The following is a 45,014-nucleotide window of genomic DNA, read 5'->3' as shown; positions in this document are numbered from 1 at the left end:
CTGCATCTTTCAGGTGTGGAAACGTAGGTCGCCGCCTGGCCTCAGATTTATTACCTCTTCCTTCTTTTCACAATCAATCTTTTAATTCAAATCCCAATCCAATTTTACTTTTCCATAACAACCTCTTAGTATCCCTGCTGTATACTTCTTTTTATGAAACCAACATTTTATTTTCTCAGATCCTCCGAACAAAAAATTGTTACCGATATGCTCCATTATTCAATGCGTTTGCATAGTGTCAGTAAAACATTGGCAGAGATTCCGATTCTAGCCATATACGAGCAATTCTACGGCTTTACAAGCAAAGATCTAGGACTTTATGCCCTTATTGATAATCAGCTTGCAGGAGCTGTGTGGATACGCCGCCTGAATTCAGATCATGGCTCAAACGGATATGTTGATGATACTACCCCCGTTATGAATATTGCGGTGATTCCTGAGTTTAGAGGGCAAGGTCTGGGTTCTATGATGCTGGAGCAGTTGTTTGTAGAAGCAGGTGCCCTGCATGAGAGCATCAGCCTCAGCGTCCAAAGTGAGTCGCCTGCAGTCCGTTTTTATGAACGGCACGGTTTTTCAGTGTATGAGAACGGATTTAAAAAGAAAAGTCCGGTTGATGGCAGCGATGTGGTGACAATGGTCAAAAAGCTTCAAAAAGCCGAAATCAAACGACCATCGGACGGATATGATCCCCGACGATGGATGGATTGATTTTTAACAAAATAAAAAGAGATAGATCGAACATCCCATGATCGAGGTAACGCTCAACGCCGCAAATATCCATCTTCCCATTTTGTGATGTTTTTCTTTATCTTCGAGCTGATTATTTCGATACGATTTGTAGGTGGAAATGATCAAATAAATCCATCCTCCTACCGCCATAATCGCTATGAAAATGTGTACTACGAGAAAGAGCAGGAGAAAGTCATAGGACATGGGACTTTCTTTGGCGTATTCGACAAATCCTCCCGTAATCCTCACTCCGATTTCAAAAATGATGACCATCACCAAGGTTGCGGATAAGATCATAAATTGACTTTGGTAATGAAGTTTGTGATTGCCTTTAATCGCCTGATAAATAGAGAGTCCCAGTAAAAACGGTAATATCGCAAAATAGAGTGTGACGATATCCATATACATTAACGCTTTGGTGCCTAAAAAGCCGGGTTCAAAAAACATAACTGTCCTCTTGGTGTGAATGCGACATTATAGCGAGAGGTTTGTATGGTGCTGGTTATAAAGAAAGTAAAAAGTAAAAGAGGCGGGAAGGGTGTGTCGGCAGAACGCCGACACGGAGGAAGTTAACGCATTTCCTCGAATGGAGCACCAGCGATCACTTTACGTGATACTGTGTAAGGGATCAAGGCAGCAGCGCGAGATTGTTTAATCGCGATGGTAACCATATCCTGGTGACGTTTACAGTTACCTGTAAGACGACGTGGCATGATTTTATAACGCTCAGAGAGCGAATATTTCAAAGATTGAACATCTTTGTAATCGATAAAATCAACTTTTTGCTCGCAGTATTTGCAAAAGCGTTTTTTGTATTTTCTTTTTTCTGACATGGTTATTTCCTTGTACTTTTTCTAAAACGGAATTTCGTCTTCGTTGATATCAATCTCGGGGAGATTGTTTTCAGGCATTCTTGCCGGTGATGGTTTAGAATACGATGGTGCTTGGTTGTAGGTTTTTGGCTGTGGAGCATCATAGCCCCCGCCATAACTGTTACTTCCGCCATCGCTTTCTGTATAACCACCCTGAGAACCGCCTTCGCCTCGTGAATCGAGCATTTGCATCGTTTCGACGATAACGGAGTGTTTAGAGCGCTTTTGTCCACTTGTCTGGTCAACCCATTGGTCAAATTTCAATCGGCCTTCAACGAGGATTTTTGAACCCTTGCGAAGGTATTGATTAGCTACCTCACCCGAACGGCCGAAAAAAGTGATGTCGACAAAACATGTCTCCTCTTTTTTCTCACCGTTCACCGTAAATTTGCGACTCGTTGCAATGGCAGTATTAGCGATTGCCGATCCACCTTGTGCATATTTAAGCTCAATATCACGTGTAAGATTTCCAACCAAAATAATTTTATTAAACATGGGTTTTCCTTAAGGGATTAAGAAGCTACTTCTTCTTTTTTCTCAGCAACAACAGGAGCTACTTTTTTGGTTTTTTCAACCATAGTTTCCCATGCTTTGATCTCACGTTTGCTATCGTATTTCATTGTTACGAAACGCAAAATTTCCTCATTGATACGGAAACGTCTTTCAATTTCACTAATTGCTGACGGTGCAGCTTTATAGTACATTACGTAGAAATAACCACGAGCATTTTTCTCGATAGGGTAAGCCAATTTTTTCATTCCCATAGCGTCGCGAGCAATGATTTCTCCGCCGTTAGCAGTAATCACTTCTTCAACGAGAGCGATGGTGTTTTTAATCTCTTCTTCTGTAAGAGTAGGTTTTACGATTACTAAGTTTTCGTAATGTCTCATAGCGTATGTCTCCTTATGGTGTTCGCCCCTTATGGTTGTTATACAGCACGACAGTCGTGTTGCAAAGAGCAAGGAACGCGCGGATTATACTGAAAAATAGCTTAATATTAGTTTTGGTTTAATCAATAGAACATTGGAGATCATGAAGGTTCTGCTTGAAAAAAATCACTCCTCCTGCAGCCATTGGGCGCTTTGCCCATTGGTATATATTCACAAAATACTTTGCAGTTTCAGCAGTGCGGACAATAGGAGAGATTCCTGATCGGGTGAACCGGTCGATTTCATCTTCAGTTCGGTATCGAGGAGGAGGTTGATTCCCCGTTTGTACCCCTCAGGGGAGATTTTAATCGAGAGGGCGGCGCGCTCTTTTTCGATAAATCCGGGAAGTTTGTATCCCAGTACCAGTGCGGAATCGGCGATACCGTGAATCTTGATAGCTGTATTAAAAAGATACAGCTGAGTCATAAATCCGCTGATAGCGGTGAGGAGCTGGATCTCGTTTTCACCCGATTCGAGCAAATGGTGAAGCGCGGGAAGGAACTCTTTTTTCTCTATGACCCGGGTGATAAATTGGTCCGTTTTGATTTCACTCAATCCGAAAACGTGTTCGTCGATCTCTTTCATCGTGATCGGTTTGCCCAAGATGGAGAGTTTGGAGAGCTCATTGCACGCCAAGGCGAGATCGTTGTTATGAATATCCAGCAGATGAAATGCGGCTTGGTTCTCAAGCTGTACGCCGAGGGCCTGTGCTTCTTGTATTACGATGGCACGCGCTTCGTTGGCATAAGGATGGAAGAAACGGACAGAGCCCGCGTGAGTGCCTTTGAACGCCGTATCGGCCCCTTTGACATCTTCCCCGTAGTAGCAATAGATGAAAGTGTTATCCGGATTTTTGCCGACGAGTTCGACCAAAATATCGAGTTCCGCTTTGGGGAGTTTTTTCTCATGTTTGATGATGAGGAGATTTTGATCGCCGAAGAGCGAACCCTGTGATAAATGGGCTTTTGCGGCATTGAAATCATATTCGTCATGGTAGAGGCTCAGTACCGATGAGCCTTCGATTTGGGCTAATTTATGGGCATATCGGTCGGTGAGAAAGTGACTCTCTCCGAAGAGTGCCATCGCCCGCGGCGCGGAATTGTTTTGGAGATGGCGGTCTAACTCCTGTCTATTCATATAATTTTCCTGCGAGTTGCGCATTCGCGTGCGTTTCATCTTCTTTATCGATGCGGCTCACAAATGAGGCGGTGATTTTAGCGGTAGCGAGATTGGCACTTTCGATTTTAACGATGATGTCATCGAAAAGCATCAAGCCAAACTGTGACGTAACGCTCACTTTGGCTCCGGTGATCTCATCGTGAATCTCCGCCATCATGTTGTCTTCGGTGCGCATGATACGGGCTTTAAACTCTTGACCGATAACGGTACTCGCCCAGCGGGCAAACTTACGCTCTTGGAAGCGGATCTCGATATCGCTCGCCTCACGTTCTTTTTCACTGATCGAGGTACAGAGTGACTCGATGTTGCGCAGGACGTAGGATCCTTCTTCAGTGTCTCCCGCGGCGATCGCTTTCAGAAGGCGATGGACGATCAGATCGCTGTAGCGGCGGATGGGGGAGGTAAAGTGGGTATAGCGTGCGAACCCGAGACCGAAATGTCCCATATTATAAGGGGCATAGCGTGCCTGCATCTGGGCGCGGATGATGAGGGTATCGACTTCGCTCACGAGATCGCGTCGCTCCGCTTCAGCTTGGATGGCGGTGATGGTCTCTTTGATCGTCCCCTGAGATTCGACAAAAATTCCGATGCTTGCCAGTTCGGTGTAGAGGCTTTGGAGCTTGAGCGGAGAGGGAGATTCGTGGATACGAAAAACACCCCGCTCATACAGCGATGCGGCGGCTTTGTTGGCCAAAAGCATACAATCTTCGATCAGGGCATGAGACGGGGTTTCGACGGCAAATTCGGTGGAGACGATATTTTGATCTTCATCAATCCGCATCTCCAGTTCGCTGGAACGGAAGTTATACCCTTTTTTCATCCGCTCGGCACGGAGTTTTTCGGTGAGTTCGTTGAGTGCGGGGATATAGGCAAGAACGAGAGCCTCTTTCTCATTTTCGGCATGGTGATTGCCTTCAAAAAACGCATCGATCTGTTCGTACGAAAACCTTCGATGAGAGTGGATGATCGACTCATAATGGGTATGGGAATCCATCTCATACGTTACCGGGTCGATGTGCATCTCGAACGTGTACGCCAAACGATCGACGAGAGGCTGAAGCGAACAGAGGGTTTCACTGAGTTCGCGCGGCAGCATCGGAATCGAGCGGTGGGGAAGGTAGATCGAAAAACTGCGGTAAATCGCTTCGGCATCGATTGCGCCGAAAGGGCGGACGTATTCGCTGACATCGGCAATAGCGACGTAGAGAGTAGAGGTTTCGGGGATGTAGCAGATCGCATCATCAAAGTCTTTGGCGGTGACGGGATCGATCGTACAAAACGGCAGGTGACGCAAGTCACGGCGGTGAGGATAGAGGGAAGCATCGACCTCTTTGGGAAACTCCTGCGCCATTGCGAGGACATCCTCTTCAAACGCGTCATGTTTGTTGTAGAGTGCGAGGACGATTTTTTCATCGACTTTGGGATCACTGAGATTACCCAAATAGGCGGCGATGGTTCCGCTTTGATTATTGATCTGGTAGAGCGAACCTTCGGCAGTTTCGGGGAGGTCGGACAGGGCAAATCCTGCCGGATGTTCGGTACGGATGTCCTGTAGGCTCAAATAACCGTTTTTCATGGCCACAACGGCAACGCTGAAGGTTTCGCTTCGTCCGGCAATGACGATGACTTTGGCCTGTGGACCGCCCCGTTTCCCCAATAGACGTTGTGCTATGACCAAATCGCCGCTTTTGGCACCCATCAAGTTGGCAGTATCGATAAAATGGTCCCGGATACTCTCTCCTAATGTTTGCAGATAGGCTCCGTTTTCCGAGGCAAGAGAGATGATACCTGCGCGGAATTGGGAACCAAACTGATATTTTCCCTCATCATAGGTGATGAGCTTCATAGCAGCCCACTGATCAACGCTTTCGCGCTCTTCGGGTGCGATATCCTGGTCATAAAGGCCGTGGGTAAGACGAATAAGGAGTGATTTCATACAGATATTATAGTGTATTTATTGTTGAACACCAAAGGAATCAAATCCCTTTGGCTGCGCTGGCCGCTAAGGCACTAAAGCCAGCCTTCTTGCAAGGCAGATATTTTATGTTAGAATAACCCCTTTAATTTTATAAAGGAACCTAACTATGACACATGAAGCGATTCTAAACCAACTCGGATATACCCCAAATGAGGCATTAAGCCTTCAACTCAGTCGTATCGAGGCGAACACTGTCGGGTATGAGAAAATCATCAAACATATTTTAGATCTGCACGAAGCACTTAAATCCGCTGAATCGTATGTAGCAATGTCAAACAGCAACGACTATTTTAAAATCAAGATCGATGCAACAAGTGAAATCAGTGCGGCAGAAGCGATGGAAAAAATCAACCATTTTGCCGATAAATACAAAGCGCAACTCCAAAAAGTAGATGGAAAACCGACCTATTATATTCTCGGATTTGCGGCATAAATGACGAATGAGCCGATGACGCCGAGAGGATATGATGAACTCTTACGGGAGTTCAAGTACCTCAAAGATGTCGAAAAACCGCGTGTCAATCAGGAAAAACAGCGTGCCGCCGAGCTGGGAGACCGGAGTGAAAATGCCGAATACCATGCGGCAAAAGAGAAGCTTCGCCATATCGATAAGCGGCTCTTTTATCTGAATTCGATGATTCAAAAAGCGCAAATTATCGATCCTTCTGTTTTGGATCATTCCCGGGCCCATTTCGGTGCGACGATTACCATCGCAGACGTCAATAGCGATGAAGAAGCCAGCTACAGTATTTGCGGAACGTTAGAGAGTGAACCGGAAAACGCTCTGATATCGGTTCACTCGCCGATCGCCCGGGCATTGCTGGGAAAAGAGGAGGGAGATGAAGTTACCGTCCAACTTCCGGGAGGAAGAAAGACGTATGAGATTCTCTCCATTACTTACCGTGATATTTTCGAGCTGAAAAAAAATCATCGGAATGAAGAGCATTTCGGATTTCACTGATCCTTTCTATTTGATCTCGATCTTTTTCGAGGTTTTTTTGCCCGGACTTTTCGGAACGGTGATTTTCAGAACACCGTTGAGCGATGTGGCCGTGATAGCCTCTAAATTAGCATCTTCCGGAAGAAGATAGCTTTGTTTAAACTCTCGGTAAGAACGTTTGGTACTCTCTTTGGATTCACTTTCTTCTTTACGTTCCCCTGAGATCATCAAACGATTTCCTGCCGTTTCAATCGAAATGTCTTTTTTATCCATACCCGGAAGATCGATACTGATGAGGTAGGCTTTATTCGTCTCTTTCATCGAGGAAGAGTACTGATATCCTCCCGCTGGATGAAAAGGGCGGTTAAAAAAGTTTTCCATCTCTTCCATCCCCCACAACGGGCAGCCTTGTTCGCATGGATGCTCAACTTTCTGCTGAGGTGTCGCTGCTGCCGCACTTAACAAAAGGGGAGCAGCACCTAAAAGGATCACAAGCCGTTTAGACAGAGTCGTCAACATGGATAAACCTCCAAGAGTGATTTGAGAGTATAAATTTAAAACGGTTTTGTAAATGAACGGGAAATTAAGGGGGGCTTTGTCTCCCCTTTGGTATAATCGCGAAATCAATATTGACAACTGCCCCTTTGGGCAAGCGTTCGCCTGCACCGCGCCAGGCTTTTAAATATAAATAATAAGGAATTTGCCGTGAGCACTCCCCTCCCAGATATCGAAAAAGTTCTCAAACAACATAAGCTTTCCCTCGGAGATTATGATCATATCAAGAAAATTCTTGGACGTGAACCAAACCTCGTTGAGATCGGGATTTTTTCCGCAATGTGGAGTGAACACTGCAGCTATAAATCGTCAAAGAAGCATTTGAACGGATTCCCGACCAAAGCACCGTGGGTTATTCAAGGGCCGGGTGAGAATGCCGGAGTTATCGATATCGGCGGCGGATATGCGGCGGTTTTCAAAATGGAGAGCCATAACCACCCGAGTTTTATCGAACCGTACCAAGGGGCTGCAACGGGAGTCGGCGGTATCATGCGTGACGTATTTACGATGGGTGCCCGCCCGATCGCAAACCTTAATGCCCTCCGTTTCGGAAATGTGCTGAACAACGATGATATCAGTGCGCATCAGCGTTATTTGGTACGGGGTGTCGTATCGGGTATCGGCGGATACGGTAACTGTATGGGGGTTCCGACCATCGGCGGTGAAACGAGTTTCGATGAGTGCTACAACGGAAATATCCTTGTTAACGCATTTACCCTCGGGTTGGCAAAAAGCGACGAAATTTTCTACGGAAAAGCGGAGGGGATCGGGAACCCGGTCATTTATGTCGGAAGTAAAACAGGGCGCGACGGTCTTGGCGGTGCGGTCATGAGTTCGGACAGTTTTACCGAAGCATCCAAAGGGCTTCGTCCTACGGTACAAGTGGGTGATCCGTTTACCGAAAAACTTTTGTTGGAAGCGTGTTTGGAACTTTTCAAAACCGATTACGTTGTCGGGATTCAAGATATGGGTGCTGCAGGGCTTACTTCAAGTTCTTTTGAGATGGCGGGACGTTCGGGAAGCGGAATGATCATGCACCTTGATAAGGTTCCTGCACGCGAAGAGGGGATGATGCCGTATGAATTCATGCTCTCAGAATCGCAAGAGCGGATGCTAATTTGTGCACGAAAAGGGACAGAACAGGCGATTATCGATATTTTCGAGAAATGGGATCTTGACTGTGCCGTGATCGGAGAAGTAACGGCTACTGGAAATATGGAGCTTTTCTGGCACGGTGAGAAGTGTGCGGAAGTACCGGTCGATCCGGTCAGCGAAGAGGCTCCGGTATTGGATCGCCCGATGAGCCGTCCTGCGTATCTCGATGAGATCGCTAACGTTAAACTCAGCGATTTTGATGCGGTAGAGAACCAAGCGGCATTTGAAAAACTGATTGCCTCGATGGAAGTCGTTGACAAGGGGTGGATCTATCAGCAATACGATTCAATGGTCCAAACCAATACTGTCAAAAAAGGGGGAGAACTGGATGCTTCGGTTATCCGTATTAAAGAAAACGGCGTTGCATTGGCAATGAGTGCCGATTGTAACGTCCGTTACTGCTATATCGATCCGAAAGCGGGAGCGGCGGCAGCGGTCATCGAGAGCGGGCGTAATGTCGCAATGAGCGGTGCGACACCCAAAGCGATCACCGACTGTCTCAACTACGGTAACCCTGAAAACCCTGAAGTGATGTGGCAGTTTGGCCAAGGATGTTTGGGGATCAAAGAAGCGTGTCTGGAACTTAATACCCCGGTTATCGGCGGAAACGTATCGTTGTATAATGAAACGAACGGCAAATCGGTATTCCCGACGCCGTCGATCGCAATGGTCGGGGTGAATGAAGACCAGCATAAAGTTCTTCTTTCCGCATTTCAAAAAGAGGGGAATACATTGTACCTCGTGGGTGAAAACCGTAGTGAATTCGGCGGATCACTCTACATGAAAGAACTTTATAATGTGGTTGCCGGAACAATCCCTGCCATCGACTACAATGCAGAACGCGCGCTTTGGAATCTTGTGATCGAAGCCAACAAAAAAGGGCTTCTTTCAGCGGCAAAAGACTGCAGCTCGGGCGGATTGGCAATCGCGTTGGCAAAAATGGCGTGTGTAAGCTCCAAAGGGGTGAATGCTTCCGTTCCTGTCAGTGATTCACGTGATATTTTTGCGGAGAGCATGTCTCGTGCAATCATCGAAGTTGCTCCGGAAAACTGTGCTGCATTTGAAGCGATGGCCGGTTCTTTGGCATGTCAGAAAATCGGAACCGTCGGCGGTGATACTTTTACGCTTAATGATGTAACAATGAATCTGTCCGATATGCAAAATGTCTATTACGGAACCTTCCAAAAAGTCATCGAAGGCGACTTGTAATTTTTAGAACGCCAACGGAGCAAAGCCCCGCTTGGCTGCGCTAACACTGGGTCCTCTTCAGCAGAGAACTCACGTGCAGTGTTCTGCACTATTTTTTCTTTTCCCCCCTCGTTTGAGGAGACCTCTTTTCCCCCATAAAACGCTTACTTTGGAATACTTTTTGCATGCAGGTTGGCATGAAAAAGCTATTGAGAAAAATATTTCGGAGACGACCGAAAAACCATTACGAATATCACATTACGAATCTTAGTTTTGGATGCGGGGAATAAAAGTTCATGACGCAGAAAAGTTATCGTAACCCGCTCATGGAGAGCGTGTTCACTCAGGGCGAGCAGTTATTCTTTGAGGCGTACGATAGTCGCACCGAGAGCCTGAAGTTTCTGTTCTAGATTCTCATATCCGCGGTCAAGATGATAGATACGGTGAACATTGGTCGTACCCTCAGCTGCCATAGCCGCAAGGACCAGGGCACTGGAAGCGCGCAGGTCGGTCGCCATAACGTCGGCACCAAAGAGCGGTGTTCCGCCGATAACGGTAGCCGTATGGCCGTTTAGCATGATGTCGGCTCCCAAACGCTGCAATTCGCTGACGTGCATAAAACGGTTTTCAAATAACCGCTCTTCGATGATGCTGGTTCCGCTTGCAAGTGTCGCAAGGGCTAAAAATTGGGCTTGCATATCGGTCGGGAACGCCGGATATTCCTGGGTGATAATATTGACGTGTTTGAGCTGAGCCGCCGGATGAATGGTCATCGTATTTTCGGTAATGTCAAAAGTACATCCCATTTGCTCCAACTTTCCGGTTACGGCATCAAGATGATCCGCACGGACATTTTCAAGGGTAATGGTTGAGTTGGTAATTGCACCTGCACATAAATAGGTTCCCGCTTCGATACGGTCAGGGATGACTTCGAAATCGACCATGTCGATGGTTTTTCCGCCGGTACCGATGATGGTAAGTTCAGATGTACCGATTCCGGTAATATCGATGCCGCTGTCGCGGAGGATTTCACATAACTGTACGACTTCAGGTTCGCGTGCGCAGTTGGTGAGAATCGTTTTTCCATGGGCTAATGCCGCAGCCATGACGATATTGGCAGTACCGGTGACCGTGATCTTATCAAAAATGATATGAGCGCCTTGGAGACCTTTCGGTGCAACGGCATGGACGTACCCGGCATGGATGGTGATTTCCGCACCCATTTGTTCCAATGCTTTTAGATGAAGATCGATCGGGCGCTGACCGATAGCGCATCCGCCCGGGAGAGAGACTTCACAGTGTCCGAAACGGGCAAGAAGCGGTCCAAGTACGAGGATGGAAGCGCGCATCGTTTTGACGATATCGTAGTTTGCCATCGTGTGGTTGACGGTGGACGTGTCAACTTGCAGGACATGGTTTTCGAGTGAGCAGCTGGCACCCAGATTCTGGAGAAGCTTGAGGAGCGTTTTAATGTCCACCACTTCCGGCATATTGGTGATTTTTAACGGATTGTGCGCTAAAAGCGTCAACGTAATAAGTGGTAAAGCGGCATTTTTTGCCCCAGAGATCGTAACGGTTCCACTAAGTTTAGTAGGTCCTTGAATTTGTAAATAGTCCATTAAATTCCCGCAATGTAAAAAGTTTGATATTATAAGTCAATGTTGGTTAAAATTATCAAAATATAGAGATACTCAAAGGAGAAAATGTGAGTTCGGCACTTGATCGTCTGAAAAACCTGACGGCACAGATCTCCAGTTATGAGTTAGAGCGTAAAAGCAACCTAAAAGAGCTCGAAGAACTCTATGCAAAATTAGGAATTGATCGTAAGGTAGAACGGTTTGAAGAACTGTTTGCTTTTAAAGCGGTCAATCTTTCCGGATTGTCACTGGCGGATGACGATATCGGTGCGATCAAAGAGGGTAAATATGCCCAGATCATTGCTATCATTTATGATAAAAATGGGAAAGTAAAAAATAAAAACATTTCGCTGGCCTATTTCGGACGTGCGGAAAAACTCAGTCCGGGTCTCAAAAAAGAGATCATCTCTTTTGTATTGGGATGGCGTTTTGAAAAAAGCTTCCGTACCTTGGAACATTATCATAATCTAAAGGGTATTGTGAGGGAGATGGGGGATGAATAGATTTTATCTCATCCTTGGGGTGCGATGGATCATCTCCTTTATTTTTATCGGCGTGATAGTATCGACGGTTTTCGCAACCTTGATGAGTATCGGGACCTATGCCTATAAAGGCTTTGCACCGCTGGATGCCCAGACCTGGAGTGCCCTCCAAACGATTTGGCTATTTTGGCTGGGGATCGGATACGGTATCGGTATGATTGCGGCATTGGTACTGGCTTTAGGGGCATTGCTTTACCGATGTATTGAAGGTCAACATTTATTATTGCTCAACTGCAAAGAAGAACGCATCGAATCGTTGGAACTGAAACCCTACTTCAAACTGTGGAGAAAATGGTTTTTTACCATTATCTGGATAAATGCGGCGCAGGCAGTTATCCTGATTGTGATCCATAAACTCCTTTTTGGCGGAGCCGTCTGGATCAGCTGGTTCAATCCGTGGATTGTGACCCCGATGATCATCTTTTCGGGTCTGCTCGCCTTGCCGATCATGATCCGAAGAAGCAAGAGGGTAAGGATCGAGCCGTGCATCTCATAATCGACGTCGAAACTACCGGTCTGGAACTCTCTGACCGGATATGTTCCGTGGGGATGATTACGGATGATCAGGTTCATCATGAATTGATCCATCCGGGTAAAAAAATCCCTCCCGCTGCTTCTGCCATCCACCATATTACGAATGAGATGGTGAAAGAGTCTCCCTCTTTTGCCCAATCGCTCAGTGCCGAAAAAATTGAAGGTCTGAATGCTCCTGAAAATGTATTGGTATCTCACAATGCCCCTTTTGAATTGGCGATGCTGCAAAAAGAGGGGATTGCATGGCAAGGGGATATTATCGATACCCTCAAGTGTGCCAAATCGCTGATGGATGATCTGGATGGATACAGTTTACAGTTTTTGCGGTATGAATTGAGGCTGTACCGCGATGAAGAGGCTTTTTTTGAAAGATTCGGCGTTCCCATTGTTCCTCACCATGCTCTGAGCGATGCACTGCATACGCAGATGGTATTGGATTATCTTCTGGATTTGGCGGACGTTGAGAGACTCATCGAGATATCCAAAAGCCATGTCCTCTTAACGCGTCTGCCGTTTGGAAAATACGCTAAAAAACGGATTGAAGAGATCGCCCTCAAAGACCCTGGATATCTCAAATGGATGAATGAGAGTTTGATGGACATGGATGAGGATTTGCGTTATAGTATCGATTATTATTTAAGGAGGTCATTGTGAAAGTAGCCATTCAGTGTGACTCTCCATTGCTGCAGCGTTCTTTGGAACTTTTTTTGGAAGGGCATTTAAGCTCCATCCGTCAATGTGACATCCTGATCCGTGACAAAGATATCCGTGATGAAGTGCATCCTACTTTTGTCATCGGTGTTAACGAATCCTCAGATTTGATCAAACCTTTTTCCAAAGCACAGTTGCTCCATACCTTGAATCAAAAATTTGAGGCTCAAAAACTCATTCCAGCTCCCATTGAAGAAGAGAATATCCCTCTTCCCGAAGAAGTGGTGAGTTTTGAGATTCTGGAACGTCATATCGATAAATTGACACGTGAATATCAATCAAACATCCTTAAAGCGATACGGGCATTTTATGAAAAATAATTCTACGATTACCAAAAAAATCATTGCCGGAAAATATAAAGGCAAAACCCTCAAACTCCCTTCCAAAGAGACGACACGCAGTTCTAAAGGGATTGTATTGGAATCCTTTTTTAATACGCTTCAGTTCGACGTTATCGATTCTGTTTTGGTAGAAGTCTTCTCCGGGAGCGGATCGATCGGACTTGAAGCGCTCAGCCGCGGAGCAAAAAAAATTATTTTTATGGAAAAAGACCGTGATGCGATTCGAACCCTGCGTGAGAATATCGCCCAGACCGATCCTGCGTCATGCGAAATTCTTGAGGGAGACAGTTTTAGCAATATGGTTCAAGTTAAAAAGCGTCTTACCGCACTCGGTGAAAGTGCTTTTTTTTATGTTGATCCGCCGTTTGCCTACCGTGAGGGGATGGAAGAGATATACGATAAAACGATTGCCATGATCGCATCTTTGCCTCTTGAACTCGCGAAATTGATTATTTTGGAGCATATGAGTACCTTGGAACTTCCCGAATTAATCGGTCACTTCAATCGGATCAAGTCTAAACGTTTCGGAAAAACTTCGCTTACCTACTACGCATAAATCTTTATAGGATTGAGAGAATACCCCCTCAATCTGCCCGTACGCTCCCAGCACTAAAAATATGGAATAAACTTTGCTTTATCTTTGTATATTCAAAGGATAGGCATGAAATTTTTTATACTGCTTTTTTGCTTACTGACACTTTCTCAAGCAGCCCGTATCAGTGAAGTTGCCAATATCATCGGCGTGCGGGATAATCAGATTATCGGTTATTCGCTTGTCGTCGGTTTGAAAAAAACCGGTGACGGGACGACTTCTAAATTTACCCTTCAATCGATCGCCAATATGCTCAAAGCCATGAATATCGATATGAATCCGGTCGATATCAAATCCAAAAACGTTGCCGCTGTTGTGGTTACGGCAAAATTTGCTCCATTCTCTCGACAAGGTGATGCATTTGACGTCACCGTTTCTTCTATCGGAGATGCAAAGTCACTCGAAGGCGGAACACTGTTAATGACACCGCTCAAAGGGGTTGACGGTAAGATTTATGCATTGGCTCAAGGGGCGATCAGCATCGGCGGAAAAAATGAAAAGGGTGCCGGCGCAGAATCGCATCCGACGGTCGGTGTCGTTTACGGCGGCGGTTTGGTTGAACGTGAAATCATGCAGGATATGGCACATATGCAAAATGCGACCCTTTCACTTAAAGAATCAAATTTTGCGAATTCCGTAGCCATCCAAAAAGCGATCAATACAAAATACCATACGAATGTTGCCACTGCAATCGATCCGAGAACGATCAATTTACAGCTTCCGAAAAATAAATCCATGGTTGAATTTTTAGCGGAAGTCCAAAATCTTGAAATCAATTATGCACAAGAATCTAAGATCATAATTAATGAACGGACGGGAACTATTGTCGCAGGGGTTGATGTAGAGGTTCAGCCCGTTGTGATTACTCAAGGAGACCTGACGGTTAAGATCCTTTCTCAGGATACCGTCTCCAAACCTGCCGGAAGTGTGAGCATGGATAAAAGTCTCGTCATCGGTTTAAATGAAAATGAAGTCTATACCGAAAAAGGGACGACAACGGTCGCCAATATCGCCCGTTCACTCCAAAAGCTCGGGGCTACTCCGAAAGAGATGATCTCGATTTTTCAAGCGATGAAAAGTGCCGGAGCTATCTCCGTTGATCTGGAGGTTATCTGATGGATATCTCAACTGTACAATATCATAAACCCGCTCCTGTCATCGGGACAAAAGAGGGTGATGCGGCGTTACGTCAAAAAACCGATCAGTTTGAAGCGATAATCGTCAAAATGATGCTGGATGAAGCAATGAAAGATGAGAAAAATCTTTTTAATACCAATGATCCCGGAGATAAGATTTTTAAATCGATGTACCGTGAAGAGCTATCCAATGCCAGTGCGGGCGGATTCGGGTTTTCTCAAATGCTCTTTGAGAATCTGAGTCAAAAAGGTGTAAAAACAGAGAAATAGACTAAATTTTTAGTGGTTTTAGCCGATATGGTATATACACATCATAAACGGACAACAAGGATTCACCATGATTTCAAGCGTGAACGGCTCACTCATTCGAGGGGCATACCAAGAACCATCATTAAAAACCAAAGAGCAGGAGAAATCCGTGCAATCTGTTACAAAGCAAGGTGACACAAGCCGAATCGAAGAGCTTAAAGCATCTATCGAAAAAGGTGAATACCGTGTCGATATCGAAACGTTAGCCAAGCGCATAGCGCAAGAGCTTACTTAAAAGTCCAGGAGTTTATGATGTTGTCTTATCAATTGCAAAGTGCTATCAAAGATCTCGAATCTCTCATCTCCTTGTCTCGGGAAGATATCGATGACATTAAAGAAGCAAAGCATAATCCTCAGTTTGATCGCTTATCGATCAAAGAAGAGAAAATCAAAAATTTTGAACACAAGAAAGCGATGATCGATCGCGAGATTTCAAAATTGATGACGCAAAATCCTGCACGTCCTCTCTCTGAACTTTTAGATAATGAACAACATCAGCAACTCGACTCTCTTAAAGAGCATCTCTCAATGTTACGGGAAGTGAATCAACAATACGCAAAAATGGTTTTAAGTGTCGGATCTTTTTACAATACGCTACTTGAGCGAGTCGTTCCGACACAGATGCAGGGGTATCAAAAAGTAGCCTCGGCAGAATCTTCATTTTTGGAAATACGAGCATAACATGGCATCAATATTTAACGCATTGCATATTGGGTACAGCGCACTAAACGCCGCTCAAATCGGAATCGATACAACGGGACATAATATCTCAAACGCCGAAACGGACGGGTATAGCCGACAGCGCGTCGTAACGGCTGCCGCATATCCTATCAGCATTGATCCGGGACAACGGGGAAATGGAACCCAAATTACCGAAATCACGCGCATTTTTGACCAATTCGTGTTTGACCGTTATGCCACGGCAACACAAAATAAAGAGTATTCGGATACCCTGAAAAATAATTTGGAAGAACTCTCTACCTATTTCCCGGAGATCGATAAAGTAGGGATTAAAAATGATTTGCAAAACTATTTTGACTCTTGGCAATCCTTGGCGGACAATCCGGGGAACAGCGCGCTAAAAGTGGATTTGGCACAGCAAACACAAACGCTGACTCAGCATATCAATCAAACACGTTCGCAAATCACAGCGTTACAAAATTCTCTCAATGATCAGGTAAAAGTCAATATTGATGAGGTAAACCGTGTTGCTGAGCAGATTGCAGGTTTGAACAAGGCAATTAATATAGCGGAGGCGGGCGGTGCGAATAATGCCAATGATTTACGTGATCAACGCAATCAGCTTGAATTGACAATGTCTAAACTGGTTGGATCCAAAGTAACCATCGGTCAAATTCAGAGCGATACGAGCGCAACGACAGGGACCTCCGAATCAGAGGGAAGCTATACGATTCAAATCGGCGGATTTAATATCGTGGATGGCAATAGTTTCCATCCCATCGGGATTGAGAGCACGGGCAATCAAAATGGGTTTAATGATATCTATTATGAACGTCAAGATGGAGTAAAAATTCCGTTTGCCCAAAATATTACCGGAGGAAAAATCGGTGCTATCTTGGAACTGCGCGGCTCAAAAATAGGGACGAACGGTGAGTTCGAGAATGGATTCTTGCAAGAGACGATCAATAATATGGATACCTTTGCCAAGGGGCTGATCGAATCTACGAATAATCTTTATGCGCAAACGGCGACATCAACGATGCGTTCCAATGTACTCGGATTTTCCGACAATCAGTCTTTGCTGGGGACGGGTGAAAATTTCAATGCAGGAACTTTTGATGTCGTCGCGTATGATATCTACGGGAAAGAAGTTGCTCGCAGATCCATTACGATCGATCAGGGGACGGTTTTGGATAATGCCTCACCCAACAGTATTATCCAGCAGCTGAGAGCGCAGCAAGATGATAATGCCGATAACAATGCGTTGAATGATATCAACAGTATCCTCTCTACGTCGTATAATTCGGTACAAAATGTTTTGCAGATTGACCTGAGTACGGACTACGCATCGCAGGGGTATACGTTTTCCATTGAAGACCACGGTACTAATTTTGCAGGGGTAACCGGAATTAACCGTTTTTTAGATGGCTATGATGCTAAGAATATTACCCTGAAAAATGAACTTAAAAACGATCCGACACAGATTAAAGGTTTTAAATCTCCGGCTAACGGGGATAACCAGACTGCTCTGGATATGGTCAATCTCCAATTTTCATCGATTACCTTTAAAAATGGAATCGATAGTTCTTCAGAAACGGTGTATGGATATTTTGACACAATGGTTACTAAAGTCGGGACAAAAACGAATTCGGCGATACTCAGCAATGATTCGATCACGGCACAGTTCAACGCCATCAAGCAAGAACAAGATTCGGTGAGTAAAGTCAGTATCGACGAAGAATTGGCAAATCTTATCCGCTACCAAACTTCTTACGGTGCCGCGGCAAAAATCATTACGACGATTGATCAGATGATGACAACCCTCTTAGGCATTAAGGCCTGATGCCATATATTAGCATTGCCTCTCTGGTAGGGGTAATTATTTTCTCTTTTATCGCCCCCTTTTTCTATACCGTAAACCCTCTTTTTTTAGATTCCAACGCTATTTTGCTCCCCCCGTCGATGAGTCATTGGTTCGGCACCGACCGTTTGGGACGTGATTTGTTGGCGCGGTTGATGGAAGGGGGGAAAGTCTCCTTGCTGATCGGATTTGCCAGTGCTTTGATTTCTACGATGATCGGGCTGCTTTATGGAGTCAGTGCGGCATTGCTCCGAGGCGGCTATGACAAACTCTTTATCGTCATCGTAGACCTGTTCTTAACGTTTCCAACCCTTTTCTTGCTTTTGACCCTGGTGAGTTATGTGAATGCTTCGATTTGGGTCTTAGTGCTGATCATCTCGATTACAGGGTGGATGGGAACAGCACGTTTGATCCGTTCGGAAAGTTTTGCCATTTCCTCTAAACCGTTTATTCGAATTTTGCATATTGGCAAGGTACATCCGCTCAAAATTATCTTTAAATATTATGCTCCATTGCTTGCACCCATCGTGTTGGTCAGTTTTACCTTCGGAGTAGGCGGAGCGATTTTGGCGGAGTCTGGGCTCTCTTTTTTGGGGTTGGGAATCGTAGCCCCGCAGATGAGCTGGGGGAGTATTCTCAGCGGCGGCAAAGAGGTGATTGATATTGCGTGGTGGGTGAGTTTTTTCCCCGGTTTGATGATTTTCGTGGTGACGTTTGCATTGATGAATATTTCCAATGCTCTGCAAGCACGTTTAAATCAAAAAGAGGCGCGTTAAACAGACGATTTGAACGTGAGGGTCACTGTATAATTCTGGCAATTTCAAGCAGACTGTCGGGCAATGAATAATGGTTGGTGCGGAGTTCTTTGGCATTGATCAGGATAACGGGTGTCCGTTCCATTTGTATGGAAAGCAGCATATTACTCTCTCCGAGTTTATCCGCTTCATATAAGGCCGTTATCGCCCCGGACGGACTGACCGCATTACGAAGCTTTTTGAGCTGAGAGACGCTTGCTTTGAGTGAATAGACAAAATGATAAGAAGCCGATCCTTCAAGTTTGTCAAAAGGGGTGATTGTCACAATAATCGGATGATTGTTGAGATTCCCGTTGAATTTCCTCTTCAGTATTTCGGCAGATAAATTTGCCGCATCTTCATCCTCACGATCATACGCTATCAGTAATTTAACCGGAGATCTGGGATGAGAAAAAACAAGGTTTTTTTCCAACATGGCAATTTTTGGGAGCAAAGTGAGCTGTGTCTCCAGTAAAAACGGATCGTAAGCAGCACACCATAGCTGTGAGGTGAGAATAATGCTCAGAAAGATCTTCTTCAAAATGTCCCTCTAACGGTGAGCAAATAAGCACGGCCTGTTGCGGGATAGTCGTCAGTGTATGTCCCTTTCGGACTAGGATAAAGTTCTTTTTCATTGAAAATATTTTTGATCGATAATTGGACTTCAGTGTTCCAATAAGGCAGTTTGTACCCGATAGAGGTATCGATGATACCTATGGCTTTCATATCGTCACGAGTATCGGTTGCCGATCTTGGTGTCGTATTTTGCCATCTGCCCGAAAGTGAGCCGTACCAATTCTTATCCAGAGTCTGGGTAATATATCCGCGCAGGGTATCGGAGGGAACATTGGGCAAAGTCGCACCGTTGCCGTCTTCAGCCCATAGATGGGTGTATGCGGCATAGAAAGAGGTCGTATCATACCGTTTTCGCCATTCTCCCTCAACTCCCCGAATGACACTTTTTGATCCGTTCACGTATTCATAGCGAGCCAGCGGTGTATTGTACTGAAGATAGATCTGATCACTGTTATTGAGCTGAAAAAGGTTGAGCGAAAGGGTATGCTCGGTTTCAAACCGATGAATGAATTGGGTTTCATAGGCGGTAACAGACTCTGGGCGAAGATCGGGGTTACCCCATCGGGCTTTATTGTTCAGGGTAAACATCTCTTGCCACGAGGGATTCCTATGGGCATGAGAGACTGAAAATTTGACGAGATTTGTGGGATCGATTGTATAAACAGCCGCAAGACGCGGATCGATTTGTGCCGCCAATCCATTGCGATGATCGATGGTGAGTGAAGCGTATCCGACCAAAGAATCGGACAGAGGGCGTTCATAGGTCATGTAGGCTGTCAAACTGTGGATAGATCCGTCGGGATTGAAGAAAGGGAGGGTGGATGAATAATCCGTCAACCCCGTCCCGCTATCCCTGTCGGTTGTCATTGTTTTTTCGGAGGAGACACTGCTCCATGAGCCGCTGAGTCCAAAAGTCGCTTCACCTCCGAATAAAGTCCCGGTAAGGGTATTGTTTGCCCGATAGGTACGGATGAATGCTTCATGAATACCGTAAAAACCGTCATTGAAGGTGACAACAGGAAAATAGGTGATAGGTTTTGGCAGTATCAGTCCTATCGGCCCTAATAATTGATGACTGGTGAAGCTATCTTGAACCATCGCTGCTTGGAGTGTTCCGGCAAAATCTCCGGCATTATAATGGGCACCGGCACGGATTTGCCACTGATCGATGTTGTAGTGATCATCATCGGAAGCAAGCGCATAGTTGATCCCTCCACCTGAACCGTGTTGATAGGTTGAGAGTCGGCCGTCGATAAAAAAAGGACCTTTGGAAAGAGATGCCGAAACCATTGTTGCATCGGTCGCTGATGGTGCATTGCCGGAACGGGACAGGGGACGGTTGTCAATACCAAGAGAATCATAACTTAGAATACCATTACTGAGACCGTCTTGCCCGTAGGAGAGGGAGAGATTGTCATGAACCGTGTAGAAATCTGCCGCAAATGCAAAATCATCATGTGCCAATGTATAGGAAGCCCCTGCTTTACGCGTCCCGAACGTACCGGCTGAGACAAACCACCGGCCATTCTTTCCCTCGGAGGCCTCGCCTTTATAGGTTGTGATGACGATGGATCCTGCATAGCCTGAGTGGCCGTTGCTATAACTTCCAGGTCCACGGATGATTTCAATCCGTTTGATCATATCGATAGGCATCGCGAGATAGGCAGTATAGCCGTCAAAAAAGAGATCATTGACTTCGACTCCGTCGATAATCAGTTTGCTCTGGCCGTAGGCGACGGGATTAGACCCTCGAAATACGGGATTGAACAAAGAGAGGTTGTCGCTGGCGATATTGACGCCGGCGACAAGAGTGAGTGCTTCTTTGAGAGACGATGCACCGGCACGGGAAAGCTCTTCACCGTCAAATACCGTCATGATGTAGGGGAGGTAGTCGATGTTGGCGCGCTGCATTTTTGCCGTTTGGGAAATGGTACTGATATCGTCAGTGAGGTTATTGAAAAGATTTGAATTGACCTCTGCATCGGCACTGAGAAGTGATAACGGGAGTAAAATAAGAGAAAAATTGGGTTTCATCGGGTCTCTTTCAAGGAAGAGGTATACTCTTGAAGTGTCAGAATGATCGGATACCGTTCAGCTCCGATATGAAGCTGAAGCGGACCGATCGGACGGTAAGGCAAACGTGACTGATTCAGAAGGCGTAGAAAAGCGGGTCCGACGGCTCCGACCCATTGCACGATTGCATACTCGGCAGAAATTCGATTGATCTCTTGTTGCATTATTTGGAGAATCCTTATCGTTTTCCTGAAGCCTCTTTGGGTGGAAGCAATGGTGATACGCGAAATTTCGGCAGTCGTCTGGTCATTTTTAAATTTTTCAGAATCAATCTGCATTGAGGTGAGTGTCGGCAAACCGAAGGGGCAATTTGGAAGAATAAGGCGGCAGGATGCGATCAGATTATCTTCTTCCCATACTCCGAATAAAAGAGCATAGGTATCGTATTGATCATATTCGAGCTTCTGAATAGCATCTTTTGGAGCAAAAAAATTAAACTCTTCCACAAAAACATCATGACGCTGCCGTAATACAGCGGTTTGTTCTATTTCTGTTGATGCTATCCGGCATTCCATCGTATGCATCCTTTTTGGATTCTATAAAAGATAGTAGATGTATTATAGAATAAAATCAAATATATTACGAATAAATTTTCAGTTAAGTCTAACATGGTATGACTTATAGTGCTTCATTAATGATTGTTTAGAAGGAAAGTTGATGATCTTTTTTTCCAAAACACGCCTTTCTTATAAAATTGTCGGATCGTTGTTATTGATTTTGCTATTGATTTTTGTGACGCTCGGAGTCATCGTCCGTATAGTATTCAACAATACAATATTGCTCTCTGAAAAACAAAAAGCCGAGTTACTTTTACAAACCGTTGAAAAGCCGATTCAAATGGCACTTTATTTAAAGTTGTACAATCAAATTTCCGCCAAAGTCTCTCCCGTCGTCTCGGTTCCTGATGTGACCGAACTTACGGTTCGTGATGCGCAGGAAAAGATACTCTATTACTATAGCAATAAAAAAGTAGCTTCCAACCACGAAGCGGTTCAAATTTCTCATCCGTTAAATGAACCGGTTACCGGCGAATTGATGGGGTCCATTACCTTGTACTACAGTGATTTAGCCTATGATGATACGCATGCGTCTATCCAAAATATTTTTTACGGTATCGGGGTTACTATTGCATTGCTGTTTTTTGTGGCGGTATGGTGGGTCCGCTATCTTCTTTCACCGCTGACGAAGATTGCAAAAAAAGTCCGTGACTATAAACCCGGAGATCATTTGGAATGTATGGAAGACGGGAGTATAGAGATTGAACAAATTGCGGCTGCATTCAAGGCAATGCAGAAAACGGCACAGTCGTATATGGATCAAATCGAAGCGATGAATACATCTCTTGAGATGAAAGTGAATGAAAAAACCCATGAGTTGGAAGATCAGTATTATCGTGATCGGCTGACAGGACTGCCGAACCGTTATAGACTGCAAGAGAAATTATTGGAAGGGAATATTACCGCATTGGCCATTCTCAATGTGGATGATTTTAAAGAAGTCAATGATTTTTTCGGAATAGCTACGGGAGACGAGATGCTGATTCAACTCGGCGGATGGCTCAATGAATTATCAAGCGGATGCTATCGGCTGGGAAGCGATGAATTTGCTTTGACATTTAACGAGGCGTTAGATCATGCCGAACTGGAACACCGGTTGAATATGCTGATCAAACTTTTGGATAAAAAGACCTTTATGATCCACGAAGAGAGCCTTAATGTCAGGGTCACAATCGGTGTTGCCATGGGAATCGAAAAAGTATTGACCCGTGCGGATATTGCATTGCATTATGGTAAAGAGCATAAGAAGCAGATTGCTTTTTATAATCAAAATGAAAAGGTTGAAGAGCATTATCGGGCTAATCTGACGATGGCCTCCAATGTTCGCAGGGCCCTTTTTGAACATCGTATAGTGTGCTATTATCAGCCGATCGTTAATCTTATCAGCGGAGAAATCGTCAAATATGAAACCTTGGTCCGAATGCTGGATGAAGAGGGACATATTGTACCTCCAATGGATTTTTTACCTATCGCAAAACAAACAAAGCTTTATCCGCAGATTACCCTTGAAGTCGTCTATCAAGCCTGCACATTGTTCGCAACGCGTCAAGAGGAATTCTCGATCAATCTGTCCGACAGTGACATACGCAATCCCCATACGGTCAGTGAGATCATTAAAACGATTACGGAAACGGGAACGGCATCCCGTGTCGTTTTTGAGATTTTGGAATCGGAGGGGATTGAAAACTATGATGAAGTGACACGCTTTATTAATCAAGTCAAAGTACTGGGGGCAAAGATCGCCATTGATGATTTTGGAACAGGATACTCTAATTTTGAAAATATTTTAAAGTTGAATGTCGATTATATTAAAATAGACGGATCTTTGATCCGCGAGATTACTACGAATCAGCGTCACCATATTATTGTCGAAACGATTATTGATTTTGCACAGAAAATCGGTGCCAAAACGATTGCAGAATTTGTAACGGATGAACTTGTCTATAACAGGGTAAAAGAACTGGGTGTCGACTATTCACAGGGTTATTATACCGGCAAGCCGATACCGCTATTGTAATAGAGGATCGATAAAACTGCGGGTTATCGCAGTACATGCCCCACAAATTTGGACATATTGTTCAGGATTTTTCCTCCGCGGCGGAATCCCAACCCGCAGGCTTCATAGGCGAAAAAGACTCCGGCTTGATAACGGTTTCCCTGTGCATCGCGAGGGAATTCTACATATTCTTGGTAAATAGGCTTGAAATTTTCATAGGGTCCGTCGTTCGCCTCAATTATATTGCCCTCGCCATCCATGATTCGTACATTTGCCCCTTCGCGTCCAAACATCCGTTTTTCGACACAGGCGATCCCTTTTAGCGGTTCAAAAGAGGTTTGAAGCAGATAAGGGGAATCCGGATAAAGATCACAGAGGATTTTCATCATCCCTTTGGATTGAAACAGAAGCGTATAGGCCGGATTGATCAGAATCGCTTTTTGGTTATTCATAATGGAGGTGAGCAATGTCGCCAGTTCAGGTTCTTCGATAGCGATATCTTCCCACGGATAGAGTTTAAACCAATATTCATAGGGAGTCTCATGAGAGTCATAAATTCCCTCTTCATCGAACTTCACTCCGCCAAGAGGTTCAAACCCGGTTTCAAATCCGGCATCGATGGCCATTTGCTGTAAAAGACGAACGGTTTGTTCCTCTTCGATATCGCCGCTTACGGAGCTAAAGAGAATTTTCCAACCGTCATAGAGTTTTTCAAATGTTTCAGTATCATCAAATAATGTCACAAGGCGTCGAAAATTATCGCTGATCGCTTGATAGACATTGTTAAATTGACGCTCTTCATCCATATTGTTGTGTTTAAGAAGCGCCCACTGTAAAATAGCGGTTTCAAAGAGAGAGGTCGGGGTATCGGCATTAAACTCGATCAGTTTGATCGGTGCTCCGCCGATTCCTCCTGCGAGATCGAAGCGTCCGTACAGGTGCCAATGGACATCATTTTCCCAGCTTTTTTTGATTGCTTCGACGAGGTTGAAGGGAATTCCAAGATCAAAGAAAAGATTGTTATCGATAACATGCTGTGCGGCAGCGGCATACATATCATAGAGTTCATTGACCGCTTCATAGTAGGCTTCGGCCTCTTCATCTGTTACGACGACAAGGCTGTCTGCGATGTATTTACTCTCATCCTTATCGGTATGCCATCCGAATCCGAGCTGTTCTAATGTTTTATCATCAATGGGTTTGATGCTTTGAAGCGCTACCACACTCATCCTCCGAAACTGCTGCTGGCTGAGGTGCTGCGGGACGCTGCATTACCGAAGAAACTTTTTTTCTGACTCCCCATCGCAGAACCGGAACCTGCGGCTGAACGGTGGTATGCGGAACGATTCGACGCGTCTTGGTTTTTGCGAAAGTTTGAGTTGTTCATCAGTGCATTACCGATCATATTCCCGAGCAAGGCACCCCCTGCAGCTGCGAGAATGGTGCCCCCTAGGCCCATTCCCTCACCCTGCGGCTCACTATTAAGCTCGGATTTTCCGGCTTGCATTTTTTGGTATTCCTGATCTGCGAGCGCTTTCATTTCCGATTCGCTCATGACCCGCTCATGTACCGTACCGTTCTCATCGGTTTCATGGATGATTGCACGGCTTGGTCCCGTTGTCGGCATCTCTTCGATAACCACGTATTTACCGTTAGGTTGCTGCTCAACGACTAAAAATTTATTTTGGGCTTCGGGCTGCTCTTCCGGCGTACTTTGGCATCCGGTCAAAGCGCTAATGAGCGTTGCACTCATAGCTCCTAAAAATACGGTATTGGCATTCATAATATGTTTCATTTTTTTTCCTTCGGCAGTGTAATAACGCGTTGCAGATCGGTATCGTAAAAATAGATTTGATGTCGATCGTTGTAGAGAATATCTCCTCGGTATGTGTTGGGAGCTATCGTGATTTCAAGATTGGCTTGGCGGAAAAGGGCATCTCCAAGTTTACTGCCGATGGCAGGGATAACAGAAGACCCGCTGAGCACAAACAAAAAGGCTAAAATAATGGCTGCAGATTTAGTACTGCGAAGATAAATAGTAATCCATCCGATAAAGACGGTCAAGAGCAAAAACAACCATAGATTTTGGTTGTCGACGAAGAAAGGGTTAAAGTAGGTTTTAATCCCATGAACATCGATATAGTTCAGTTTCAGCCCTAAAAAAAGGGTGAAATCCAAGATAAATGTGAAAAATATGCCGGTCAGAAAGGCTTGAAAAGCTTTAGTCATCGTATCCTCCGTAAACGTGTAGATCCAAGTTTGTAAATACGCGACGCTGAGAGTTCCTGCAAACCGCGATAATCTTCGATAATCCAATCGGCAGCCGAAATACAAAATTCCGCGTCATATTTTTGACCGCTCTCATTTGCCGAGGTGGAGTAGAGCCATCCGTAAGGTCGAATGAGTCGGGCATGTTCAGGATCGCTAACGTAGCGAAAAGCTTGATTTTTGACAATGAAAGTTGTTTTACGGGAATGACGGACACGGTGTTTATGAAGAACCGGAATACGGATATCGCGACGCAAAACATAAAAGTCTGCGTAGACCTTTAGAAACGGTTTGTCACTTGCTCTCATTTTGATCTCTTCTAAACGCTTGGCATCTTGGGAGAGAAAACCGACAGTGGTGTCGGTTTGGGCAAGGAGGACTTTTTTCATACTTTAGGGAATAAGGTAATCTTGGAGCGCGTGAGGCTCCATCCAGCTGTCATCGTGCATATGTCCCATCGCTTCAATAGCAGCACGTGCGGCACTAAGAGTCGTAAAATACGGGGTTCCCATACGCAATACGATTTGACGGATCTGTTCGGCATCTTTTTTCGAGGTATTGTTATCCGAAGTGTTAATGGCCAAAGAGATCTCACCGTTTTTCATGACATCTTCGATATTTGGGCGGCCTTCACTGATTTTTAGGACGGCTTCACATGGAATCCCGGCTTCTTCTAGAATTTTTTGAGTCCCTCGGGTTGCGATGAGTTTAAAGCCGTGAAGATGCAATCCGCGTCCGATTTCAGCGGCGTGAGTTTTGTCGTCATCAATAAACGAGAGGAAACAGGTTCCGGAAGTAGGAATTTTATTCCCTGCGGCTAGTTGGCTTTTCGCGAAACTGACTCCGAAATTTTGGCTGATACCCATAACTTCTCCGGTGGATTTCATCTCAGGAGAGAGAACGAGATCGGCGCCGTAGAGTTTGTTGAACGGGAAAACAGCCTCTTTGATGGCAACATGCCCTTTTAGGCGAGGTTTGAGAAGACCGTTTTCTTCCATAACGACATTATAGTTGTCATAGAAATTCAAGGCATTGCGGAGGGTGTCTCCGAGCATAACCCGAGTGGCTACTTTTGCCAACGGCATTCCGGTTGCTTTGGAAACAAACGGCACCGTGCGGGATGCTCTCGGATTAACCTCGATAAGGTAGACTTCATTTCGGTAGATCGCGTACTGAATGTTGAGCAGACCGATAACCCCGAGACCCAATGCGATCTTTTTCGTTTGTTGTTCCACTTGCGCTTGGAGTTCAGGACTCAAACTCACCGGAGGGAGTGAACAGGCACTGTCCCCTGAGTGAATCCCGGCTTCTTCAATATGCTGCATGACCGAACCGATATAGACTTCAGTACCGTCACTGATCGCATCGACATCAAGCTCAACCGCTTGGTCAAGAAATTTATCGACCAATACCGGAGAATCATTGCTGACGGATACGGCAACGTCCATATAGGTACGGAGCTCATCTTCGTTGTAGACGATACGCATTGCCCGTCCGCCCAAAACATAGGAAGGACGGACCAAAACAGGATAGCCCAGTGATTCAGCGACTTTAAATGCCGCTTCTTTGGTCATGGCAATACCGTTTTCAGGCTGTTTTAGCCCTTGCTCGACGACGAAAGCGGAAAACTTCTCACGGTTTTCAGCCAAGTCGATCACTTCAGCCGAAGTACCGGCAATTTTGGCGCCGATGGCATGTAGGCCGTTTGCCAGTTTAAGAGGAGTCTGACCGCCGAAGTGGACGATGATACCGTCAGGCTGTTCCGCATCGACGATGGATCGGACGTGTTCGAAATCGATCGGTTCGAAGTAAAGAACATCGGAAGTATCGTAGTCTGTTGAAACCGTTTCGGGATTACAGTTGACCATGATCGTCTCGATTCCCATCTCTTTAAGAGCAAAAGATGCATGAACACAGCAATAGTCAAACTCGATCCCCTGTCCGATACGGTTCGGTCCTCCGCCGAGAATCATCACTTTTTTCTTGTCGCTCATACGCGGCGACTGAAGCCCGAGACGGCTTATATTGGTTGTCGAATAAAGATACGGAGTCAGAGATCCGAACTCTGCGGCGCAGGTATCGACTTCATTGTATTCGAACATGATTTCAAGCGCTTTACGTGCATCATAGACGTCATTTTCTTTTGCACTGCCGCCGTTTAGGGTAATAAGGCGGGCGATATTTTTATCGGAGAAACCTTCGGTTTTAAGCCGGCGAAGTTGAGATTCATTGGTGAGTGTTGCAGACGTGATATTTTTCTCTTCTGCAATGATCTCTTCGATTTGGGTCAAGAACCACGGGTCGATTTTGGAGAGTTCAAATATCTCTTCTTTGGAAAGTCCCATACGGAAACCTTGGCCGACGTAGAGGATACGTTCCGCATTCGGACGGCGGATTTCATGTTTGACAAATTCGAGATCACCGTCGATCGGATCGAAACCGCTGAGGCCCGTTTCAAGTGAGCAAAGGGCTTTTTGAACCGACTCTTTGAAGGTTCGTCCGATAGCCATCGCTTCACCGACCGATTTCATGCTGGTCGTAAGAGTTGATTCTGCTTCGGGGAATTTTTCAAAGGTAAAGCGGGGAACTTTGGTCACGATATAGTCGATAACCGGTTCAAATGCAGCCGGAGTTCCGGTGATGTCATTGGTGATTTCATCGAGGGTAAATCCGACGGCAAGCAAGGTCGCCACTTTAGCGATCGGGTACCCGGTTGCTTTGGATGCCAAAGCTGATGAACGCGATACTCGCGGATTCATCTCGATAACGATCATACGCCCCGTCTCAGGATTTACGGAGAATTGTACGTTTGATCCTCCCGTATCGACGCCGATTTCACGAAGAATCGCGAACGATGCGTCACGCATACGCTGATACTCTTTATCCGTGAGGGTAAGGGCAGGGGCAACGGTGATCGAATCTCCCGTATGGACACCCATCGGATCGAAGTTTTCGATGGAGCAGACAATGATACAGTTGTCATTACGGTCACGGATAACTTCCATCTCGTACTCTTTCCATCCAAGAAGCGACTCTTCGATCAAAATTTCAGTGATAGGAGATTCATCAAGTCCGCGTTGCGCCAACATTTTAAATTCATCGATATTATAAGCAACACCGCTACCGCCGCCTGCAAGGGTGTATGATGCACGGATGATGATCGGAAAACCGATTGCTTCTGCCGCTCCCATTGCCTCTTCCATATTGTAGGCATAGCGGGAGATCGGAAGATCCATCCCGATTTTAACCATACACTCTTTGAAAGCTTGACGGTCTTCCCCTTTTTTGATGGCACTTGGATTGGCACCGAGAAACTCGATCCCCTCAAGCATTCCGAGTTCGTGCATTTTCATTGCGGCATTCAAGGCGGTTTGTCCACCCATAGTAGGCAAGATAGCGTCTACTTTCTCTTTTTTGATGATTTCAGCGATGATTTCAGGTTTGATAGGCTCGATGTAGGTTCGATCAGCAAATTCGGGGTCGGTCATAATGGTTGCCGGATTCGAGTTGATCAAAACTACGCGGTACCCGAGCTCTTTGAGCGTTTTGACCGCTTGCGTCCCTGAGTAGTCAAATTCACAGGCTTGACCGATGACGATCGGGCCTGATCCGATGAGTAATATCGTTTTGATGTCGTCGCGTTTTGGCATTTAGACCCCTCGTCATAAAAATTTTATTATTATAGACGAGAAGCACTTAAAATCCGATTACAAGTGCTGGAGAGAGGTTGCGGAGGAAGAAAATTCTGCTTCTATGAGGGAGGCCGTGCCTGCTCTGTGTTAGCCTTTGCGCTTTGCTATCTGCGGCATGGGTTCATACACAGGCGAAAGGATTTTATCCCTTCGCCCCTCAAATTATCGTACTTTGGTAATTACATGAAAGTAGGCAGGATTTTTGCCATAAAAGTAGGGCTCGATTACGGCACTTTGATAACCGCTGGCTCGGGTGATAGAGACTACTCTGCCCACTTTTAGACCTGCCATGAAAATTTGATCCAGTCCTGAGGTGAGGACTTCATCTCCGACGGAAATAGGAATCCATGTCGGAATGAATTCAACGATAAGGCGCCGTTCATTATTTCCGCGAACAATCCCGGGTGCCATGGAAGTCCCGACATTAACGGCATAGGAACTTTTGACATCACCGTTGAGCAAGGCAATAGGGCGGTTGTTGTTGGAGACGACAATCCCGGCAGCGTAACCGCGATACAGAAGACCGTAGACTTTTTTGGGATCAAAGTTGTCCATTTCGATCCACACCCGGTGAGGATCACCGAAACGAACATATGAAAGGGTACGGACTAAGGCCGTATTGGGTGTTGTCTGGAAGGTACTGTTTTGTTCTTGAATCAATTTTTGATATTCGTCGGCGACTTGGTGGAGGTTCAAGAACTCTTGTTCATAGTAGCGATTTTTTTGACGCAGGTCAATGATGGTACGCTGCTGATTGAAATGCTCGTCAATCGAATATTGAATCGACTCAACGGTATCTTGGTAAGAGGATTTAAGGGCATGGGTGAGCGAAATTATCGGTGATTGGAGTAAGTTGGTGAAATAGAGTGCTCCGCCCACCAAAACGGCAAGCAGGGAAGCGATGCTTAATATATTTTTATTCATTATCGAAGAGTTCGTGGAGTTGATCAATCTCTTCGAGTGCACGGCCGGTTCCGCGAGCAACACATAAAAGCGGCTCATCGGCAACGTAAACCGGTATTTTAATGATTTCGGAGATGTATTTGTCCAATTGACGGATCAATGCACCGCCGCCGGTAAGGATAACTCCGTTGTTGACGATATCGCCTGCCAAATCCGGAGGCATATTTTCGAGGACGTCACGGATCGCTTCAAGGATCTCTTTGAGAGGGTCACGCATCGCTTCACGGGCATCTTCGCTGGATAGCTCGATTGAGGTAAGCAAGCCTTCAACCTGGTCACGTCCGTTGATGATCATCTTAAGTTCTTGCGCTAATGGCATAGCGGTACCGATATTGATCTTGATATCTTCGGCGATCCGTTCTCCGATGAGGAGATTGTATTTGCGTTTAACGTAATCCATGATCGAACGGTCGATTTTATCTCCGGCAACCCGGATAGAGCGGCAAAGAACCAAACCGCCTAGAGATACAACACCGATTTCGGTGGTTCCGCCGCCGATATCGACGACGATGTTCCCCTTCGGTTCGCGAATATCGATCCCGGCTCCGATAGCGGCTGCCATCGGTTCGTCGATCAAATATACTTCACGGGCACCGGCACTCATCGCGGACTCACGAACCGCTTTGCGTTCGACTTGCGTAAGGCCGTAAGGGATACAGATAATGATACGCGGGCTGATAAGACTTGAACGTCCGTGCGCTTTTTCGATAAATTTGCGGATCATTTTTTCGGTCATATCAAAGTCGGCGATCACTCCGTCTCTCATAGGACGGATTGCTTTGATGTTGCCCGGAGTTTTTCCGACCATCTCTTTGGCTTCGCGACCGACGGCCAATACTCTTTGCTGTCCGTATTTTTCCATTTTTACCGCGACGACGGAAGGTTCATTGATAATGATCCCTTTCCCTTTTGCGATCACGATGGTATTTGCCGTTCCTAAGTCGATAGAGAGATCGTTTGAGAACATTCCGATAAGTTTATTAAATAGCATTGTCTCTCCTATGCGCTTTTTTTATTCGATTTTTTGATGTAGACAGGTTTGGTGTTTTCTTCTACGACATCTTTGGTGATAAGGACTTCATAGCCGCTGTATTCCGGGAGTTCATACATGATATCACCCATGATCTCTTCGAGAATTGCGCGGAGGCCGCGTGCACCTGTTTTACGGGTCAACGCTTTTGCGGCTATCGCATTCAGCGCCTCTTTGTCAAAAGTGAGTTCCACTTCATCGATAGCAAACAGTTTGGTGTATTGTTTGACAAGAGAATTCTTTGGCTCGGTAAGGATACGGACCATCTCTTCTTCGGTGATTTTATTGAGTGACGCGATGATCGGCAAACGTCCGATCAGCTCAGGGATCAAACCGTAGCTGACCAAATCATCCGGTTCGACATTTTCAAAGCTGTCATCGATATCGCTGGTACTTCGTTTGTCGTGTCCGAAGCCCATGACGTTGGAACCTTTTTTACGCTCCAAAATCTGTCCAAGGCCGTCAAATGCACCGCCGCAGATGAAGAGAATCCCTGACGTATCGATTTGGATAAAGTCTTGATTCGGGTGTTTGCGTCCCCCTTTGGGAGGGATGTTGACAACGGCACCTTCGATGATTTTCAAAAGTGCCTGTTGTACCCCTTCTCCGGAGACGTCACGGGTAATCGAACGGTTTTCGCTCATACGGGAAATCTTGTCGATCTCATCGATAAATACGATCCCCTGCTGTGCACGTTCAACATCGCCATCCGCCGCTTGGAGAAGTTTGGTAAGGATGTTTTCGACATCTTCACCGACATATCCCGCTTCGGTAAGGCTGGTTGCATCGGCAATTGCGATCGGAACATTCAATACACGGGCAATCGTTTGCGCCATCAACGTTTTACCGCTTCCGGTAGGACCGATAAGCAAGACGTTGGATTTGGCGATTTCAGTTTCGTCTTCCACAAGAGTATGTTTAAAAATACGTTTGTAATGGTTGTATACGGCGACGGAGAGGAGTTTGCGCGCCCGTTGCTGACCGATAATGTACTGACCCAAAAAGGTGTTCAGCTCTTTCGGGGTTAGCAGTTCCGTAGCGTTCGTCTCTTGGGTAGAGGTACTCTCTCCCTCAGAATCACCGAACATGATTTTGTAGGCGGAAAATACACAATTTTTACAGATATAAACATTGTTTCCGGCAATGAGCGGATTGTGGTCGCTTTCTTGTGCGTCGCAGAAACTGCAATGGCGATGAATCATGATTGATTCCTTTCGTAAGGGATACCCCGTTTGGTGTTGACAATAAAATTACAAAGATTTTTAACCAGTTCGCTCGTCGTGCTTTCGAGTAAGGCACTCGCTTGTTCCTGGAGCGGTTTTCCCGATTCGAACAGTTCGCGATAGGCTGCTCTAAGGGCATCGATATCGGAACGTTCAACATGCCGGCGCAGACCATTAAGATTCAATCCGCGCAAAACCGCACGATTCCCCTCCGCCAAACAATACGGCGGAACGTCTTGCGAAAGGGCAGATGCCCCTGCGATCATCGCATAATCGCCGATTTTGACAAACTGATGGATCGGTGTCATACCGCCGATAACGGCATGGTTGCCCAATTCGACATGCCCCGCAAGCGTTGCCGCATTCGCAAGGATACAGTGGTCTCCGATAATAACGTCGTGCCCTAAATGAACGTATCCCATAAACAGATTATGGTTTCCGACGACGGTTTTACCGCCTCCGCCCGCTGTACCGGGGTTAAAGAGGGTGAATTCACGGATCTTGTTGTAATCGCCGATGATGAGTTCGACCTCTTCACCCGCATATTTTAAATCCTGAGGGATAGAACCCAATACGGCATGAGAAAAAATCTCATTGTATTCGCCGATCGTCGTGTTGCCGTAGATACACGTATTGGCAGCAATCTTCGTCCCTTTGCCGATTTTGGTTTTTCCGGAGATAAAACAAAAAGGGCCGATTTCGACATCAGGACCGATAATGGCACCTTCTTCGATAATGGCATGTGGAGAGATCAAACTCATAGGACCTACTTGTTCACGATCATAGCTTTGAGTTCGGCTTCCGCAACGAGAGCATCATCAACGTACGCTTTTCCCTCGAGTACCCAAATGGAGCCTTTGTGTTTGACAACGCTCATTCGGTATTCCAAACGGTCTCCCGGACGGACAGGTGCACGGAACTTTGCTCCGTCGATACTCATGAAGTATACTACTTTTTGTGCCGCTTCTTCTTCGGTCATATCCATACTCTGGAATGCCAAAATACCGCCGGCTTGCGCCATGCCTTCTAGAATCATAACACCCGGATAGATCGGATGCCCCGGGAAATGGCCCTCGAAAATCTGTTCACCGATGGTGACATTTTTGAAACCGATGAGCGACTCATTCGGGGTGAGTGCAGTGACACGATCGACTAGAAGAAAAGGGAATCGGTGGGGTAAAATTTTTTGAATTTGAACGACATCTATCATATTTATATAGCACCTTGGGTAAAAAATCCCCCAATTTTACCGCAAAAATTGTTAATTAGGGATAACGAGGTCTTCTTTCGTATTGCGGCAGGTTTCCTCAAGAGATAGTTTGTGCAAATACTAATTTTTGAGTGCATGATTGACAAGGAGATCTGCGACTTCAAAACTCGCATCCACAAATTCCAGTTCCGGCAAGTCTCGCATGCTTTTTCGTTCTTCGGCATTGTCGACTTTAATAATGACATTGGCCTCTTTGCTATAACCGAGAACAGCTTCGCTGATGAGGCGACGATTGTGTTCGCTGCTCATCGTGATGATGATTGCTTTGGCCTCTTTGACCATCAAAGATTCCAAAACCGGGAGTTTGTTCAAGTGTCCGAAATACGCCATATAGCCGAGTTTTCTCGCATGCAAAACCTGTTTCAGGTTATCGGAGATGATGATAAAGTTGGCTCCTTTGGATTGCAAAGAGGCGGCTACGATTTTCCCGAGTGTCGCAAAACCGGCAACGATAATATGATCTTTGCGTTCGATGGGGGTGATGACGTCTGATTCGAAAAACTCTTTTTCAAAATAGGAAGAGAGTTTATAGATATTGCCGATGATAAACGGAGTGAGGATCATCGAAATGACGCTCACAAGGATTAAAAAACTCGCCATCTCTTCGGAGAGAAGCTTTTGTGAACCTGCCAAAGCGAAAATAGCGAAGGAAAACTCTCCGATCTGTGCAAGAGAGAGAGCCGTTTTTGCCGAGGTGTTTTTATCAGAATTTCGCCGTATGATTGCATAGATGACGACTGCTTTAAAGAGCATGGCAAAGATAAAAATAAAGGTGATGATGTGAATGTTTTCTAAAAAGTAGAGCATATCGATCTTGGTTCCCACGCCGAAGAAAAAGGCTCCGAGAAGGAGGTCTTTATAGCTGGCGATGTCCGACTCGACTTTGACGTTAAAACGGGTGTCGGCGATGATCATTCCTGCGATAAAAGCTCCCAGCGAGTAAGTAAATCCCATCGAATGGGCAAGAAGCGAAGCCCCGATGAGAATGGAGAAAACCGAACCCAAAAAGAGCTCTTCAAGCTCTGTCTTTGCCGAAAACTGCAAAAGGGCGTTAACGATCTTTTCTCCGATCGTAAACATAAATACCACAACAAAAATGGCGGATATGACGGTTTTAAAAAGGATTTCCCCTATCGAGAGGGTCTCGTTGGACAAAAAGGTGATGAGGAGCAAAATCGGGATAACCGCCAAATCCTGAAAGATCAGAATCCCCATCGATTTTTGGCCGTAAGGGGTATGGATGTCTTTGGACTCTTTGAGATACGTGAGGACGATGGCGGTGGATGAGAGTGAAAAAGCCAACGAGATGATGAGCGATGTATTAAAATTGAGACCGAAAAGAAAATAAGAGAGTAAAAAGATCACCACGACACTGAATACGACCTGCAGCAGCCCGTTGGTGAGGAGGATTTCTTTCATCTTTTTGATTTTTTCCAGACTCAGCTCCAGTCCGATCGTAAACATCAAAAAGACGATCCCGAATTCCCCGATCAGCTCTAGCGAATCGTTTCCGTGTCCGTTGAAGCCGAAAAGAGTGCTGATAATCGTTCCGGTGGCGATATACCCGATAATGTGCGAGATACCGAACCGTTTGAGGATGATGTTCAGCACCGTAGCGATGGCAATCGTTAAAAAGATTGATAAGAGTAAGTTTTCCATATGAACATTATAGTGCAAGGTGTGTGCTAAGGGTGGTTAAAAAGTGAGCGGTTACGTTTTATAGATTATTTTTCTGTGGACTCACTTGAAAGCATTTGTTGATGGAGTTGATTAATATGGGTAACTGCATCATGACCGTTTTTGATATGGGTCAGGACAATCTCACTTGTTTTAGTGAAACGGTGACGAATACGAACGCTGTATGATTGTAGTATCTAGCTGAAAAAGTTTGAATAATAGATTTGCTTCAAATAAAAATGAAATATTTAGACTCATTTGCATAAAATGTAGGATATTTAATCGTTTCACATTTTTCAACTAATAAGGAGGAATGGCATGGTAAATCTACTAATTGTTATTTTGGGAGTGGTAATAGTTTTTATTATTGCTATTTTGAATAATTTCAATAATGCTTCCATTGGAGCATTTGAAGTTTTATTTGTTGATTTTTTTGTAACATTTTTGATTGCAAAATATAAGCCAACACTTTGTAAGTATCTTTTAATAATTTTAATTGGAGTAAATTTTTTTCTTTCACCATTTTTACCAGAAGATCTTCTTACGGGGTTCTTTCTTTTTGCAATGCTTTTATTATTAAGTCCAATTGCATATGGTATTTTTTTATATAATTTAGTCAAATTGTTTTGTCAAAAGAATAAAAAATGTGATGAGGTAGACACTCAGAACAGTGTCAAATAGATGATTTTTCCTAAGCTCCAGCTTGGGAGTGTATAACATTAGTTTGCGTTCCCAACGAGGACGTTGGGAACGAGGGAAAAGATTGTTAAAAGTAAATTTTCCATAATGGAAATTATAGTCAACTATCGCGTCTACAGATGCTAAAGCGATGGTTAAAAAGTATGCGGTTACGTTTTATAGATTATTTTTCTGTGGACTCACTTGAAAGCATTTGTTGATGGAGTTGATTAATATGGGTAACCGCATCATGACCGTTTTTGATATGGGTCAGGATAATTTCACTTGTTTTGGTGAAACGGTGACTGATGCGAACGGTGTAGGACTTTAACATCCAGCTGAAAAAGTTTGAATAATAGACGGCATCTTCCATATCGCGCCACTTGACCCCGATAACGCCTTTAGACCATGGTAATATACCACTGTAAACCCACACACCATGCTCGTTCGTGTAAAGCAAATAACTGTGAATCATAAGAAATTGATAGATGAATATACCGATAGACAAAAGGGAAAAAGCTATTCCGAGCCATTGGTTCATATAGAACAGGGCGGCACTAACAAGGGCCATGACTAAAAAAATCAGAAAAGAAGTGAAATAAGCTGTCCATGATTTTGTAAAACTTGAATCGGTTTGAGTGGGTTTTTGAGAGGATTCTTGTGCTTCCATCGTATGATCAACTTTGTATTGAATTTCGGTCCATTCTATACTAAGTTGTTATCATTTACATTTAAACTGTATCAGTAGTATTTTCACTCAAAGGGCGAAGTCGTCAATTAATGAGGATAAGCTGCTCTTTCGTATCATCATACGTTTTGGTCTCTAAGAGAAGAGTGATTTTAGCGGCAGGTATTTCATCCGCGATAATGATCGCCGAAGTATTAAACGGACTCCCCGTAAGGGCAGAACGGAGGGTGATTTCGGTTTCGATAGAGGGTGCGTTAAACATTAACTCGCGAGTGTTTTGATAGGTTGAACCGGTAAGGGCATTAAACGTCTCAAGAGTGATAAAGCGCACCTCTTCGCGGTTCATAAAAAACTGCCCGTCGATCTCGAAATCGATATTTCCCTGTGCCTGAGTACGGTTGATGGTCGAATAGAAGAGGGGATAGGAGGGGATGATGGCATTACCGACTTTGACCGACGAACGGATCAGACGGTAGTTTAAAAACCGTTCTTTGATGATGCGATAGGGAGTGCCTTGATCTTCGAGTTCCATGCGGCGGGTGTAAAGTTCCAACCGTTCTTCGATCGAAGCGGGGAGGATCTGGCGCGAAATCGGAGAGAACATCTCATCCATCAGACGGTGCTGCTGGTCACGCTGCATGGTGAGTCCGTAGATACAGCCGCAGTAGTCCTGACGGTAGAGCTGCTGTTCTTTGCTCACTCTTCCCTGATCGTTGGTACCGCCGTTTTTACGGTAATCAAACGCGATGAACTCGACGCCATGCGTTGCGTGAAACGCATCGCCCGATTTTTTGAGTTGTTCTTGCGATTTGAGAGGGCTGACGAGCAGCGTGGTGGTCATCGATCTCTCGCCGAGTTCGAGGGCTTTGTGAGCACTCACTTCGAAACGTTTGTCAAAGCACACTTCGCAGCGTGCACCCTTCTCGGGTTCTTTTTCTAATCCGCGGACGGCATCCATCCAGTTTTCATAATCATAGGGGCCTTCTATCAGCTCAATGCCCAGTTTTTTACAGCTGCGTTCTACGTCGAGAAGTCGGAGTTGATATTCGCTGTAAGGGTGGATGTTGGGGTCATAGAAGAACCCGACGAGTTTTTCGTCGGGGAATTCCTGCTGCAGTTTCTCCATAAAAAAATGGGAATCGACGCTGCAGCAGATGTGAACTAACATGAATTAGTCGCGTGACGCTAAGATTTCGACTTTTTCAATGACGTCGCGCATTTGGATGCTGTCAAGAACCGCCATAGATTCTTTATCATCCGCTTCGATCCCGCCGAAAACAGTGTGAACTCCGTCAAGATGAGGAGTGCTTGCGAAACAGATGAAAAATTGGCTTCCGCCGGTGTTTGGACCAGCGTGTGCCATAGAGAGGGTCCCTTTGACGTGACGGTGTTTGTTGAGTGACGTTTCACATGGAATCGCCCAACCCGGTCCGCCGGTACCTGTACCGTGAGGGCATCCGCCCTGAGCCATGAATCCAGGGATTACACGGTGAAAGTTAAGACCGTTATAGTAACCGTCGTTTACCAGTGCAGCGAAGTTTGCAACGGTATTTGGAGTCTCGTCGTTATACAATTTGATCCACATAACCCCTTTTGCAGTGGTCATTTTCGCCCATTGGTAGCTTGCCAACTCTTCGGCTGTAGGTGTGTAGGTTTTAAGTTCTTTGCGTCCGAACATGAATAGGATCCTTGAGGGAATTTTTTGCAATTATAGTAGAACAATCTTAACTATCAAAAGGGAATGGGTTATAATGGCTCATTTTAATTTGGGGAATAGACATAGTGGAATCTTGGTTGCAGCGGCGTTTATCACGTATCTCTTTACGTGAATTCCATTTTTATACGATTGTCTTTATTCTGCTTTTCACGGTTATTTTTTCCTCATTGCTGATTTATGACGAATATAAAGGATTTGCAAAAACGGTTCATCTGGAAGTATTGATTCAGAATGATGCCAATATCTCGCAGCCGAACGCCTTGACCCATGATGCGATCAAAGGGCGTTTGATCAAGATCGTTCTCGAGATTGCAACGCTGGCTTTGATTCTGTTCGGTTTTATCGTCGGTATCTCGAAAATCGTTAACAGCATGATTGCTCGGGATATGGACCGTTTTTTAGATTTTTTCGAATCTGTCCGAGACCAGACCAAGATCATAGAACCGGATGAACTGTATTTCAGCGAGTTTCGGCGTATGGCGGGATATGCGAATGAGATGGCGCTAACCATGCAAGAGCAAAGAGAATCCCTGCAGCAGCTTAATGCCGGGCTGGAAGAACGTGTACGGTTTAAAACACAGGCCTTGCAGCTCAAAAACGATGCTCTGGAAGAGGAGCAAAGGTTTTCCCGAGGACTGCTCGAATCGCATAAACAGTTTATCCGTTATGCGATTCATGAAACCCATACCCCTTTATCGGTGATCATGGCCAATATCGAACTTTTTTCGATGAACGAGGGGCGAAACCGTTATCTGGCGAAGATTGAGGCGGCGGTCAAAAATATCTTCAGTATCTATGATGATTTGAGCTACTTGGTCAAAAAAGATCAAATCGAGTATCCGAAACGTCCGATAGATTTAAGTGAATATGTGGAAAAACGGCTTGAATTTTTCGATGAGGTCGCCCATTTTTCCAATCTGACGTTTGACTATACTAAGCCGGAATTTCCGGCATGGATCCAATTTAATGAGACCAAACTCCAGCGGGTCATCGATAATAACCTCACCAATGCAATCAAATACACCAAAAACGGGGAGTCGATTCGTGTCGGGGTGGACTGTGACACCCAGGAGTGCCGATTTTGGGTAGAGAGCAGATCCCAAAAGATTCATGATGAGCAAAAGATTTTTGAGGCATACTACAGAGAACGTAAAAAAACAGATGGATTTGGGCTTGGGCTCAGTCTGGTCAAATCGATCTGTGATGAAGACGGGGTAGAGATCAAAATTGTATCGGGCAATGATCTCACCCGCTTTGAGTATCACTTTAAAAAGGGTAACATTGAAAATACTGCTGCTTGAAGATGAACAAATGCTCAGTGAGGCGATAAATGAGTATTTACTCTCATTAGGCCACTGTGTTACCTCGTTTTATGACGGATCGGAAGCACTTGAATCCCTCAAAAAAGAGACGTTCGATCTGCTGATTCTCGATATCAACGTTCCGGGGATCGACGGTTTGGATCTGCTCGAACAGCTCCATTTGCTCAAGATCCGTCCGCCGGCAATTTATATCAGTGCCCTTGTCGATATCGAGGGGATCAGCCGTGCGTATGATCTTGGATGCTATGACTATCTTAAGAAACCGTTCCATCTCAAAGAACTGGCTTTGCGGATCGATAAAGTGATACAAAACTGTGCGACTCCCCAGAATCATCTGCGTCTTTCGAAGAGTTACGGGTATGATGCTTCGACTTCGACCTTACTGTGTGATAACGTAACACAGCCTCTGACCAAGCGTCAGCTCCAAATCATCGATCTTCTCGCACGCAATCGCGGACGTGTCGTCGATTTTGATCAGTTTCGCACCTATGTATGGGATGAAGAGTATGTTGATAATGCGACGATTCGTGCTGAAGTGAGCCGCTTGAAAAAGATTCTGAAAGAAGATTTCATCCAAAATATACGTGCGTTAGGTTACATGATCGATATCCCTCGATCGTATTAGTGTTACTTTTATACACAATACCCTTCTCAAATTCCTCAATTCAACAATAATTTTTTCTAATTCAACTAATGCTACGTTATTGCTACGTTTTGTTTACATAATGACACTGTTAAAAACTTACAAGGAGCAAGAATGAGACATACAGTACGTCTTTCACTCTTAGCGTCAGTATTCGTATTGAATGCTCACGCTGCCGACGATTTGGCAGGAATGTTTGAAAATGGAAAAGTAAGCGGGCAATTCCGAGAATTTTCCATCAGCAGAGAGGTTGATGATACACGACCGGCTGCGAATAATGACTATACGCGCAAAGCTAATACTCTGGGTGGATATTTAAAATACGAAACTGCTGCATTCAATGGGGTAAGTCTTGGTGCTGCAGCATATACGACGATCGGATTTCATCTGGGAAATCGTAATGATTTAAATGATGTTGATCCTACATTGCTGGGCAAAGATAACAAAAATGACATCTATTTAGGTGAAGCGTATCTTCAATACAAAAATGGAAATACTACATTTAAAGGTGGCCGCCAAAAATTGGATACACCGATGGCGGGAAGTGATGATGCCCGTATGCTTCCGAATCTATTTGAAGCCTATGTGCTGAGTAATACTAATGTTAAAGATACGACGTTGATCGCAGCGCACGTTACGAAGTTTGCACAAGGGACGTTTGGACGTGTATATGCTGCAACACCGGCTCTTGGTATTAATTCAGTGCTTAGTGTTACTTCGGGGTATTCTCTGGTCGATTCACGCAATCAGACCGGTGATTTTGTTGATATGGGTAAATATGCTATCGGAGAAAATACCGGCGGTGTATCGGTAGCTGCAGCTATTTATTCCGGCGTACCGGGACTGAAGCTACAGTTGTGGGATTATTATGCGCATGATATTTTGAATGCCATCTATGCAGAAGCGAATTACGGCTGGTCATATACAAGCGGTGTAGCACCCTATGTAGCGGCACAGTGGATTCATGAAAGCGATGTCGGGTCTAATTCGTTAGCTGCATTGAATAAAGTCAACAGTGATTTTGTTGCCGCAAAAGCAGGGGTTAAAGTTGCTAATTTTGATCTCTACGGGGCAGTTTCTCACAACAGTAAAGATGCGGATGCAGCTGTAAACGGAGGAACCATTTCTCCATGGGGCGGTATGCCGGCGTACACGCAGGGAATGGTAACGCGTCATCAGTTTATGGCGGGTACCGATGCATGGAAAGTTGCCGGAAATTACAACTGGAAAGACTTTGGTGTCAATCTTAATACGGGTGTTTATTACGCTTCATTTGATATGGATGGCTTAAACGGCTATTCACCTGCAGGATATGAATGGACAGCTAAAGAATCCGGATTTGACATTATTTTTGTACCAGAATCGGTTAAAAAGCTTCAGCTTCGTCTTCGTGCGAACTATACGGATGATTTTTATCAAAACTCAACCGGTTCTGTCAGCTGGAACGAATATCGTTTCATCGCTAACTACAACTTTTAAAAGGAGGTCTAATTATGAAACAAGATATGGTTGATCGTATTAATAACGATCCGGATTTTCACCATCTCGTCAAAGTGCGAAGCAAATTCGCATGGACATTAACGATCGTAATGCTCGTGATCTATTTCGGGTTTGTTTTGACGATCGCGTTTGATCCGTCAATTTTAGGTACACCGCTCTCAGCGGGATCGGTAACAACGGTCGGTATCCCTGTCGGTGTGGGTGTTATTATCAGTGCATTTATTTTGACGGGTATTTATGTCCGTCGCGCAAACAGTGAGTTTGATGAGTTGACCGCTAAAATTAAAGCCAAAGCAAAGGGAGAGTGATGAAAGCGCTATCAGTACTTTTATTTTCCATCGCTGCATATGCGGGAGAAGCACTCAGCGGTGCGGTAGAAAAACAACCGTTGAATATGTCGGCGATTATCATGTTCGTTATATTTGTCGGTGCAACATTGGGGATTACCTATTGGGCGGCTAAACGTACCAAAACGGCAAAAGATTTCTATACTGCCGGCGGCGGGATTACCGGGTTCCAAAACGGTATGGCGATTGCGGGAGACTATATGTCTGCGGCATCATTTTTGGGAATTTCAGCCCTCGTTTATTCTAAGGGATATGACGGGTTGATCTATTCTATCGGGTTCTTGGTCGGCTGGCCGATTATCTTGTTTATGGTGGCTGAACAGCTCCGTAACCTCGGTAAATATACGTTTGCTGACGTTGCATCGTATCGTTTACGTCAAACGCCTATCCGTACATTGGCGGCATTCGGTTCAATTTTGACCGTTGTTTTGTATCTGATCGCACAAATGGTCGGAGCGGGCAAATTGATCCAGCTACTTTTCGGTTTGGATTATGAAATCGCGGTTATTCTGGTCGGAGTACTCATGATTCTTTACGTGACGTTCGGGGGAATGCTCGCAACGACGTGGGTACAGATCATTAAAGCGTTCTTGCTTCTCTCCGGTGCAACATTTATGGCGATTGCGGTTATGGCACACTATAACTTCAACTTCGAGTCATTGTTTGCGACAGCGGTAAGTATGAAAGATCAGTCTATCATGGCTCCGGGCGGTTTGGTCAGTGATCCGATTTCGGCGATTTCACTCGGTATTGCATTGATGTTCGGTACGGCGGGTCTTCCGCATATCCTTATGCGCTTTTTCACCGTCAGCGATGCCAAAGAGGCTCGTAAATCGGTTTTCTATGCGACAGGATTTATCGGGTATTTCTATATCTTGACGTTTATCATCGGTTTCGGTGCGATCGTTATGGTATTCCAAAACCCGCAATATCTTGACCTTGCTAAACAAGCAATTGACGGCGGTTATCCGATCCTCGGCGGAAACAACATGGCAGCGATTCACCTTTCCCATGCAGTGGGCGGCGACTTCTTCCTCGGATTTATCTCTGCGGTAGCGTTTGCAACAATCCTTGCGGTTGTTTCCGGTCTTACCTTGGCAGGAGCTTCAGCGATTTCACATGACCTGTATGCCAGTGTCATCAAAAAAGGGAAAACTGACGGATTGATGGAGATGAAAGTTTCTAAAATCGCAACGGTTCTTTTAGGTATCGTAGCAATTTTCCTTGGGATTATTTTCGAAGATCAAAACATTGCGTTCATGGTCGGGTTAGCGTTCGCTGTTGCGGCAAGTGCCAACTTCCCGATTTTGTTCCTCTCTATGTATTGGTCAAAACTTACAACTCGCGGTGCATTGCTCGGCGGATCGTTAGGTTTGTTGACGGCAGCGGTTCTTGTGATCTTGGGACCAACAGTTTGGGTAGACGTTATGGGTAATGCGGAAGCGATCTTCCCTTACAAATATCCGGCATTGTTCTCGGTAACGGCAGCGTTTATCGGAATCTGGTTCTTCTCGATTACCGATAGCAGTGATGACGCGGCAAAAGAGATTGAGGCGTACGAAGCACAGTTTATCCGCAGCCAAACGGGTATCGGTGCAGAAGGTGCTGTTGAGCATTAATTTTAAAGCTGCTCCGAATGGGGCAGCTTTTTATTGAATTTTAGGAGTTAGCTTTGAGTCTTTTTGACCAAAAAGCACTATTGATGTCGATTCATCCTTTTGACCTGTTAGGGGAGAGGATGATCGAAAAACTGATGACCCAGATGGATATCGCCTATTACCCCAAAGAGACGGTACTGATCGCTCCGAGGGTTCGGGCGGAATCCCTCTATATCATAATCAAAGGTATTGTCAACGAAACCATCGAGGGTGAGCTCCAAAATGTGTATGGGGAGCGCGACAGCTTTGACGCGAACTCCCTGATATACGGAAATACCCAAAGCACCTTTAGCGTTGCCGAAGATCTAATCTGCTACGAACTCCCCAAAGAATCTTTTCTGAACCTTCTCCAAGACGTTGAACCTTTCCAACACTACTTTATGCAAGATTTCATCACGAAACATCAAAATCTAAAAGAGCGCCAGCATCAGAGTGAATTGACCCCTTTTATGGTTTCCAGAGTCGATGAAAAC

General features: G+C 45.2%; 48 protein-coding genes. 23 read left to right on the top strand and 25 right to left on the bottom strand.

Features of this window, described 5'->3' with window-relative positions; all coding sequences use genetic code 11:
* Positions 1–153: 153 nt before the first annotated feature.
* Positions 154–708, top strand: a complete 555-nt coding sequence (locus tag WAO38_RS04275; RefSeq protein ID WP_422234675.1) for a GNAT family N-acetyltransferase — start codon at positions 154–156, stop codon at positions 706–708.
* Positions 709–711: 3 nt separating this feature from the next.
* Here the strand turns inward: WAO38_RS04275 and WAO38_RS04270 are convergent, their stop codons facing one another.
* The 6 genes from WAO38_RS04270 to WAO38_RS04245 form a co-directional block, all read right to left on the bottom strand.
* On the bottom strand, positions 712–1,176 hold the full coding sequence (locus WAO38_RS04270) for a DUF420 domain-containing protein (RefSeq protein WP_422234673.1): 465 nt from the start codon (positions 1,174–1,176) through the stop codon (positions 712–714).
* Positions 1,177–1,298: 122 nt separating this feature from the next.
* Positions 1,299–1,562: a 30S ribosomal protein S18 gene (gene rpsR, locus WAO38_RS04265; protein WP_422234671.1), complete on the bottom strand. Its 264-nt coding sequence runs from the start codon at positions 1,560–1,562 to the stop codon at positions 1,299–1,301.
* Positions 1,563–1,583: 21 nt separating this feature from the next.
* Entirely contained in the window at positions 1,584–2,096 is a 513-nt protein-coding gene (locus WAO38_RS04260; RefSeq protein WP_422234669.1) for a single-stranded DNA-binding protein, read from the bottom strand.
* Positions 2,097–2,113: 17 nt separating this feature from the next.
* Positions 2,114–2,491 carry a 30S ribosomal protein S6 gene (gene rpsF, locus WAO38_RS04255; protein ID WP_422234667.1) on the bottom strand — a complete coding sequence of 126 codons (378 nt, stop codon included), beginning with the start codon at positions 2,489–2,491 and terminating at the stop codon, positions 2,114–2,116.
* Positions 2,492–2,701: 210 nt separating this feature from the next.
* Positions 2,702–3,667 (bottom strand): DNA polymerase III subunit delta, encoded by a 966-nt coding sequence (gene holA / locus WAO38_RS04250; protein WP_422234665.1) that lies wholly within the window; start codon positions 3,665–3,667, stop codon positions 2,702–2,704.
* Entirely contained in the window at positions 3,660–5,645 is a 1,986-nt protein-coding gene (locus WAO38_RS04245) for an RNB domain-containing ribonuclease (protein WP_422234663.1), read from the bottom strand. The genes holA and WAO38_RS04245 overlap by 8 nt, the downstream gene beginning before the upstream one ends.
* 148 nt (positions 5,646–5,793) lie before the next feature.
* On the opposite strand from WAO38_RS04245, the gene WAO38_RS04240 reads away from it, so the two are divergent.
* Positions 5,794–6,120, top strand: coding sequence for a hypothetical protein (locus tag WAO38_RS04240; RefSeq protein ID WP_422234661.1), 327 nt, complete (start codon positions 5,794–5,796; stop codon positions 6,118–6,120).
* A complete protein-coding gene (gene greA / locus WAO38_RS04235; RefSeq protein WP_422234659.1) occupies positions 6,121–6,648 on the top strand; it encodes a transcription elongation factor GreA in 528 nt (175 codons plus the stop codon).
* 6 nt (positions 6,649–6,654) lie between these two features.
* On the opposite strand, the gene WAO38_RS04230 is transcribed toward greA, so the two are convergent.
* A complete protein-coding gene (locus WAO38_RS04230; protein WP_422234657.1) occupies positions 6,655–7,146 on the bottom strand; it encodes an Hsp20/alpha crystallin family protein in 492 nt (163 codons plus the stop codon).
* A 186-nt stretch (positions 7,147–7,332) separates the two neighbouring features.
* On the opposite strand from WAO38_RS04230, the gene purL reads away from it, so the two are divergent.
* A complete protein-coding gene (gene purL / locus WAO38_RS04225; protein ID WP_422234655.1) occupies positions 7,333–9,546 on the top strand; it encodes a phosphoribosylformylglycinamidine synthase subunit PurL in 2,214 nt (737 codons plus the stop codon).
* A gap of 335 nt (positions 9,547–9,881) precedes the next feature.
* Here purL and murA read toward each other — a convergent pair whose 3' ends face one another.
* Positions 9,882–11,144: a UDP-N-acetylglucosamine 1-carboxyvinyltransferase gene (gene murA / locus WAO38_RS04220; RefSeq protein ID WP_422234653.1), complete on the bottom strand. Its 1,263-nt coding sequence runs from the start codon at positions 11,142–11,144 to the stop codon at positions 9,882–9,884.
* An 86-nt stretch (positions 11,145–11,230) separates the two neighbouring features.
* On the opposite strand from murA, the gene WAO38_RS04215 reads away from it, so the two are divergent.
* From WAO38_RS04215 to WAO38_RS04165, 11 genes are all read left to right on the top strand, one after another.
* On the top strand, positions 11,231–11,665 hold the full coding sequence (locus WAO38_RS04215; RefSeq protein WP_422234652.1) for a hypothetical protein: 435 nt from the start codon (positions 11,231–11,233) through the stop codon (positions 11,663–11,665).
* Positions 11,658–12,200 (top strand): hypothetical protein, encoded by a 543-nt coding sequence (locus tag WAO38_RS04210; RefSeq protein ID WP_422234650.1) that lies wholly within the window; start codon positions 11,658–11,660, stop codon positions 12,198–12,200. The genes WAO38_RS04215 and WAO38_RS04210 overlap by 8 nt, the downstream gene beginning before the upstream one ends.
* Complete coding sequence (locus WAO38_RS04205; RefSeq protein ID WP_422234648.1) at positions 12,188–12,892, top strand: exonuclease domain-containing protein; 705 nt, start codon at positions 12,188–12,190, stop codon at positions 12,890–12,892. The genes WAO38_RS04210 and WAO38_RS04205 overlap by 13 nt, the downstream gene beginning before the upstream one ends.
* Positions 12,889–13,269, top strand: coding sequence for a hypothetical protein (locus WAO38_RS04200; RefSeq protein WP_422234646.1), 381 nt, complete (start codon positions 12,889–12,891; stop codon positions 13,267–13,269). Before WAO38_RS04205 ends, WAO38_RS04200 begins: the two co-directional genes overlap by 4 nt.
* The gene (rsmD, locus tag WAO38_RS04195) at positions 13,259–13,846 is read left to right on the top strand and encodes a 16S rRNA (guanine(966)-N(2))-methyltransferase RsmD (protein ID WP_422234644.1); all 588 of its coding nucleotides are present in this window, start codon (positions 13,259–13,261) and stop codon (positions 13,844–13,846) included. Before WAO38_RS04200 ends, rsmD begins: the two co-directional genes overlap by 11 nt.
* Before the next feature lie 105 nt (positions 13,847–13,951).
* Positions 13,952–14,998, top strand: coding sequence for a flagellar basal body P-ring protein FlgI (locus tag WAO38_RS04190; RefSeq protein WP_422234642.1), 1,047 nt, complete (start codon positions 13,952–13,954; stop codon positions 14,996–14,998).
* A complete protein-coding gene (locus WAO38_RS04185) occupies positions 14,998–15,288 on the top strand; it encodes a rod-binding protein (protein ID WP_422234640.1) in 291 nt (96 codons plus the stop codon). Before WAO38_RS04190 ends, WAO38_RS04185 begins: the two co-directional genes overlap by 1 nt.
* A 67-nt stretch (positions 15,289–15,355) precedes the next feature.
* Entirely contained in the window at positions 15,356–15,562 is a 207-nt protein-coding gene (locus WAO38_RS04180) for a flagellar biosynthesis anti-sigma factor FlgM (RefSeq protein WP_422234638.1), read from the top strand.
* Positions 15,563–15,579: 17 nt separating this feature from the next.
* Positions 15,580–16,008, top strand: a complete 429-nt coding sequence (locus WAO38_RS04175) for a hypothetical protein (RefSeq protein WP_422234636.1) — start codon at positions 15,580–15,582, stop codon at positions 16,006–16,008.
* 1 nt (position 16,009) lies between these two features.
* Entirely contained in the window at positions 16,010–17,851 is a 1,842-nt protein-coding gene (flgK, locus tag WAO38_RS04170; RefSeq protein ID WP_422234634.1) for a flagellar hook-associated protein FlgK, read from the top strand.
* Positions 17,851–18,645, top strand: a complete 795-nt coding sequence (locus WAO38_RS04165; RefSeq protein WP_422234632.1) for an ABC transporter permease — start codon at positions 17,851–17,853, stop codon at positions 18,643–18,645. The genes flgK and WAO38_RS04165 overlap by 1 nt, the downstream gene beginning before the upstream one ends.
* Before the next feature lie 22 nt (positions 18,646–18,667).
* Here the strand turns inward: WAO38_RS04165 and WAO38_RS04160 are convergent, their stop codons facing one another.
* From WAO38_RS04160 to WAO38_RS04150, 3 genes are read right to left on the bottom strand one after another with little or no spacing between them, the layout of a single operon-like run.
* A complete protein-coding gene (locus WAO38_RS04160) occupies positions 18,668–19,204 on the bottom strand; it encodes a hypothetical protein (RefSeq protein ID WP_422234630.1) in 537 nt (178 codons plus the stop codon).
* On the bottom strand, positions 19,201–21,273 hold the full coding sequence (locus WAO38_RS04155) for a TonB-dependent receptor plug domain-containing protein (RefSeq protein WP_422234628.1): 2,073 nt from the start codon (positions 21,271–21,273) through the stop codon (positions 19,201–19,203). The genes WAO38_RS04160 and WAO38_RS04155 overlap by 4 nt, the downstream gene beginning before the upstream one ends.
* The gene (locus WAO38_RS04150; protein WP_422234626.1) at positions 21,270–21,827 is read right to left on the bottom strand and encodes an acyl-homoserine-lactone synthase; all 558 of its coding nucleotides are present in this window, start codon (positions 21,825–21,827) and stop codon (positions 21,270–21,272) included. The genes WAO38_RS04155 and WAO38_RS04150 overlap by 4 nt, the downstream gene beginning before the upstream one ends.
* A gap of 142 nt (positions 21,828–21,969) precedes the next feature.
* On the opposite strand from WAO38_RS04150, the gene WAO38_RS04145 reads away from it, so the two are divergent.
* Complete coding sequence (locus WAO38_RS04145) at positions 21,970–23,886, top strand: EAL domain-containing protein (protein WP_422234625.1); 1,917 nt, start codon at positions 21,970–21,972, stop codon at positions 23,884–23,886.
* A gap of 23 nt (positions 23,887–23,909) precedes the next feature.
* Here the strand turns inward: WAO38_RS04145 and WAO38_RS04140 are convergent, their stop codons facing one another.
* From WAO38_RS04140 to WAO38_RS04090, 11 genes are all read right to left on the bottom strand, one after another.
* The gene (locus tag WAO38_RS04140) at positions 23,910–25,088 is read right to left on the bottom strand and encodes a glutathionylspermidine synthase family protein (RefSeq protein WP_422234623.1); all 1,179 of its coding nucleotides are present in this window, start codon (positions 25,086–25,088) and stop codon (positions 23,910–23,912) included.
* Between the two features lie 2 nt (positions 25,089–25,090).
* On the bottom strand, positions 25,091–25,660 hold the full coding sequence (locus tag WAO38_RS04135; protein WP_422234621.1) for a hypothetical protein: 570 nt from the start codon (positions 25,658–25,660) through the stop codon (positions 25,091–25,093).
* Entirely contained in the window at positions 25,657–26,094 is a 438-nt protein-coding gene (locus WAO38_RS04130; RefSeq protein ID WP_422234620.1) for a hypothetical protein, read from the bottom strand. The genes WAO38_RS04135 and WAO38_RS04130 overlap by 4 nt, the downstream gene beginning before the upstream one ends.
* Complete coding sequence (locus tag WAO38_RS04125; protein WP_422234618.1) at positions 26,091–26,522, bottom strand: hypothetical protein; 432 nt, start codon at positions 26,520–26,522, stop codon at positions 26,091–26,093. The genes WAO38_RS04130 and WAO38_RS04125 overlap by 4 nt, the downstream gene beginning before the upstream one ends.
* A gap of 3 nt (positions 26,523–26,525) precedes the next feature.
* A complete protein-coding gene (carB, locus tag WAO38_RS04120) occupies positions 26,526–29,783 on the bottom strand; it encodes a carbamoyl-phosphate synthase large subunit (RefSeq protein ID WP_422234616.1) in 3,258 nt (1,085 codons plus the stop codon).
* Between the two features lie 204 nt (positions 29,784–29,987).
* The gene (mreC, locus tag WAO38_RS04115) at positions 29,988–30,749 is read right to left on the bottom strand and encodes a rod shape-determining protein MreC (protein ID WP_422234615.1); all 762 of its coding nucleotides are present in this window, start codon (positions 30,747–30,749) and stop codon (positions 29,988–29,990) included.
* Positions 30,742–31,779 carry a rod shape-determining protein gene (locus WAO38_RS04110; protein ID WP_422234613.1) on the bottom strand — a complete coding sequence of 346 codons (1,038 nt, stop codon included), beginning with the start codon at positions 31,777–31,779 and terminating at the stop codon, positions 30,742–30,744. Before WAO38_RS04110 ends, mreC begins: the two co-directional genes overlap by 8 nt.
* A gap of 8 nt (positions 31,780–31,787) precedes the next feature.
* Positions 31,788–33,020 carry an ATP-dependent Clp protease ATP-binding subunit ClpX gene (gene clpX / locus WAO38_RS04105; protein WP_422234611.1) on the bottom strand — a complete coding sequence of 411 codons (1,233 nt, stop codon included), beginning with the start codon at positions 33,018–33,020 and terminating at the stop codon, positions 31,788–31,790.
* On the bottom strand, positions 33,017–33,802 hold the full coding sequence (gene lpxA / locus WAO38_RS04100; protein WP_422234609.1) for an acyl-ACP--UDP-N-acetylglucosamine O-acyltransferase: 786 nt from the start codon (positions 33,800–33,802) through the stop codon (positions 33,017–33,019). Before lpxA ends, clpX begins: the two co-directional genes overlap by 4 nt.
* A 5-nt stretch (positions 33,803–33,807) precedes the next feature.
* Entirely contained in the window at positions 33,808–34,251 is a 444-nt protein-coding gene (fabZ, locus tag WAO38_RS04095) for a 3-hydroxyacyl-ACP dehydratase FabZ (RefSeq protein WP_422234607.1), read from the bottom strand.
* 120 nt (positions 34,252–34,371) lie between these two features.
* Positions 34,372–35,970, bottom strand: coding sequence for a cation:proton antiporter (locus WAO38_RS04090; protein WP_422234606.1), 1,599 nt, complete (start codon positions 35,968–35,970; stop codon positions 34,372–34,374).
* A gap of 336 nt (positions 35,971–36,306) precedes the next feature.
* On the opposite strand from WAO38_RS04090, the gene WAO38_RS04085 reads away from it, so the two are divergent.
* On the top strand, positions 36,307–36,669 hold the full coding sequence (locus tag WAO38_RS04085; RefSeq protein ID WP_422234604.1) for a hypothetical protein: 363 nt from the start codon (positions 36,307–36,309) through the stop codon (positions 36,667–36,669).
* A gap of 181 nt (positions 36,670–36,850) precedes the next feature.
* On the opposite strand, the gene WAO38_RS04080 is transcribed toward WAO38_RS04085, so the two are convergent.
* The 3 genes from WAO38_RS04080 to WAO38_RS04070 form a co-directional block, all read right to left on the bottom strand.
* The gene (locus WAO38_RS04080) at positions 36,851–37,336 is read right to left on the bottom strand and encodes a hypothetical protein (RefSeq protein ID WP_422234602.1); all 486 of its coding nucleotides are present in this window, start codon (positions 37,334–37,336) and stop codon (positions 36,851–36,853) included.
* Positions 37,337–37,439: 103 nt separating this feature from the next.
* Positions 37,440–38,522: an epoxyqueuosine reductase QueH gene (locus WAO38_RS04075; protein WP_422234600.1), complete on the bottom strand. Its 1,083-nt coding sequence runs from the start codon at positions 38,520–38,522 to the stop codon at positions 37,440–37,442.
* 3 nt (positions 38,523–38,525) lie between these two features.
* On the bottom strand, positions 38,526–39,032 hold the full coding sequence (locus WAO38_RS04070) for a peptidylprolyl isomerase (protein ID WP_422234598.1): 507 nt from the start codon (positions 39,030–39,032) through the stop codon (positions 38,526–38,528).
* Positions 39,033–39,136: 104 nt separating this feature from the next.
* On the opposite strand from WAO38_RS04070, the gene WAO38_RS04065 reads away from it, so the two are divergent.
* From WAO38_RS04065 to WAO38_RS04040, 6 genes are all read left to right on the top strand, one after another.
* The gene (locus WAO38_RS04065; protein ID WP_422234596.1) at positions 39,137–40,372 is read left to right on the top strand and encodes a sensor histidine kinase; all 1,236 of its coding nucleotides are present in this window, start codon (positions 39,137–39,139) and stop codon (positions 40,370–40,372) included.
* On the top strand, positions 40,353–41,018 hold the full coding sequence (locus tag WAO38_RS04060; protein ID WP_422234594.1) for a response regulator transcription factor: 666 nt from the start codon (positions 40,353–40,355) through the stop codon (positions 41,016–41,018). The genes WAO38_RS04065 and WAO38_RS04060 overlap by 20 nt, the downstream gene beginning before the upstream one ends.
* A gap of 132 nt (positions 41,019–41,150) precedes the next feature.
* A complete protein-coding gene (locus WAO38_RS04055) occupies positions 41,151–42,515 on the top strand; it encodes an OprD family outer membrane porin (protein ID WP_422234592.1) in 1,365 nt (454 codons plus the stop codon).
* A gap of 14 nt (positions 42,516–42,529) precedes the next feature.
* Complete coding sequence (locus WAO38_RS04050; RefSeq protein ID WP_422234590.1) at positions 42,530–42,844, top strand: DUF485 domain-containing protein; 315 nt, start codon at positions 42,530–42,532, stop codon at positions 42,842–42,844.
* Positions 42,844–44,502: a cation acetate symporter gene (locus WAO38_RS04045; RefSeq protein WP_422234588.1), complete on the top strand. Its 1,659-nt coding sequence runs from the start codon at positions 42,844–42,846 to the stop codon at positions 44,500–44,502. Before WAO38_RS04050 ends, WAO38_RS04045 begins: the two co-directional genes overlap by 1 nt.
* A 53-nt stretch (positions 44,503–44,555) precedes the next feature.
* Positions 44,556–45,014: cyclic nucleotide-binding domain-containing protein (locus WAO38_RS04040; RefSeq protein ID WP_422234586.1), on the top strand; the 459-nt coding region annotated here is incomplete at its 3' end.

It is taken from the genome of Sulfuricurvum sp., assembly GCF_049277495.1.
Classification (GTDB): Bacteria; Campylobacterota; Campylobacteria; order Campylobacterales; family Sulfurimonadaceae; genus Sulfuricurvum.
Note: the sequence above shows the minus strand (reverse complement) of the source record. Positions and strands in the feature narration are given on the sequence as shown.

Coding starts and splice junctions, on each gene's coding strand:
- WAO38_RS04230 (WP_422234657.1), bottom strand. CDS start 7,146: ATGTTGACGACTCTGTCTAAACGGCTTGTGATCCTTTTAGGTGCTGCT.
- WAO38_RS04050 (WP_422234590.1), top strand. CDS start 42,530: ATGAAACAAGATATGGTTGATCGTATTAATAACGATCCGGATTTTCAC.
- rpsF (WP_422234667.1), bottom strand. CDS start 2,491: ATGAGACATTACGAAAACTTAGTAATCGTAAAACCTACTCTTACAGAA.
- WAO38_RS04165 (WP_422234632.1), top strand. CDS start 17,851: ATGCCATATATTAGCATTGCCTCTCTGGTAGGGGTAATTATTTTCTCT.
- WAO38_RS04275 (WP_422234675.1), top strand. CDS start 154: ATGAAACCAACATTTTATTTTCTCAGATCCTCCGAACAAAAAATTGTT.
- WAO38_RS04180 (WP_422234638.1), top strand. CDS start 15,356: ATGATTTCAAGCGTGAACGGCTCACTCATTCGAGGGGCATACCAAGAA.
- WAO38_RS04110 (WP_422234613.1), bottom strand. CDS start 31,779: ATGCTATTTAATAAACTTATCGGAATGTTCTCAAACGATCTCTCTATC.
- rsmD (WP_422234644.1), top strand. CDS start 13,259: ATGAAAAATAATTCTACGATTACCAAAAAAATCATTGCCGGAAAATAT.
- WAO38_RS04260 (WP_422234669.1), bottom strand. CDS start 2,096: ATGTTTAATAAAATTATTTTGGTTGGAAATCTTACACGTGATATTGAG.
- WAO38_RS04055 (WP_422234592.1), top strand. CDS start 41,151: ATGAGACATACAGTACGTCTTTCACTCTTAGCGTCAGTATTCGTATTG.
- WAO38_RS04085 (WP_422234604.1), top strand. CDS start 36,307: ATGGTAAATCTACTAATTGTTATTTTGGGAGTGGTAATAGTTTTTATT.
- holA (WP_422234665.1), bottom strand. CDS start 3,667: ATGAATAGACAGGAGTTAGACCGCCATCTCCAAAACAATTCCGCGCCG.
- clpX (WP_422234611.1), bottom strand. CDS start 33,020: ATGATTCATCGCCATTGCAGTTTCTGCGACGCACAAGAAAGCGACCAC.
- WAO38_RS04175 (WP_422234636.1), top strand. CDS start 15,580: ATGTTGTCTTATCAATTGCAAAGTGCTATCAAAGATCTCGAATCTCTC.
- WAO38_RS04245 (WP_422234663.1), bottom strand. CDS start 5,645: ATGAAATCACTCCTTATTCGTCTTACCCACGGCCTTTATGACCAGGAT.
- rpsR (WP_422234671.1), bottom strand. CDS start 1,562: ATGTCAGAAAAAAGAAAATACAAAAAACGCTTTTGCAAATACTGCGAG.
- fabZ (WP_422234607.1), bottom strand. CDS start 34,251: ATGATAGATGTCGTTCAAATTCAAAAAATTTTACCCCACCGATTCCCT.
- WAO38_RS04090 (WP_422234606.1), bottom strand. CDS start 35,970: ATGGAAAACTTACTCTTATCAATCTTTTTAACGATTGCCATCGCTACG.
- WAO38_RS04045 (WP_422234588.1), top strand. CDS start 42,844: ATGAAAGCGCTATCAGTACTTTTATTTTCCATCGCTGCATATGCGGGA.
- WAO38_RS04240 (WP_422234661.1), top strand. CDS start 5,794: ATGACACATGAAGCGATTCTAAACCAACTCGGATATACCCCAAATGAG.
- WAO38_RS04155 (WP_422234628.1), bottom strand. CDS start 21,273: ATGAAACCCAATTTTTCTCTTATTTTACTCCCGTTATCACTTCTCAGT.
- WAO38_RS04075 (WP_422234600.1), bottom strand. CDS start 38,522: ATGTTAGTTCACATCTGCTGCAGCGTCGATTCCCATTTTTTTATGGAG.
- WAO38_RS04185 (WP_422234640.1), top strand. CDS start 14,998: ATGGATATCTCAACTGTACAATATCATAAACCCGCTCCTGTCATCGGG.
- WAO38_RS04080 (WP_422234602.1), bottom strand. CDS start 37,336: ATGGAAGCACAAGAATCCTCTCAAAAACCCACTCAAACCGATTCAAGT.
- WAO38_RS04210 (WP_422234650.1), top strand. CDS start 11,658: ATGAATAGATTTTATCTCATCCTTGGGGTGCGATGGATCATCTCCTTT.
- WAO38_RS04150 (WP_422234626.1), bottom strand. CDS start 21,827: ATGGAATGCCGGATAGCATCAACAGAAATAGAACAAACCGCTGTATTA.
- WAO38_RS04145 (WP_422234625.1), top strand. CDS start 21,970: ATGATCTTTTTTTCCAAAACACGCCTTTCTTATAAAATTGTCGGATCG.
- lpxA (WP_422234609.1), bottom strand. CDS start 33,802: ATGAGTTTGATCTCTCCACATGCCATTATCGAAGAAGGTGCCATTATC.
- flgK (WP_422234634.1), top strand. CDS start 16,010: ATGGCATCAATATTTAACGCATTGCATATTGGGTACAGCGCACTAAAC.
- carB (WP_422234616.1), bottom strand. CDS start 29,783: ATGCCAAAACGCGACGACATCAAAACGATATTACTCATCGGATCAGGC.
- murA (WP_422234653.1), bottom strand. CDS start 11,144: ATGGACTATTTACAAATTCAAGGACCTACTAAACTTAGTGGAACCGTT.
- WAO38_RS04070 (WP_422234598.1), bottom strand. CDS start 39,032: ATGTTCGGACGCAAAGAACTTAAAACCTACACACCTACAGCCGAAGAG.
- WAO38_RS04190 (WP_422234642.1), top strand. CDS start 13,952: ATGAAATTTTTTATACTGCTTTTTTGCTTACTGACACTTTCTCAAGCA.
- WAO38_RS04130 (WP_422234620.1), bottom strand. CDS start 26,094: ATGACTAAAGCTTTTCAAGCCTTTCTGACCGGCATATTTTTCACATTT.
- WAO38_RS04270 (WP_422234673.1), bottom strand. CDS start 1,176: ATGTTTTTTGAACCCGGCTTTTTAGGCACCAAAGCGTTAATGTATATG.
- mreC (WP_422234615.1), bottom strand. CDS start 30,749: ATGAATAAAAATATATTAAGCATCGCTTCCCTGCTTGCCGTTTTGGTG.
- WAO38_RS04135 (WP_422234621.1), bottom strand. CDS start 25,660: ATGAAACATATTATGAATGCCAATACCGTATTTTTAGGAGCTATGAGT.
- WAO38_RS04125 (WP_422234618.1), bottom strand. CDS start 26,522: ATGAAAAAAGTCCTCCTTGCCCAAACCGACACCACTGTCGGTTTTCTC.
- greA (WP_422234659.1), top strand. CDS start 6,121: ATGACGAATGAGCCGATGACGCCGAGAGGATATGATGAACTCTTACGG.